General features: G+C 33.5%; 63 protein-coding genes (1 of these 63 running past the window's edge). 16 read left to right on the top strand and 47 right to left on the bottom strand.

The genetic code is table 11. The features are described from left to right. From CQA43_RS00300 to CQA43_RS00265, 8 genes are all read left to right on the top strand, one after another. Positions 1–759: the 3' portion of a Cj0814 family flagellar-dependent secreted protein gene (locus tag CQA43_RS00300; RefSeq protein ID WP_115550630.1), read on the top strand. Its footprint begins 534 nt before the window's first position; only the last 759 of its 1,293 coding nucleotides appear in the window; the start codon falls outside the window, past its left edge; its stop codon occupies positions 757–759. Between the two features lie 55 nt (positions 760–814). Further along, on the top strand, positions 815–1,411 hold the full coding sequence (locus tag CQA43_RS00295; RefSeq protein WP_115550915.1) for a C39 family peptidase: 597 nt from the start codon (positions 815–817) through the stop codon (positions 1,409–1,411). A gap of 105 nt (positions 1,412–1,516) precedes the next feature. Continuing rightward, on the top strand, positions 1,517–2,161 hold the full coding sequence (locus CQA43_RS00290) for a LysE family translocator (protein WP_115550629.1): 645 nt from the start codon (positions 1,517–1,519) through the stop codon (positions 2,159–2,161). A 123-nt stretch (positions 2,162–2,284) separates the two neighbouring features. Further along, positions 2,285–3,331, top strand: coding sequence for a 3-dehydroquinate synthase (gene aroB, locus CQA43_RS00285; RefSeq protein WP_115550628.1), 1,047 nt, complete (start codon positions 2,285–2,287; stop codon positions 3,329–3,331). Continuing rightward, positions 3,328–5,034: a mechanosensitive ion channel family protein gene (locus CQA43_RS00280; RefSeq protein WP_115550627.1), complete on the top strand. Its 1,707-nt coding sequence runs from the start codon at positions 3,328–3,330 to the stop codon at positions 5,032–5,034. Before aroB ends, CQA43_RS00280 begins: the two co-directional genes overlap by 4 nt. Positions 5,035–5,043: 9 nt before the next feature. Continuing rightward, positions 5,044–6,348 carry a MiaB/RimO family radical SAM methylthiotransferase gene (locus CQA43_RS00275; protein WP_115550626.1) on the top strand — a complete coding sequence of 435 codons (1,305 nt, stop codon included), beginning with the start codon at positions 5,044–5,046 and terminating at the stop codon, positions 6,346–6,348. Beyond that, entirely contained in the window at positions 6,335–8,026 is a 1,692-nt protein-coding gene (locus CQA43_RS00270; RefSeq protein WP_115550625.1) for an AAA family ATPase, read from the top strand. Before CQA43_RS00275 ends, CQA43_RS00270 begins: the two co-directional genes overlap by 14 nt. Positions 8,027–8,029: 3 nt before the next feature. Next, the gene (locus tag CQA43_RS00265; protein ID WP_115550624.1) at positions 8,030–8,347 is read left to right on the top strand and encodes a hypothetical protein; all 318 of its coding nucleotides are present in this window, start codon (positions 8,030–8,032) and stop codon (positions 8,345–8,347) included. 31 nt (positions 8,348–8,378) lie between these two features. Here the strand turns inward: CQA43_RS00265 and CQA43_RS00260 are convergent, their stop codons facing one another. Together CQA43_RS00260 and CQA43_RS00255 are read right to left on the bottom strand one after the other, a co-directional pair. Then, positions 8,379–8,726 (bottom strand): hypothetical protein, encoded by a 348-nt coding sequence (locus tag CQA43_RS00260; protein ID WP_115550623.1) that lies wholly within the window; start codon positions 8,724–8,726, stop codon positions 8,379–8,381. Positions 8,727–8,736: 10 nt separating this feature from the next. Continuing rightward, positions 8,737–9,066 carry a DUF5666 domain-containing protein gene (locus CQA43_RS00255; protein ID WP_115550622.1) on the bottom strand — a complete coding sequence of 110 codons (330 nt, stop codon included), beginning with the start codon at positions 9,064–9,066 and terminating at the stop codon, positions 8,737–8,739. A gap of 120 nt (positions 9,067–9,186) precedes the next feature. On the opposite strand from CQA43_RS00255, the gene CQA43_RS00250 reads away from it, so the two are divergent. Then, on the top strand, positions 9,187–10,110 hold the full coding sequence (locus tag CQA43_RS00250; RefSeq protein ID WP_115550914.1) for a tRNA dihydrouridine synthase: 924 nt from the start codon (positions 9,187–9,189) through the stop codon (positions 10,108–10,110). Positions 10,111–10,118: 8 nt separating this feature from the next. Here CQA43_RS00250 and CQA43_RS00245 read toward each other — a convergent pair whose 3' ends face one another. The 7 genes from CQA43_RS00245 to fliI all read right to left on the bottom strand — a co-directional run bounded on the left by CQA43_RS00245 (position 10,119) and on the right by fliI (position 16,500). Next, positions 10,119–11,072, bottom strand: a complete 954-nt coding sequence (locus CQA43_RS00245; protein WP_181881595.1) for a TIGR01212 family radical SAM protein — start codon at positions 11,070–11,072, stop codon at positions 10,119–10,121. Between the two features lie 19 nt (positions 11,073–11,091). Then, positions 11,092–12,456, bottom strand: coding sequence for an amidophosphoribosyltransferase (gene purF / locus CQA43_RS00240; protein ID WP_115550913.1), 1,365 nt, complete (start codon positions 12,454–12,456; stop codon positions 11,092–11,094). 45 nt (positions 12,457–12,501) lie between these two features. Next, complete coding sequence (dapB, locus tag CQA43_RS00235) at positions 12,502–13,269, bottom strand: 4-hydroxy-tetrahydrodipicolinate reductase (protein WP_115550620.1); 768 nt, start codon at positions 13,267–13,269, stop codon at positions 12,502–12,504. Between the two features lie 12 nt (positions 13,270–13,281). Continuing rightward, entirely contained in the window at positions 13,282–14,220 is a 939-nt protein-coding gene (gene trxB / locus CQA43_RS00230; protein WP_115550619.1) for a thioredoxin-disulfide reductase, read from the bottom strand. Between the two features lie 3 nt (positions 14,221–14,223). Further along, positions 14,224–14,715, bottom strand: a complete 492-nt coding sequence (locus CQA43_RS00225) for a hypothetical protein (RefSeq protein ID WP_115550618.1) — start codon at positions 14,713–14,715, stop codon at positions 14,224–14,226. Positions 14,716–14,757: 42 nt separating this feature from the next. Continuing rightward, the gene (gene trxA, locus CQA43_RS00220; RefSeq protein ID WP_115550617.1) at positions 14,758–15,075 is read right to left on the bottom strand and encodes a thioredoxin; all 318 of its coding nucleotides are present in this window, start codon (positions 15,073–15,075) and stop codon (positions 14,758–14,760) included. Positions 15,076–15,201: 126 nt separating this feature from the next. Continuing rightward, positions 15,202–16,500 carry a flagellar protein export ATPase FliI gene (gene fliI, locus CQA43_RS00215; protein WP_115550616.1) on the bottom strand — a complete coding sequence of 433 codons (1,299 nt, stop codon included), beginning with the start codon at positions 16,498–16,500 and terminating at the stop codon, positions 15,202–15,204. 122 nt (positions 16,501–16,622) lie between these two features. On the opposite strand from fliI, the gene CQA43_RS00210 reads away from it, so the two are divergent. Beyond that, positions 16,623–17,507 carry an NAD(P)H-dependent glycerol-3-phosphate dehydrogenase gene (locus CQA43_RS00210; protein WP_115550615.1) on the top strand — a complete coding sequence of 295 codons (885 nt, stop codon included), beginning with the start codon at positions 16,623–16,625 and terminating at the stop codon, positions 17,505–17,507. A gap of 139 nt (positions 17,508–17,646) precedes the next feature. On the opposite strand, the gene CQA43_RS00205 is transcribed toward CQA43_RS00210, so the two are convergent. From CQA43_RS00205 to CQA43_RS00165, 10 genes are all read right to left on the bottom strand, one after another. After that, positions 17,647–18,138, bottom strand: a complete 492-nt coding sequence (locus tag CQA43_RS00205) for a chemotaxis protein CheW (RefSeq protein WP_115550614.1) — start codon at positions 18,136–18,138, stop codon at positions 17,647–17,649. Further along, the gene (locus CQA43_RS00200; RefSeq protein ID WP_115550613.1) at positions 18,138–20,552 is read right to left on the bottom strand and encodes a hybrid sensor histidine kinase/response regulator; all 2,415 of its coding nucleotides are present in this window, start codon (positions 20,550–20,552) and stop codon (positions 18,138–18,140) included. The genes CQA43_RS00205 and CQA43_RS00200 overlap by 1 nt, the downstream gene beginning before the upstream one ends. A gap of 32 nt (positions 20,553–20,584) precedes the next feature. Next, positions 20,585–21,490 carry a chemotaxis protein CheV gene (locus CQA43_RS00195; RefSeq protein WP_220271593.1) on the bottom strand — a complete coding sequence of 302 codons (906 nt, stop codon included), beginning with the start codon at positions 21,488–21,490 and terminating at the stop codon, positions 20,585–20,587. 49 nt (positions 21,491–21,539) lie between these two features. Next, positions 21,540–22,301 carry a UDP-2,3-diacylglucosamine diphosphatase gene (locus CQA43_RS00190; protein WP_115550611.1) on the bottom strand — a complete coding sequence of 254 codons (762 nt, stop codon included), beginning with the start codon at positions 22,299–22,301 and terminating at the stop codon, positions 21,540–21,542. 14 nt (positions 22,302–22,315) lie between these two features. After that, positions 22,316–23,326: an N-acetyl-gamma-glutamyl-phosphate reductase gene (argC, locus tag CQA43_RS00185; protein WP_115550610.1), complete on the bottom strand. Its 1,011-nt coding sequence runs from the start codon at positions 23,324–23,326 to the stop codon at positions 22,316–22,318. An 80-nt stretch (positions 23,327–23,406) separates the two neighbouring features. Next, a complete protein-coding gene (gene thiS / locus CQA43_RS00180; RefSeq protein ID WP_115550609.1) occupies positions 23,407–23,604 on the bottom strand; it encodes a sulfur carrier protein ThiS in 198 nt (65 codons plus the stop codon). 36 nt (positions 23,605–23,640) lie between these two features. Next, entirely contained in the window at positions 23,641–24,948 is a 1,308-nt protein-coding gene (gene glmU, locus CQA43_RS00175; protein ID WP_115550608.1) for a bifunctional UDP-N-acetylglucosamine diphosphorylase/glucosamine-1-phosphate N-acetyltransferase GlmU, read from the bottom strand. A gap of 204 nt (positions 24,949–25,152) precedes the next feature. Then, positions 25,153–25,599: a hypothetical protein gene (locus tag CQA43_RS00170; RefSeq protein WP_115550607.1), complete on the bottom strand. Its 447-nt coding sequence runs from the start codon at positions 25,597–25,599 to the stop codon at positions 25,153–25,155. Between the two features lie 220 nt (positions 25,600–25,819). After that, positions 25,820–25,993: a hypothetical protein gene (locus tag CQA43_RS09430; protein ID WP_181881581.1), complete on the bottom strand. Its 174-nt coding sequence runs from the start codon at positions 25,991–25,993 to the stop codon at positions 25,820–25,822. Continuing rightward, positions 25,993–26,472: a Panacea domain-containing protein gene (locus tag CQA43_RS00165; protein ID WP_181881580.1), complete on the bottom strand. Its 480-nt coding sequence runs from the start codon at positions 26,470–26,472 to the stop codon at positions 25,993–25,995. Before CQA43_RS00165 ends, CQA43_RS09430 begins: the two co-directional genes overlap by 1 nt. 319 nt (positions 26,473–26,791) lie before the next feature. Here CQA43_RS00165 and CQA43_RS00160 point away from each other — a divergent pair, with 319 nt between their 5' ends. Both CQA43_RS00160 and CQA43_RS00155 read left to right on the top strand, forming a co-directional pair. Continuing rightward, a complete protein-coding gene (locus tag CQA43_RS00160; protein ID WP_115550606.1) occupies positions 26,792–27,454 on the top strand; it encodes a ParA family protein in 663 nt (220 codons plus the stop codon). Beyond that, the gene (locus CQA43_RS00155; protein WP_115550605.1) at positions 27,441–27,680 is read left to right on the top strand and encodes a ribbon-helix-helix domain-containing protein; all 240 of its coding nucleotides are present in this window, start codon (positions 27,441–27,443) and stop codon (positions 27,678–27,680) included. Before CQA43_RS00160 ends, CQA43_RS00155 begins: the two co-directional genes overlap by 14 nt. 74 nt (positions 27,681–27,754) lie before the next feature. Here the strand turns inward: CQA43_RS00155 and CQA43_RS00150 are convergent, their stop codons facing one another. The 23 genes from CQA43_RS00150 to CQA43_RS00050 form a co-directional block, all read right to left on the bottom strand. Then, a complete protein-coding gene (locus tag CQA43_RS00150) occupies positions 27,755–27,988 on the bottom strand; it encodes a hypothetical protein (protein ID WP_115550604.1) in 234 nt (77 codons plus the stop codon). A 52-nt stretch (positions 27,989–28,040) separates the two neighbouring features. Further along, positions 28,041–28,340 carry a YopX family protein gene (locus CQA43_RS09425; protein ID WP_181881579.1) on the bottom strand — a complete coding sequence of 100 codons (300 nt, stop codon included), beginning with the start codon at positions 28,338–28,340 and terminating at the stop codon, positions 28,041–28,043. Continuing rightward, a complete protein-coding gene (locus tag CQA43_RS00140) occupies positions 28,341–29,015 on the bottom strand; it encodes a hypothetical protein (RefSeq protein ID WP_115550603.1) in 675 nt (224 codons plus the stop codon). Next, the gene (locus CQA43_RS00135; RefSeq protein WP_115550602.1) at positions 29,015–29,533 is read right to left on the bottom strand and encodes a thermonuclease family protein; all 519 of its coding nucleotides are present in this window, start codon (positions 29,531–29,533) and stop codon (positions 29,015–29,017) included. Before CQA43_RS00135 ends, CQA43_RS00140 begins: the two co-directional genes overlap by 1 nt. Before the next feature lie 19 nt (positions 29,534–29,552). Then, a complete protein-coding gene (locus tag CQA43_RS00130; protein WP_115550601.1) occupies positions 29,553–30,011 on the bottom strand; it encodes a single-stranded DNA-binding protein in 459 nt (152 codons plus the stop codon). 179 nt (positions 30,012–30,190) lie between these two features. Further along, on the bottom strand, positions 30,191–32,158 hold the full coding sequence (locus tag CQA43_RS00125) for a type IA DNA topoisomerase (protein ID WP_115550600.1): 1,968 nt from the start codon (positions 32,156–32,158) through the stop codon (positions 30,191–30,193). A gap of 61 nt (positions 32,159–32,219) precedes the next feature. Next, entirely contained in the window at positions 32,220–32,495 is a 276-nt protein-coding gene (locus CQA43_RS09420) for a hypothetical protein (RefSeq protein ID WP_181881578.1), read from the bottom strand. 10 nt (positions 32,496–32,505) lie between these two features. Next, a complete protein-coding gene (locus CQA43_RS00120) occupies positions 32,506–32,718 on the bottom strand; it encodes a hypothetical protein (protein ID WP_115550599.1) in 213 nt (70 codons plus the stop codon). A 14-nt stretch (positions 32,719–32,732) separates the two neighbouring features. Then, complete coding sequence (locus tag CQA43_RS00115) at positions 32,733–33,902, bottom strand: type IV secretion system protein (RefSeq protein WP_115550598.1); 1,170 nt, start codon at positions 33,900–33,902, stop codon at positions 32,733–32,735. Position 33,903: 1 nt separating this feature from the next. Further along, positions 33,904–34,200, bottom strand: coding sequence for a hypothetical protein (locus CQA43_RS00110; RefSeq protein WP_115550597.1), 297 nt, complete (start codon positions 34,198–34,200; stop codon positions 33,904–33,906). Positions 34,201–34,301: 101 nt separating this feature from the next. Beyond that, a complete protein-coding gene (locus tag CQA43_RS00105) occupies positions 34,302–35,183 on the bottom strand; it encodes an ArdC-like ssDNA-binding domain-containing protein (protein ID WP_115550596.1) in 882 nt (293 codons plus the stop codon). Between the two features lie 88 nt (positions 35,184–35,271). Further along, the gene (locus CQA43_RS00100) at positions 35,272–35,490 is read right to left on the bottom strand and encodes a hypothetical protein (RefSeq protein ID WP_115550595.1); all 219 of its coding nucleotides are present in this window, start codon (positions 35,488–35,490) and stop codon (positions 35,272–35,274) included. Positions 35,491–35,580: 90 nt separating this feature from the next. Then, positions 35,581–37,506 carry a type IV secretory system conjugative DNA transfer family protein gene (locus CQA43_RS00095; RefSeq protein WP_115550594.1) on the bottom strand — a complete coding sequence of 642 codons (1,926 nt, stop codon included), beginning with the start codon at positions 37,504–37,506 and terminating at the stop codon, positions 35,581–35,583. Next, positions 37,506–37,868, bottom strand: a complete 363-nt coding sequence (locus CQA43_RS00090; protein WP_115550593.1) for a plasmid mobilization relaxosome protein MobC — start codon at positions 37,866–37,868, stop codon at positions 37,506–37,508. The genes CQA43_RS00095 and CQA43_RS00090 overlap by 1 nt, the downstream gene beginning before the upstream one ends. Next, positions 37,865–38,851, bottom strand: a complete 987-nt coding sequence (locus CQA43_RS00085; protein ID WP_115550592.1) for an ATPase, T2SS/T4P/T4SS family — start codon at positions 38,849–38,851, stop codon at positions 37,865–37,867. Before CQA43_RS00085 ends, CQA43_RS00090 begins: the two co-directional genes overlap by 4 nt. Further along, a complete protein-coding gene (locus CQA43_RS00080; RefSeq protein ID WP_115550591.1) occupies positions 38,844–39,098 on the bottom strand; it encodes a hypothetical protein in 255 nt (84 codons plus the stop codon). The genes CQA43_RS00085 and CQA43_RS00080 overlap by 8 nt, the downstream gene beginning before the upstream one ends. 10 nt (positions 39,099–39,108) lie before the next feature. Further along, positions 39,109–40,326, bottom strand: coding sequence for a DNA type IV secretion system protein ComB10 (locus CQA43_RS00075; protein ID WP_115550590.1), 1,218 nt, complete (start codon positions 40,324–40,326; stop codon positions 39,109–39,111). After that, positions 40,323–41,438 (bottom strand): TrbG/VirB9 family P-type conjugative transfer protein, encoded by a 1,116-nt coding sequence (locus CQA43_RS00070; RefSeq protein WP_115550589.1) that lies wholly within the window; start codon positions 41,436–41,438, stop codon positions 40,323–40,325. Before CQA43_RS00070 ends, CQA43_RS00075 begins: the two co-directional genes overlap by 4 nt. Further along, positions 41,438–42,097, bottom strand: coding sequence for a type IV secretion system protein (locus CQA43_RS00065; RefSeq protein WP_115550588.1), 660 nt, complete (start codon positions 42,095–42,097; stop codon positions 41,438–41,440). The genes CQA43_RS00070 and CQA43_RS00065 overlap by 1 nt, the downstream gene beginning before the upstream one ends. 1 nt (position 42,098) lies before the next feature. Then, a complete protein-coding gene (locus CQA43_RS09575) occupies positions 42,099–42,224 on the bottom strand; it encodes a RagB/SusD family nutrient uptake outer membrane protein (protein WP_147290073.1) in 126 nt (41 codons plus the stop codon). A gap of 2 nt (positions 42,225–42,226) precedes the next feature. After that, complete coding sequence (locus CQA43_RS00060; protein WP_245944162.1) at positions 42,227–44,830, bottom strand: VirB4 family type IV secretion/conjugal transfer ATPase; 2,604 nt, start codon at positions 44,828–44,830, stop codon at positions 42,227–42,229. A 10-nt stretch (positions 44,831–44,840) separates the two neighbouring features. Continuing rightward, complete coding sequence (locus CQA43_RS00055) at positions 44,841–45,083, bottom strand: VirB3 family type IV secretion system protein (protein WP_115550586.1); 243 nt, start codon at positions 45,081–45,083, stop codon at positions 44,841–44,843. Beyond that, complete coding sequence (locus CQA43_RS00050) at positions 45,083–45,388, bottom strand: hypothetical protein (RefSeq protein WP_115550585.1); 306 nt, start codon at positions 45,386–45,388, stop codon at positions 45,083–45,085. The genes CQA43_RS00055 and CQA43_RS00050 overlap by 1 nt, the downstream gene beginning before the upstream one ends. A 777-nt stretch (positions 45,389–46,165) precedes the next feature. On the opposite strand from CQA43_RS00050, the gene CQA43_RS00045 reads away from it, so the two are divergent. The 3 genes from CQA43_RS00045 to CQA43_RS00035 all read left to right on the top strand — a co-directional run bounded on the left by CQA43_RS00045 (position 46,166) and on the right by CQA43_RS00035 (position 49,414). Beyond that, complete coding sequence (locus CQA43_RS00045; RefSeq protein ID WP_115550584.1) at positions 46,166–47,896, top strand: relaxase/mobilization nuclease domain-containing protein; 1,731 nt, start codon at positions 46,166–46,168, stop codon at positions 47,894–47,896. 104 nt (positions 47,897–48,000) lie between these two features. Further along, positions 48,001–49,062, top strand: coding sequence for a GNAT family N-acetyltransferase (locus CQA43_RS00040; RefSeq protein WP_115550583.1), 1,062 nt, complete (start codon positions 48,001–48,003; stop codon positions 49,060–49,062). Further along, entirely contained in the window at positions 49,040–49,414 is a 375-nt protein-coding gene (locus tag CQA43_RS00035) for an ASCH domain-containing protein (protein WP_115550582.1), read from the top strand. The genes CQA43_RS00040 and CQA43_RS00035 overlap by 23 nt, the downstream gene beginning before the upstream one ends. Before the next feature lie 33 nt (positions 49,415–49,447). Here the strand turns inward: CQA43_RS00035 and CQA43_RS00030 are convergent, their stop codons facing one another. The 4 genes from CQA43_RS00030 to CQA43_RS00015 are packed head-to-tail and all read right to left on the bottom strand — an operon-like array spanning position 49,448 to position 53,702. Then, a complete protein-coding gene (locus CQA43_RS00030) occupies positions 49,448–50,707 on the bottom strand; it encodes a toprim domain-containing protein (RefSeq protein WP_115550581.1) in 1,260 nt (419 codons plus the stop codon). Continuing rightward, positions 50,700–51,509, bottom strand: coding sequence for a TrbM/KikA/MpfK family conjugal transfer protein (locus CQA43_RS00025; RefSeq protein ID WP_115550580.1), 810 nt, complete (start codon positions 51,507–51,509; stop codon positions 50,700–50,702). The genes CQA43_RS00030 and CQA43_RS00025 overlap by 8 nt, the downstream gene beginning before the upstream one ends. A 10-nt stretch (positions 51,510–51,519) precedes the next feature. Beyond that, positions 51,520–52,485: a type IV secretion system protein gene (locus tag CQA43_RS00020; RefSeq protein WP_115550579.1), complete on the bottom strand. Its 966-nt coding sequence runs from the start codon at positions 52,483–52,485 to the stop codon at positions 51,520–51,522. Next, positions 52,485–53,702, bottom strand: coding sequence for a hypothetical protein (locus tag CQA43_RS00015; protein ID WP_115550578.1), 1,218 nt, complete (start codon positions 53,700–53,702; stop codon positions 52,485–52,487). Before CQA43_RS00015 ends, CQA43_RS00020 begins: the two co-directional genes overlap by 1 nt. Positions 53,703–54,630: 928 nt before the next feature. Between CQA43_RS00015 and CQA43_RS00010 the strand changes: the two genes are divergently transcribed. Beyond that, positions 54,631–55,716: a tyrosine-type recombinase/integrase gene (locus tag CQA43_RS00010; RefSeq protein WP_115550577.1), complete on the top strand. Its 1,086-nt coding sequence runs from the start codon at positions 54,631–54,633 to the stop codon at positions 55,714–55,716. A gap of 17 nt (positions 55,717–55,733) precedes the next feature. Here CQA43_RS00010 and CQA43_RS00005 read toward each other — a convergent pair whose 3' ends face one another. After that, entirely contained in the window at positions 55,734–56,204 is a 471-nt protein-coding gene (locus CQA43_RS00005) for a hypothetical protein (protein WP_115550576.1), read from the bottom strand. Positions 56,205–56,651: the final 447 nt, after the last annotated feature.

The raw sequence follows: 56,651 nt of genomic DNA, 5'->3' as shown, positions 1-56,651 counted from the left end.
AATGCAGAAACAATTTTTAACCAAGCCGACAATGTAAGCATTAATAAATATGCGTATCAAAACGCTAATGGTATAGCCAAAGGTGGTGTTTTGATCGCGTTTTTGAATAATTCTAGTTTATTTTTTAATGTCAATCAGTTCCTAGAGGGAGAAACTAAGATTCTTGGTAAAATTATAGGGCTTGACAAAAATATCAGTGAAAAAGAGCTTGAAAATTTTAAAGGCTTTATGAATGCAAACAAGATTCAAAGTGCTTTTGGTGAAAATAATGATTCTTGGAATACGATAGAGGAGCAGTTGTCGTTGCAATATTATATTAAAAGAAGTGAAGCAACAGGGGATAAAGACTTATTCAAAGAATCTTTAAGTTTCGCGCAAGAATATCAAGAAATGATTGATTCTAGTATGAGTTTAGAGGAATTTAAAGAAAAATATCTTGACTTTAAAGAAAGGCACGAGGAATTTGTAAAAAAACTTAAAGAAAAAGAAAATATTTTATCCCAAAGTGAAAAACAAAATAGCAATGAGGAAACAGAATTGGGAAGTAAAAACAAAAAATTTAAACCAATCCAAGTAACAAGTAAAAGCGAAACTTATCAAGATACGAGCTTTTTAAACACTTTAGATTTTATTAAAAGTCAGCAGAAGCTAGAACAAATCTTAATACTTTTTGGAGAAAGGAGTAAAGGAAACTTTGATATTCAAAACTTTAAAAACTTCCTTACTTCCTCTTGGAAAAGACTAGATACAGAGGTTTAAAGGATTCTATAATGACAATCTCTAATGTTTGCAAATGGCAATACAGAATCTCTTGATGAAAAACTTGATAAGAATTTGTCTGCTTTTTTCTTTGCTTCAAAGCCTTGCCAATGCAGAATTTATCGTGCAATCCTATCAAGAAATAAAGAATCAAAGAGTGATAAGACAAAGCTATGAGGAATCCTGCGGTGCTTCCTCGCTTGCTACATTACTAAATATCTTAAATCAAAACAATTTCACTGAATTAGAAATCTTAAAAACAATGAGTGAGAGCAAACTAAACACAGATATGGTAAGCTTCACAGATTTGAAAGCAGCGGTTCAAAAACTAGGCTTTAAGGCTAATTCCTATTCTTTGGACAGAGAGATTCTTAATCAACTTGTAAAGATTCCAATGCTTGTAAAGATTGAAAACGACCCTAGATTTCCTCACTTTGTAGTGATTATCAACCACAAAGGCAATTATTTGCAAATCTTTGACCCAAACTATGGCGAATATATCAGCTCTAAAAAAGAATTTTATAGTATATGGGATAGGGACAAAAAGGGAGGTTATGCGCTGATTGTAGCTCCCAAAAAAGATTTAAAATCATTCAATTTAACCCTACCGCGCTCTTTAAATCTCATTTTTTCTCCTTTTAGCTTGCATTGAGTTCGTATCCTCGCGCATAAAATCTATCACTTTTAGGCATTTTAAGATAAAATAAATTTAAGACATTTTCACAATGCCCTTTAACAATCTCTAAAAGGAATCCTAATGTTTGAAATTTTACTTGCCTATATTCTAGCGGTTTTTCTACTCATTGCGACACCCGGTCCTGTGGTTGCGCTTGTGATACGCAATGCTTCAATGTATGGATTTAAAACAGCATTCTTTACAAGCATAGGAACAAACTTTACCTCTTTGCTCTTGATAACCTTTGCCATTGCAATAATTTTAGGTGCATTTGAAATTTCGCCCTTTGCATTATCTCTTATTAGCATTGCAGGTTGTGCATTTATTTTTTATTTAGGATTTAGCTCTTTGTATCATACATTGAAAAACTATCAAAATCAGCCCCAAAAGGAATCCGAACCGCAATGCAATAAAACCAAAACCAACAAAACCTTTGTCTCTAGCTTTTTAGAGGGTTTTGGCATTGCAATAGGCAATCCAAAAGACATTTTATTTTTTGTAGCATTTTTTCCGCAGTTTATCCATATCACCGATTCTATTCTTACAAGTTTAAGCATTCTAGTAGCAGTATGGATTCTCCTTGATTTCTGTATTCTTATGAGCTATGCACTTTTGATGCAAAAGGCAATTTTATTGCGGTATAAAAACCTTATCGGAATCATCAGTGATATTATTTTAATGCTTGTTGGAGTGTTTGGGGCTTATTATTTACTGCAAGCATTTTAATAAAATTTGCCTAGTTTTCATCTTTTAGGCATTAATTCAAATCAGATTTAAATTATCATAAAGAATAAAAAAGTAAAAAATTGCTAAAATGTCGCTTTTAAATCATTATTAAGGCGCGCTAAAGTGGAATCCCAAGCCAATCCTTTAAACATTACTTTACCAAGCTATACAATTCATTTTGGGGATTTACCCAAGCTCACCCACAAAGGCAAAGTCCTTATCATCACGAATCCTAAAATCGCTGGGCTTCATCTGCAAACTCTCCTTGCAAACCTTGAAGCCAAAGAAATTTATTGCCACACGATTCCCGATGGAGAAAGCTATAAAAACTTTGAAACCATTAATGGAATCCTAGAAGCAGCATTCAATCATCGCTTAGATAGACATTCTTTGATGATTGCCTTTGGAGGCGGTGTGATTGGTGATATAGTGGGATTTGCTTCTGGAATCTTTATGCGAGGGATTGATTTTATCCAGATTCCGACCACACTTTTAGCACAAGTAGATTCTAGTGTGGGTGGGAAAACAGGCATTAACAATCATTTTGGCAAAAACCTCATCGGCTTGTTTCACCAACCCAAAGCAGTTTATATTAATCCCACTTTCTTGGCAACTTTGCCCAAACGCGAATTGAATGCAGGAATGGCGGAAGTCATCAAAATGTCGGTGTGCTTTAATAAAAGCCTTTTTGAATCTTTGCAAAATGCCGATATGACAAATCCAAACACACTTTTAGAAATCATTTATCAAGCAATCAGCACCAAAGCAAAAGTGGTTGCAGAGGACGAGAAAGAACACGGAATCCGCGCGGCACTCAACTATGGACATACTTTTGGACATATTATTGAACGACAAAGCGGTTATGGAACTTATTTGCACGGAGAAGCTGTTGGTATTGGAATGATAATGGCAAATCAACTCGCGTTAAAGCTCAACCTTCTTTCGCAAGCAGAATCCAATGCGATTCTAACCCTCTTGCAACATTATCAGATTCCGACAACTTATAGAATTCAAAATGTAGAATCCTTTTATCAAGCATTCTTTTTAGACAAAAAAAGCTTAAATGATAAAATCAAATTTATTCTTCCCAATGGAATCGGCAATGTATGCTTTAAAGAGGAGATTCCAAAAGAAATTGTCTTGGAAGTCTTAGGTGAATTTGCCAAATGAAACATTTAAGATTCCTTATTCTCTTTCTCATTTGCTTGCTAACAAACGCCATAAGTAATGAGATTGTAGAAGAAATAAAAAATATCAAACAGCTAGATTCTCAAATTATAGAAGCAGATAATTTCTTAAACAATCCTAACAATTTATGGATAAAAAAATATTCCAACTATCAAGCCTACCAACAAGTTATTTTCAATATTATTCAAATGCAAAATGAAATCAACACTTTAGAAAAGCAACCCAAAAGTATTGAAACACAAAATCAGCTAAGTATTTTGGAACGCAATCTTGCTGCACTAGAACAACAAAAAGAAGTTTTAGGAGTTTATAAAGATTCTCCTTTTCGTGAGCTAACAGAGGCTAAAAAACTTGAAGAAGCACCCAATGTTACAAATCTTTTGCTGATTGCACGCGCCTATTCTTATATTAAGAAAATTGATTCAGAATTAACGATTTTGCACAACAATTACGAAAAATTACAAGAAAACCTAAAATATATTCAACAAAAAGATAAAGCCTTAAGCAAATTGTTAGAAATTTATAGCACAACGCAAAATCCAAACAAACTTATCAATGTTTGCCATTCTGATTATTGCCTATTTCCAGATAAAGAATCCATTGCCAAAGCTTATCACATCAATTACAATGCCCTCACCGTGCTTGAAACAACACAAGAAGTTTTCAATACGACTTTGGAAATCTTTACCAAAGAAATGGAAGAAATCAAAGTGCGCCTCAAAGCACAGATTAAAGAGCAATTCATTAAAAGCATTTATATTGGAATCACGATTCTAATTCTTATTGGAATCGCTTTTTCTATCAAGCTTGGAGTGCGCAAATATATTCACGACAACGAACGCATTTACACAACAAATAAGATAATTAATTTTCTTAATATTACCCTAATTGTTTTGATTCTGCTTTTTGCTTATTTGGATAATGTCAGTTATCTTGTTACCGTGCTTGGATTTGCCTCTGCTGGTTTAGCAATTGCGATGAAAGACCTTTTTATGTCCATTTTGGGTTGGATTGTGATTGTCGTGGGAGGCTGTGTGCATGCAGGAGATAGAATCAAAATCATTAAAGAGGGTGCTGTTTATATCGGCGATGTGTTAGATATTTCTGTGCTTAGAATCACGCTTTATGAGGATATTACTTTGACAACTTATAGAGAGAATCGCAGAGCAGGACGCATTATCTTTATTCCCAATAACTTTGTCTTTACAACAATGTTTTCTAACTACACGCACGGGGGAATGAAAACCGTTTGGGATGGAATTGATTTTACGATTACTTTTGATTCTGACCACGAAAGAGCTTGCCATATCGCAAGAGAATGTGCCAAAAAATACGCCAAAGGCTATACAGAAAGCACACGCAAACAATTTGTAAAAATGCGCGACCGCTTTAGTTTGCGTAACACCAATGTAGAACCGAGAGTTTTTAGCTTACTTGAACCAAATGGAATCCGCATTTCTGTTTGGTATCTGACAAACGCTTATGCAACTTTGGCTTTGCGCAGTAGCATTAGCTCTGAAATCATTGATGAAATCTTGCAAGAACCCAATATTCAGATTGCTTATCCTAGCACGACAATCTACGAGGGCAGACAAAAACAACTTCCACGTAAAAGCGACAATGAGGCTTTTAAAAGCGTGCATTTAAAAAGCGATGGTGAAATACCACCACAAAACTTTTTTTAAGATTCTTTTATGCAAAAACAAAAAGTTTATTTCAAAACCTTTGGTTGTCGCACCAATCTCTTTGACACTCAAGTGATGATAAACGCGCTTCAAGATTTCACCCAAACACCATATGAGGAAGAAAGTGATTTTGTAATCGTCAATTCTTGCGCTGTTACAAATGGTGCAGAGAGTGGCGTAAGAAATTATATTCATCGTCTGCAAAACGAGGGAAAACGTATTTACTTTACAGGTTGTGGAGTGCAAACTCAAGGACAAAATCTCCTAGATAAAGGCTTAGTTTTTGGTGTTTTTGGACATTCTCACAAGGAAAATATTAATGCAATTCTAAAACAAAAGCAATCTTTCTTTTTAGAAGATGATTTAAAGAGTTTAGACAATAAAATTCTAGGCGATTTTGTGGGAAAAAGTCGCGCATTTATCAAAATCCAAGAGGGTTGCGATTTTGCTTGTTCGTATTGCATTATTCCAAGCGTAAGGGGCAAAGCACGAAGTTTTCCGCAAGAAAAGATTATCTCTCAAGTGGAAAAACTTACCCAAAAAGGCTTTGATGAATTTATCTTAACAGGCACAAATATTGGTAGTTGGGGCAAAGAGTTTGGGAAAGACATTGCAAATTTAATAGAATCACTTTGTGCGATTCCCTCTCTTAAACGTCTTAGAATCGGGAGCTTAGAACCATCGCAAATCAATACGCATTTCTTGGAGATTCTACAAAACCCCAAAATAGAGCGACATTTGCATATCGCCTTGCAACACACTGCGCCTGCAATGCTAAAAATAATGAATCGCCTTAATACTTTTCCAAAAGATTTGGAACTTTTCACATTGCTAGCAAATCAAGGTTTTGCATTAGGAAGTGATTTTATCGTAGGACACCCCGGAGAAAGTGAGGAAATATGGAGAGAAGCTTTTGCCAATTTTTCACTTCTGCCTTTGACGCATTTGCATAGTTTTATTTATAGCCCACGCGATAATACCCCTTCTGCCCTGCTTCAAGACAGAATCAATGGAAAGATTGCAAAAGAGAGAAAACAACAGATTGAAACTCAAGTTGCCAAGAACAATCTACACTTCAGAGAGAATCTCAAATTACGCCACAAATCCCTCAATATATTGATTGAAAATGTCCTTATCAAAGAAGTAAAAGCGGAATCTAGCGATAAAAACCCTTGTCCAAAATACATTGCGCAAGGTTTTGATGAATACTACAATCCTATGCAAATAGAAACACAAAATCCTCTTTACAAAGATAGTTGGGTTCTTATTACACATTTCACCCCAAAAATGGATAAAAATTATGCAGAAATTTAAAAATTTATATTTTGGAATCTTTGCGGTTCTCCTAGCACTTGCCTTGTTTGTTGCTTTCTTTTTCAAAAGCAACCCCGTTTTAATTAGCGCAACGAATCTACAAACGATTACGCAAAACGTGCTGCCAAAGGTTGCAATCCTTAAGGGAGATTATTTGTATTTTACCTTAGAAGGCAAAGAATACAAAGTTGCCAAAAGTAGCATTAATCTGCAAGAATTTGGACAAAAAGTTCCATTGGAAATCAAAAATGATTTCAATTTTGTGCAAAATTTAACAGAAATTATTATGATTCTAATTATCTCACTGGTAATTTTGTTCTTTTTTGCAAGCTTTAAAAAAGCAAAAAATACTTCCAATCCAAACGCTCGAAAACGTAAGGATTCTAAAGAATATGAGAATGTCGCAAAATCTTTTGCCAATGAAACCTTTGCCCTACACTATATTCAACCTATTACTTCTAATCTCACTTTTGATGATGTTGCCGGGATTCACGAAGCCAAAAGCGAACTAGAGGAGATTATTGACTACCTCAAATCCCCCAAAAAATACCAAGACTTTGGCGTCAAACTCCCTAAAGGCGTGCTATTAATCGGGGTTCCTGGCGTAGGTAAAACACTAATTGCCAAAGCACTAGCTGGGGAAGCAAAAGTGCCGTTTTTTTATCAAAGCGGCGCAAGTTTTGTACAAATTTATGTTGGTATGGGAGCAAAACGTGTCCATGATTTATTCACCAAAGCCAAACTCAATGCCCCCTCTATTATTTTTATTGATGAAATTGACGCGGTGGGAAAGGCGCGAGGTGGAATGCGCAACGATGAACGCGAAGCAACACTCAATCAGCTTTTAACCGAAATGGACGGCTTTGAAGATAGTTCGGGCGTAATTGTGATTGGCGCAACCAACAATGTAGAATCCCTAGATGACGCTTTGTTGCGTAGTGGGAGATTCGATAGGCGAATCTTTGTAGAGCTACCCGACTTGCAAGAGAGGATTAAGATTTTAAAAGTGCATACGCGCGACAAAACTTGTGATTTTGACTTTGAGGAAATTTCAAAACTCTGCGTGGGATTTAGTGGGGCAGCTCTTGCCTCTCTTATCAATGAAGCAGCATTATGCGCTATCAAACGCGGCTCGGATACAATTACCAAAGAGGATATTTTAAATGTGCGTGATAAGGTAATGCTAGGGGTGCGCAAAAAACTAAGCTTTAGCGACAAGGAAAAAGAAATCCTTGCTTATTATCAAGCCGCAAAAGCTTTTAGTGCGTATTCTTTGGAGATTCCATTTGAAAAAGCAACCCTGATGAGTGATGGCTTAAAATCTATTGACAAAGAATTTTTGAGTAAAAACGAAATGGAAAGCAAAATTAAAATCCATTTATCTGGAATCGCAGCACTTGAATTGCTCTATCAAGAACGTTATTCGCACGCCAAAGAAGACCTGAATGCCGCAAAAGCCTTAGCGCGTCAAATGGTAGAATCCTATGGAATGGGAGAATATTTGCTAGGCAGAGAAGAAGATGTACTTAAAATCCTAGAAGATTGCAAAAACGAACGTTTGGGATTCTTTAAAAATTATCGCGGAATCCTAGAACATATCAAAATCTCTTTACTCGTGAATGAAAAGCTAGAATACCACGAGATTGGACAGCTCATTCACGCGCAAATTCAAAAATAGCAAATGAAAATCTTTGGAAATTCTTTAAATCTTGAATCCTTAAAAGTTCCACCCATTCTTTTAAATGCTTATTGTGTTATTGGTGTGCAAGGGCAATGCACTCAAGCCATTCTCTATGCTCTAAATCAACTACAACTCCACCAACGCATAGAAAATCTAATTTTGATAGAACCCGATTTAGAATCCCTTAATACGCGGTTACACACCATTGCTTTTTATGGTTGCAAGGTTTATAGCTACTTTAAAAATCCTCAAATCACTAATTTAAAAAAATATGAAAACTTTGCACAATTTGGCTTAGTCGTGATTGCAAAAAACTAAAATCCTTTGGATTCTAGTTTGCACATTTGATTTAATAAGCACGTTTTTTGTAGCATTCTACTTCAATTTCATAGGCAATAGGATTAGTTCTCTCTCCATTGGCTGCATTTTGAAAATATAATTTAACTTCTACAAAAGCACCAAGCGATAGATTTTTAAAAGTTCCATATTTGCTAATACCAAACACACCGCAATTATCCAGTTCAATTTCTGTATTAGGCAAAACTTGCACCACCACAGAATCCCCATAAACAGAATCTATAATGATGGTTTTTTTTTCATTATCTATGCTTGCAATAATTCCCTCTAGTTTAAAACTATCTCCAAACACCGACATACCCAAGCATAGCGAGATAAAACCAATTAAAATCTTTCGCATAAGAGATTCCTTAGTATGCTCTTCTACCGCACTTCCACTCTATCTCTTGTGCTCCAAATACTTGCCCTTGAGGATAACCATCAATCTCAACAAACATTCCGGGTTTTAAAGCTGTAAAATTATGATAAGTATCATTGCCAAATACTCCGCAATCATCGCCTTTTAATTTTGTATAAGGAAAAACTTGTACAACCATATTGCTACCATTCATTCCGGAAATTGTTATTGTTTTGTTGGCATTATTGACACTAACAATTTGTCCTTGTATGTCCATATCTGCAAAAGCCGGGATACTAATTGCTACACCAAATAACACTGCTAACAACTTTTTAAACTTCATTATAAACTCCTTTGAGATTCATTGGGTAAAATTTTAATCAATTATTGTTAGTTTTTTGTTAAGATTCTACAAATTTTTTAAAGGTCTATTTTGGAATCTATTATTAACCAAAACACTCTTATGTTAGCTCCTCTAGCAGGTTATACTGATTTGCCTTTCCGCGAAGTTGTGAAAAAGTTTGGTGCGGATATTACCGTAAGCGAAATGATTAGCGTGCATGCACTTGCATTTAAAAACAAAAAAACACTAAAAATGGTAGAAAAATCCTCTATTGAAAATCCTTTCGCTTTACAAATTGCAGGTAATGAGATGAGCATTATCGCGCGTGCAGTAGAATCCCTTAACACCTTTAAGGAAGATATTCAAATCTTGGATTTAAATTGTGGTTGCCCTGCACCAAAAGTCTCCAATCACGGAAGTGGAAGCTCTTTATTAAAAGACTTAAACAAGCTAAGAGAGATTCTAAGGCTTATTAGAAAAGTAAGTGAGATTCCTTATTTGAGCGTAAAGGTAAGGCTAGGATTTAACACGAAGATTCCACTAGAAATCGCAAATGCCCTCAATGACACTCCCATTGATTATGTTGTCGTGCATGGTCGCACCAAAGCAGATGGATACAAAAAAGAAAGGATTGATTATGATTCCATTGCTTTGATGAAACGAATCTTGCAAGTTCCACTCATTGCAAATGGTGAAATCAATAGCGTCCAAAAAAGCCAAGAAGTCTTGCGGCACACAGGAGCTGATGGCATAATGATTGGACGCGCGGCAGTTGAAAAGCCTTGGATTTTTGCGCAAATCAAAGAGGGACTACAAGAGGAAAGTGTTCATTTACGCCGACGCGTAAGTTTAGAACACTTTAATCGCACAATTGCTTTTCGTGGAGACTATGGAGTAATTATGTTTCGCAAAAATCTGCACGCTTATTCCAAGGGCTTAAGAGGCGCAAGCGAATTCCGCACGCTTGTAAATACTATCACGAATCCAGCCTTAATGCGCGAAGCAATTTTAGAGTTCTTTAGCACCACAACCTTTGAGGTTTAATGTGAAAATCAATATTCAATCCCCGCTTCTCTTAGCGCATTGCGAATCGCACGCATTTGAATATTTTTATCAAAACACCATTTGGGAGCAAGAAGTGTATCGTTACGCACTCCAGCACTCACACGATGAATCACGACATTTTGCGGAATCCTTTTGAGAGATTCTACAACCAAATCAATATAATCATTTAAAGAAATAGGCTTATACTCACCCTTTTCATAGAGATTTGCTAAAATCGTTTTTTCAATGATATAAAGCGGGTGAATCTTGATTCCATCACTTCCCCAAGCAATCACAGATTCTAAAGTATGCAACATCATCTCTCTTGTTTCTTTTGGTAATCCATAAATAATATGCGAACAAGCTTTTAAACCGCGATTCTTACTTTCTTTAATCCAATATTCCATATTTTCTGTGCCGTGCCCACGATTGATAAAGTGCAATGTTTCATCATAAACTGATTGGATTCCATATTCCACCCAAATCTCTTGCCCTCTTGCGTGTGCTAATTCACCCAAAAAATCCAACAATTTCAAATCCACAGAATCCGTGCGTGTTCCAATGGACATTCCTACGACATTGGGCAAACTTAATGCAGTAGTATAGATCTTTTCTAAAGTTTCAAAAGGCGCATAAGTATTAGTGAAAGACTGAAAATAAATCATATATTTTTCTACACCAAACTTGTTGCGATGAAAAGCACTCTGCCAATCGTATTGATTTTGAAGCTGCTGAAGTTGCATTTCCAACAATGGATTCTCTCTCATTTTGGGATTCATTTTAAGGGCAACTTTTGGCTCTTTGTCCAATGTTGGAGAGAAACTTTCGTTTTTACAAAAAATACAACCTCCACGTGCCACACTACCATCAATATTTGGACAAGTAAAGCCCGCCAAAGCAATCGGCACTTTACGCACTCGCTTGCCAAATCTACGTTTGCAATATCGCCCAAAGGTTAGCATTTGTTTCACTCTTATACCCTTAAACAATATATTTGCCATCAAAACAAGCTTGACAATATTGATAATTCTCTACACCAATACTCCGCTTCAATCCCTCAACGGACAAAAAGGACAAAGAATCCGCACCAATAAACTGACAAACCTCTTGGTGGCTCATTTTTGCACTGATTAAATCCTCTCTGCTTGGAGTATCTACACCATAATAACAAGGAGAAATCGTTGGCGGAGAAGAAATTTTCATATGGATTTCTTTCGCACCACAATCTCGCAAAATCTTCACAATCTGACGACTAGTCGTCCCACGCACCACAGAATCATCAATCACAACCACGCGTTTATTTTCAATTAACTCACGAATCGGATTTAATTTTAACTTCACCTTCAACTCACGAATCTGTTGTGTAGGCTCAATAAAAGTCCTCCCCACATAATGATTGCGAATAATTCCAAGCTCAAAAGGAATCCCGCTTTGCCTAGAATACCCAAGTGCCGCTGCAACACCACTATCAGGCACAGGAATCACAAGGTCGGCTTCTACGGGATTCTCTCTTGCTAATTCCTCGCCCATATTCTTGCGAATATCATAAACAAGTCGTCCAAATACTCGGCTATCAGGACGCGCAAAATAAATATATTCAAAGACGCAAGGATGAGGATTTGGCAGCATAATACTTTGCGATTCCATACCATTTTTTGAAAAGATTAACATTTCACCCGGCTCCACATCACGCAAATACTTTGCACCCACCAAATCAAACGCGCAAGTTTCACTCGCAACAACATAGCCCTTGCTTCCATCAGAATTAACAATCTCCCCAAGACTCAAAGGGCGGAATCCATATCTATCACGAATCACAAACATTTTTTTGCGACTTAAAATGACAAAGCAAAATGCACCTTTAAGTCGCAAAACAGCCTCTTTGATTCTATCTATTAAGTTTTCTTGTTTCGCTCTTGCAATGAGATGAATAAGATTCTCTGTATCCATATAGCTTTGGAAAATCGCTCCCTCTTTGATAAGCTCGTCGCGGATTTGACGCGCATTTGTGAGATTACCATTATGCACAATCGCAATTTCACCCAAATCATAACGCGCAAATAAAGGCTGTGCATCAGCAATAGAGTCATTCCCTGCAGTAGAATAACGATTGTGCCCTACCGCACTAAAGCCTTTCAGTTTATTCAGTGTCTCATCACAGAAAACTTCCGTTACTAAACCATTCTTTTTAATAGTGATAATTTTCTCACCATTGCTTGTTGCGATTCCAGACGCTTCCTGCCCACGATGTTGCATAGCAAAAAGAGAATAATACGCAATGCTTGCAGCATTTTGAGCATTATAAACACCCACTACCGCACATTCTTCATTCCATTCAGTTTTCAAAGACTGACTTGTTAAGTTTTGATTTCCAATCTGATTTTCCACTTTTTATAATCCCAAAGAATCTTCAATGCTATATAATCCATTTGGCTGTTTTTGTAACCAAAGAGCAGCCTTAATAGCGCCTTGTGCGAAAGTCGCGCGAGAAGTAGCAGTATGAATTAGCTCCAAATACTCTCCTTCGCCATAGAATCCGACATTATGAATCCCAGCCACATCTCCTCCGCGCAATGCCATAACACCAATTTCATCTTTATGACGCTCGCCAATATTGCCATTTCTACCACTTGTGCGCACCTTATCTAACTCCAAATTTCTAGCTTTTGCACAAGTTTGAGCAAGACGCAAAGCAGTGCCACTAGGAGAATCTTTTTTATGGTGATGATGGGTTTCTACGATTTCAATATCAAAATCTTTCAAAGCACTTGCTACCAATTTAACCGCTTTATTTAAAACCGCAACTCCCAATGATAAATTACTTGCATATAAAATAGGCATTTTCTTGGAAGCTTCTTTGATTAAATTTTCATGGTGGGATTCCAATCCTGTTGTTCCAATTACAATGGGTTTAGGATTATTAAGAGCCACTTCCAATAACGCACGCGTGCCTTCTGCTGTCGTAAAATCAATAACCACAGCAGAACTTTCTAATAAAACTTTCAAATCACCAGTAATTAACACGCCGGGGTCAATAGAGAAATCTAAATCTTTACGCACATAAACACACTCTAGCTTTACCTCTTGGCTTTTTTTTGCCAAATCCACAACTAATTTACCCACACGTCCGCCAGCACCAAAGACTCCAATTCCTAACATAAAAATTCCTTTTTACTTATGATGTTCAATATATTCAATCGCCCCAAGTGCTGCTGTCGCACCATCTGCTGCTGCACAAACCACTTGTTTTGGAGCATCTATTCGTAAATCACCTGCAACAAACAAGCCCGGTATGTTTGTTTCCATTTTAAGATTCACGATAGCTTGCCCATATTCATTTGTTGCACAAATTGCACTGCCATCTTCTTGCATTAAAACCGAATTATTTACATTAAATCCAATCAATACAAAGATTCCATCTACTTTGATTTCTTTTATAGTTTCCTCTTCCAAATTTTTTAATTTTAGCCCTGTTACACCAGAATCATTACCGCAAATTTCCTCAATTCCATAAGGAGTCAAAAACTCAATCTTTGCTTCATTTTTCGCGCGTTCTAATGTAACAGGAGAAGCGCGGAACGCATTTCTACGATGAATTAATGTAACTTTGGAGCAAATTTTGGCAAGATAAATGGATTCCTCCACTGCTGTATCGCCTCCGCCAAGCACTGCCACTTCTTTATTTTTATAAAAAAATCCATCGCAAGTAGCGCAAGAACTCACGCCTTTCCCCCAATACACATCTTCACCTTTAACTCCTGAACGTTTGGGGCTTCCACCCGTTGCGACAATCACAGATTTAGCTTCCACTTCTTTTTGATTACTTAAAACAACCACAAAATGATTTTCTTTTCTTTTAACGCGCACAACCTCTGCCATTTCGTGTTTCAAACCAAATCTAAAACATTGTTCCTGCCAAGGCATCATAAAATCAAATCCACTTTTTACTTCCGCTACTCCGGGGTAATTTTCCATTTCACTACTTGAAGTAATCTGTCCTCCAGGCATACCTTTTTCAAACATTACAACTTCCTTTAAGCCTCCTCTTGTCGCATACAAACCTGCACTAAGCCCAGCAGGTCCTCCGCCAATAATAGCTAGCTCTAACATATTTTACTCCTTATTTTTATTTTCTTTAAAATTAACCAACTTATAAATTCCATTCTCTTTTAAAGAAATATAGAGTTTGGAATTTTTACTTTCTTGATTAAGCAAAAAACATTGCGGCAATCTTCTCACATCAAATTCATGAATCAATTTCAACATTAAAACACTTGAGATTCTTAACTCTACAAGATTATAAACATCTTTTTTCGCATTTCTTCCTTGCTGATATAAATCAAGTGCTAAAAGAATAATGTTTTCTTGCGTATTTTTTCTTAAAAACTCTGTAGATTGAGGGGTAGAGGAAGTATAAAAACACAATTTATATTGCGAAGATTTTGGCTCAAAAAGACTCATTGTGTTTTCTTGATATTGGTAGAAAGAATCCTCATTAAAATTAATTTTTGAAACAGATGTAAAAGCATATTGATAATACAAAAATGCACCAATCGCAAAGATAACAACAAAAGCAATAGGGAGTCCTGGACAGCATTTTTTCATACCCAAAACCCCCTCTCAACCAAAAATCCTAAAAACACTTATTTATAGCAAGCCATCAAGTTTGTCTTTAAAATCCTGCTCGGAAGCTGCTCCAATCATTTCATCAACTTTTTCTCCATTCTTATAAAAGAAAATTGTTGGGATAGAACGGATTCCAAATTTTGTTGCAAGCTCTTGTTGTTCGTCTGTATTGACTTTACAAATTTTAGCTTTCCCCGCATATTGTGATGCAAGATTGTCAATCACAGGAGCTATCATTCTACAAGGACCACACCAAGGAGCCCAAAAATCTACCATTACAACGCCTTCTTTGATAATTTCCTCAAAGTTTTGCTCTGTTAATTCAATATAACCAGCCATAATTTTCTCCTTAAAATATTAAATTTTATGGGTTTAATTATACGATAAATAACTTAAAAAATAAAAACTTTTATGATTCTTTTTAGTTAAATATTTTTTTACTTACCTTCATTGTTCTAGAGAATTTTATTGCATAATTTCTATTAATTGTTGCACGCTCTCTTCATAGCTAATTGCCTCATTATAACTTTGCTTTAAATATTCTTCCATTTTCTCTTTTTTAGCTATGGCTTCATCTAAATCCTTATCACTTCCCGCCTGATAAGCTCCAATTCTAATTAACACTTCATTTTCTTTGATAGCAGAATATAAGCGACGAAACTTCCTTGCTGCCTCTATATGCTCTTCAGTCGCTACATCACCCATTAACCTTGAAGCAGAATTTAAAATATTAATCGGGGGGTAAATTCCAAAATCTGTCAAAGAGCGGTCCAATACAATATGTCCATCTAAAATACTTCTACTTTGATCTGCAATTGGATCACTCATATCATCACCTTCCACCAATACCGTAAAATATGCCGTAATAGAGCCATGTCCTTCCTCTTTACCTGCTCTTTCCATTAATTGAGGCAAAAGCGTTAAAACAGAGGGTGGATAGCCCTTGCTTGTTGGTGGCTCACCAAGCGCAAGCCCAATTTCTCTTTGCGCCATTGCAAAACGCGTTACAGAATCCATAATAAATAAAACATCTTCGCCTTTTGCTTTGAAATATTCTGCAACACTCATTGCGGCAAACGCACCATATTTTCTCATCAAGGGCGAATCATCACTCGTAGCAACAACCAACACTGTATTTGTCAAATCCCCACCTAAATTTTTCTCCACAAACTCTGGCACTTCTCTACCACGCTCTCCAATAAGTGCAATCACTTTAATTTTTGCAGTTGCGCCACGTACAATCATTCCCATAAGAGTAGATTTCCCCACTCCACTGCCAGCAAAGATTCCTAATTTCTGCCCTTTGCCACAAGTCAATAATCCATCAATACTTTTCACACCTACACTAAATACTTCATCAATCATACCACGTCGCATTGCTGCAATAGGAGGACGAATAATGGGCATTGCACCTTCTGCCTTTAAAGTCCCCTTGCCATCTATGGGTTCTCCTAACGGATTAATTACTCTTCCAAGCAATTCAGGACCAATAGGAATCTGCAATCCGCGAGTGTTTAGATAAACCTTATCTCCCACTTTCATTCCTTCAATAAATGAAAAGGGGGTGATTTTAAAATTATCTTTTTCTAATGCTGTAACCATACCCATTGCGCTATTGTCTTCGCCTACAATTCGCACAATATCACCAATATGCGGAATCAGCCCATCTGCTGATAAAAATCCTTGTTCTACTTTAATAATTAAACCAAATGCGGGGGATAAATTTAAACCATTTAAACGCTCTTTTAGATTTTGTAGGGACATTATTAAGGCTCTTTTGTTTTGATTTCAACGAAGTGAAATTTTAATATATTTTTACTAAAATTATAACTTCAAAGAATTAAAATTAGTTTTCTTTTATTTAGTTTTACCTTAAAAGGATAAAAATGCCAAAAATCAGTGTATTTGGCGGTGGAGCTTGGGGAAAGGCTTTACATCTCGCCTTTAGCAAAACAAATCATTGTTCCATTGTTTCACGCAAAAATTTAGGAATAGAATCGCAAATTTCATCACAAGTCGCACAAGAGAGCGAATTTTTTATTGTTGCGATTGCAAGTTCTGCTTTGCATTCTTGGCTTGCAACCTCACCCCTACCAGCAAATTCTAAAATTCTAGTTGCCTCCAAAGGAATCGCACAAGGACAATTTGTGAGTGAGATTTTTGAATCTTTTTATCCTCAAAGCAAACTTTGCTTCTTGGCTGGACCAAGCTTTGCCAAAGAAGTGCAAGATTCTCTTCCTTGTGCATTAAATATCCATTCCAAAGAAATTCATTATGCCAAAGAATGGTTACAATTGTTTCCAAATTTTATCAAACCCTATGCGTGCAATGATGTCATAGGAGGTGAAATCGGGGGAGCATACAAAAATGTCATTGCAATTGCAAGTGGAATCTGTGAAGGAATGAAACTTGGAAACAACGCACGCTCTTCACTTGTGGCACGAGGACTTGTAGAAATGACACGTTTTGGAAAATACTTTGGGGCTAAAGATTCCACATTTTTAGGTTTATCTGGTGCAGGCGATTTATTTTTGACTGCCAACTCAATGCTCTCACGCAATTTTCGTGTTGGAATCGGATTAGCATCGGGCAAATCTCTAATGGCTGTCTTAGAAGAGATTGGGGAAGTAGCAGAAGGAGTAAAAACTTCTAAAGAAATTTACTTAATGAGCCAAAAATATGGAATCTACACACCTATCGCCCAAGAAGTCGCATTAATCATAGATGGAAAGAGTCCAAAACAAAGCTTGAGTGATTTAATGAAAAGCTAACAAAAATCAAAATACAAGAAAAAATATAAATTTAATAAAAATTAAAAAATTTGAAAAAATTTAGCAGATTATAAAAGAGTTAAACGCACTCAAATAAAATTGAGTGTAAATCTATCAAAGCCCAAAAAAGGGCAAAATATTAGAAAGTGCGTTTCAACAACTCTTCTGGACGCAAAATAGTAATGATTCTATCGTCTCTTTTACCGACACCATAAATCAAGCTTTCATCTTGACTGATTGTCTCTGGTGTTGGGTCAATATCAGATTCTCTAATTCGCACTGCCTCTGTTAATCTATCAATAACGAATCCGGCACGTTCTTCTTGATTACGAATCACAATATAACGCGTGTCTTCTGTTGGTTTTTCGTAAGGCAAGCCAAATTTTAGGCGCAAGTTAATTAATGGAACAACCCATCCGCGCATATTAAACACACCAAGAACATAATTAGGCACTCCGGGTACTCTTGTATATTCTAAGGGTTTAATAATCTCTTGAATACTTAGAATTGGCACTGCATATTCTTCTGAACCAACCACAAAGGCAACGAGCTGAATGACATTTTCTGTCTCAACAGGTGGCTTTTTTTGTTCTTGTTGTTTTTGTAAAACGTCTTGTAATTGATTACTCATTATTCTGTTACCTCCACAGTTAGGTTAATATTTCGTTTGACAACATTCATCAAATATTCTGGCGAATAAGGTTTCGTAATATATTCTGTCATTCCTGATTCTACACCACGCATTCTATCGGTTTTACTAGTTCGGCTTGTAACTGCCATAAGTGGTAAATTTTTAAACTTAGCATATTTACGAATCTCTGCTGCTAGTGTATAGCCGTCCATTTTAGGCATTTCAATATCAATCAAAACAGCATCAAAATGTTTGTCACCATTTTTAATAATATCCAATGCCTCAACACCATTTGTCGCTTCCGTTAAAGTGATGCCCAACGGCTTTAAAGATTTTTTCATTATTGCTCTATCCGTCATAGAATCATCCACAATTAAGACTTGATAATCACTTGGAGAAGTTTTCTCACGTTTTGTATCACTTTCTTCTTTGAGTTTATTAATACTCACTTTGACTTGTTTTGCCATTTGCATCATTGCTGCAATATCCACAATCAATGTTACTCTACCATCGCCGCGAATTGTTGCACCTGCAATTCCTTCAGTTCCTTTCAAATAAGAACCTAAAGATTTAATAACAACTTCTTCTTGTCCGATAAGGAAATCCACAATAATACCAATTTTGTTTTCTGCCAAACCAATCACAACAACATAGGCTTGTTCTGAATCATCAAAAACAGAATCCACACCAAAAATATCTGCTAAACGCACAAGTGGCAATACTTCATTTCTTAAGCGTAAAACACTTTTGTTTTCCACTGTATAGATTTCATCTTGCGAAATTCTAACTGTCTCAATAACTGAAGCAAGAGGAATTGCGTAAAATTCTTCTTGCACACCAACAAGCAAAGATTGAATAATTGCCAAAGTAAGAGGAATTTTGAGCTTCAAAGTAGTGCCTTCGCCATGAACACTCTCTACATCAATAATACCATTAAGTTTTTCAATATTGGTTTTAACAACATCCATTCCTACCCCGCGCCCACTTACATTGGTAACGACTTTAGCAGTTGAAAATCCCGCTCTAAAAATTAATCCATAAGCTTCTTTGTCTGCCATAGAATCCGCTTCACGCTCACTAATAAGACCCTTTTCTACGGCTTTAGAACGCAATACATCTGGATCCATTCCCTTGCCATCGTCTTTAATTTCTACAACAATATGATTCCCTTCATTATAAGCTTTAAGCTCAACCGTTCCTTTCTCTGGCTTACCTGCTGCAGCTCTATCCTCTTTGGATTCTACACCGTGGTCGCACGCATTTCTAATCAAATGCACTAATGGGTCGCCAATTTCCTCTACAATAGACTTATCAAGCTCTGTCTCCTCTCCACTGATAACCAAGTCTATTTCTTTACCAAGGTCTCTTGAAAGGTCGCGCACCATACGAGGGAACTTATTAAACACCCTACCGATTGGCAACATTCTTGTTTTCATAACTGCAAGTTGAATATCCGTAGTTACCATAGATACACTTGCAACAACCTGATTGAGCTCTTCTAAAAATTTTTCTCCCTCATAGCGCTCTTCCACATCATTATAGATTTTAATCAGTCGGTTTTTACCAAGAACAAGCTCACCAATTAGATTCATCAAACTATCAAGACGTTTAACATCTACGCGAATCGTTTGTTCCATAGCAGTAGCTGGTGCCTTGCTTTCCTCACCTCCTGAACGAGGTTTTGCAGCTGGTTTAGCAGGAGCTGGCTTTGGCGCAGCAGCAGCTGCAGGTTTGGGTGTAGCTGCAGGTGCTGGTTTAGGAGCGGCAGGAGCAGCTGCTTCTCCAACTTCTCCCGGTGCTTGCACATCACCTAATTCACCTTTTGCACGTTTTTCTTCGCGTTTTTTCTTATCCTCTTCTTGTCGTTTATTAAGCAATCTTTCAATCTCTTTTTCCACTTCTTCAGGAGACATATTGGCATAGTCTGGCTCTGGCTCATCTGCGGCTGGCTCTGGTGCTGTAGCTTGTGGGACTGCCGCAGGTGCTTCTGCTGGAGCTGCTGCAGCTTGTGGAGTTTCACCTTTTGAAATTGCATCTAATCTCTCAACTACACCTGCAATATCACCATCTAAACCTGTATTGGCATCTGTTCCTGTGTCTCTAATTGCATTTAATAATTTTTTCATAAAGTCAATAGATTCCAAAACCACATCCATAATATCTGGAGTAATTGCTAATTCACCATGTCTTGCTTTGTTTAATACATCTTCCATATGATGTGTTAAATGTGTTAGCACTGAGAAATTCAAAAATGAACCGGAACCCTTAATGGTATGAGCTACCCTAAAGATTCTATTTAATAGATCTAAATCATCAGGGTTATTTTCTAATTCCACCAAATCTTGGTCAAGTTGCTCAACCATTTCAAACGCTTCAATTAGAAAATCCTCTAGTATCTCTTGCATTTCATCCATAATTATACCTTTCCTTAAAAATAAAATTTACACTAATTACTGCTGTATTTATTGACAATTCTTGTAATTTCATCGTGAAATTTATTTCCATCAAATTTCACAAGATAAGATTCTGCACCCGCCTCTTTACCTCTACTCTCACTAAACCTATCACTAATAGAAGAGCTAAAAACAATTGGAATCTTGGCAAATCTTGGGTCTTCTTTCACTTTAGCTGCAAAGTGGAATCCGTCCATTTGAGGCATTTCAATATCTGAAATGATAATCTTAAGTTGCGAAATTAGATTATCTCCATAATTTTCATAAAGTTTATTAAGCTTTTGAAGTCCCGCTTCTCCATTGTTTGCTTCTGCTACATCAAAGCCCATTTTCTCTAAAAACTCTTTTAAGATTTTTCTAGCAATCGCGCTATCATCAAGCACAAGAGCTAATCCACTAAATTTATTATACGAACGTTCTGCACTCATTTCAGGATGATAGAATCCTAAATCTTGCACAATGCTTTCTAAATCCAAAACCAACAAGACTTGGTCTCCCTCAATCCTTGTAACACCTGTGATTTTACTTTTATCCATATTAGCTTCTATAGAAGAACTAAAGTGCGCTGGCTCAATGTCTTTCCAACTAATTCTACGAATCCGTTTTGCCTCATGCACAATAAAACCTATCATAATATTATTAAATTCCGCAATAATCACACGTGGTTTAATTTTTTTATTCTTAGGAACTTCAACATTCATCCATTTTGCAAGGTTAATCACTGGTATAACAACCCCTCGTAAATCAAAGATTCCCTCTATATAGTCAGGCACTCCCGGCAACTCTGTAAGTTCTGGCAAGCGGATTATTTCATTAACTTTTGCAACATTAATTCCGTAAATCCCCTCATACAATTTACCTTTTTCAAGTTTATGAATTCTAAAATCCACCAACTCCATTTCGTTGGTTCCAACTTTTAGAGTATCATCACGTTCAAAGTTTGACACCTCATAACTCCTTTTCAATTAAGGATAAACAATAATTTGTATATTCTACAACAAAATACTTTTTTTTACAAGCAAAAAAAGGTAACCCAATGTAATTCATTTGATGAAATTTTACATTTTTACCCCAATGAAAATGCCCCTCTACAATATAGGAATCGTTTGAAATATTTAAGTTTTTTTTATATTTATTAATGCGTAAAAATGCTAATTTATCGCCATCAATAAGTGATTTATTTGTATTTTTTGTCATTTTTTTTTGCTTCTTTTTGTTTTGTAAATAATGCAAAATTTGAGGATACAGAAAAAAAGAAAAAAAATCTAAAAATTTAATAAAAAAATGTTGGCGGATCATTTTAGTATAAAATGAGTACTGCCAATTCAAAAATATATCTCCGTGTGCTAAATAAGCTTTCTTTCCTCCAAAGTCAAAACAAACAGGTTGGACATTCAATGGAAAATAACAAATATTTTTAAAATGAGGAATTTGCGATAATAAAAAATCGTGATTCCCTTCAAAATAATAAATTTTGTGCTTGAAAGATAACTGCTCTAACAGCTCAAGTGTTTTTTGATTATCTCTCAAAGATTGCTGGACACTGCCAACTAAAAAATCAAAAATATCTCCCATAAGAAAAATCTGCCGACTAGAAAATTGCAAAAGCTCTTGAAACGCAGAATCCAATGTATTTTGGTAAAGACTATGATGATGTGAATCGGCAATAAAAATCGCCCCTTCTTGAATGATGAATTTCTCTTGTATCATTTTGTTTTTAAATGCTAAGGAGCATATGCAATTTGTGGTAATCCTAAGGATTCTTCTAACCCAAACATTAAATTAGCATTCGCAAGTGCTTGGGAGCTTGCACCACGCAAGAGATTGTCAATACTTGAAGTAATAAATAAATCCAAGCCATCGGTTTTAGCAAAAATATCACAAAAATGTGTGCCTGCAACATTTTTAATTTGGGAGCAAGTCCTCCTAACACGAACAAATGGTTCATTATTGTATTTGGTTTGCAAAATCTCTAATGCCTCTATCGGCTCTTTTAAACGCGCATAAACAGACACTAACATACCGCGTGTAAGCGGAATCAAATGTGGCACAAAAAGTGCCTTTAGATTCTCCTTACCAAGCTTTTTTAATTGCTCATTAATTTCAGAAGAATGACGATGATTGATAGGAGAATATGCAAAAAGATTCTCATTAATCGTTACAAAATGAGAAGTTTGCGCTAACTTTTTTCCTGCTCCACTTACTCCACTTTTTGCATCAATATAAAGTGTATGATTCAAATCCAAATAAGGAATAAAAGGCAGAATCGCCAATAAAGAAGCTGTGGGGTAACAGCCCGGATTAGCAACCAAGCTTGTTTTGGCAACTTGTGAGCGATTATATTCAGGTAACCCATAAACTGCATTTTTTAGATTCTCTTTATCCAAATGAGTGCAATAATTCTCCTCATATTTTTCTAAACTCAAACGATAATCCGCCGACAAATCTACAATTTTAACACCCTTATCATAAAGCCCTTTAACATATTCCATTGCTTTTTGGTGTGGTAAGGCAAGAAAAACCAATTCACTTTCTTGTGCAATTTGTGTCAAATTTGCTTCCGATACAGGTAATTTTATTACATCTTTTAAACAACAATGTAAAGCGGATAATTCTTGATGATTCTCGCTAGCATATACTGCATTCAGTTCAAATACAGGGTGGTGAATCAAGAGCTTTACAAGCTCCAATCCTGTATAGCCACTGACTCCAACAATAGAAGTTTTAATTTTCATTATTCTCCCTTTTAATTGAACTGATTTTTATTTACTTTAAAATTATCTTTCTGCTTTTAAGGCTTTCAATGTTAGATTCTTTATCCACCACCCATAAAGGTAAGACATTCTATAATATCGTTTTCTTTTAAAAGAAAGGAATCCCACTTCTCTTGTTTGACAATTTCAAGATTAATCGCAACAGCTACACTTTTTGTTTCTATTTTATATTCCTGCAACAACTCCAAAACATTTTTGGATTCTGTATGAATAATATTTCCATTAAGTTTAATTTGCATTTTCCACTTCTTTCAAAAATAATTTAATGTGTAATTCTATGATTTTTTATTGAAAAATTTATAAAAAAATCCCGCTTTACTCACTTCTTCTCCACGCGTAACAAAGAGTTCGCCTTTTTTGAGATTCCGTCTTATCGTGCTTCCAGCACCAATGAGACAATCATCTTCAATCACCACAGGTGCTACTGCTTGCGAATCACTCCCGATAAATACATTTTTACCAATTATTGTTTTATGCTTACTCTTGCCATTGTAATTACAAGTAATAAAGCCCGCACCAATATTCGTACCGCTTCCTATTTCACTATCTCCAATATAACTTAAATGTCCTGCCTTGACGCTCTCTAATTGGGATTTTTTTACTTCTACAAAGTTTCCAATATGCGTATTTTTTATCACGCTTTGAGGACGCAAATGCGCTAAAGGTCCCACATCACTAGATTCTATAATACTAGATTCTATAATGCTTTGTGCCTTAATATGGGAATGAATGATTTTAGAATCCCCACAAATACGGACACCATTTTCCACTACACATTCACCGACAAATTCCACGCCCTCTTCAATATAAATTGTATTAGGCAAACACATTAAAACACCTTTTTTTATCCAAGATTCCTTGATGCGATCGCCCAAAATTTCTTCCGCTCTCGCAAGGTCTAATTTATCATTTACGCCTTTAAAATTTGTAATCTCCACAAATAAAGGCATAATAGTTACAGAATCCCTTCTTGCAAGTGCAATAATATCTGTCAAATAATATTCTTTTTGTGCATTATTATTATCCAAACGCGGCAGATAAGATTCTAAAATTTCGCGGTTAAAACAATAAACCCCAGCATTTAATGTGTGAAGTGCCAGAATTTCCGCATTCGCATCTTTTTCTTCTATAATTTCTTGCACTTGATTCTCGCGAATAACAACACGTCCATAACCATTTGTATTAGGCAAATCAAGCACACTCATCACAACTTCAGAATCCAAGTGCATAAATTTTGACAATTCCTCTGCTTGCACCAAAGGCATATCACCATTTAAAACCAAAACTTTCTTATATTTTGGTAAATAACCTTTAAGCGCTCCACCTGTTCCGGGAAAATCTACCAAATCTTGGTATAAAAAGCGGATTTTATCTCCAAAATATTCTTGCATTTTTTCTTTAATCCGTTCTGCTTCAAAACCCAAAATCACACAAACATCATTGCTTAACTTCAGAGATTCCTTAATGCTATAATATAGCATTTCACGCCCACAAATTCTATGTAAGACTTTAGGAGTATTAGACTTCATACGCGTGCCTTTACCAGCCGCTAAAATTACAATGGATAAGGAGTTTTTATTCATAAGCTAAAGATTCCACTTTTAAAGATAATTTAAACAAATTTTAACACAATAAAGTTTAAAATAAATGTGTCTAATTAATTTTCGCTATTATATATTCGTGAAACTTCAAAAAAGTTTAATATTTGTTTTGTATGTCATAAATATGTATGCTTACATCATCAACATTTTTGCGCTTTTTCATCGTTGCAGAATAATTTCTATTTATTAGTCATATTTAGTTTCGCCAAAAAAGCTTTCACCTTTTATTTGAACGTCATCAATAGTATTACATTCTTGTTTTTTGCAAGAAAGTGTAATAAATCTTAAATCGTCTTTATTCTTTTTATTGATTGCAAGAATGATAAGCGTATTATTTCTTTGCATTTCATTCATTATGTTATCCTTTGATTTTATTAAGGTATTTTTATTGCAAAAAAACTCTCCTACCAACTTACACTTTGCCATAATTGGTTCATATTCATTTAGTAAAATATCAATATGTGATAACTCATACTCTTTTGCATAATTACTTTCATTTAATGCCTGAACATACAAATCATACTTCTTTTGGTCTATTGTAGGATTCTTGTTTTCTAGCTTCACCAATCCACTATCCCCACAACCTACAACAAATAATCCTGCCAACACAACAGCAATGCCTATTTTTTTCATTTTGTCTCCTTAAAATTAAAATTGATTTTGCCAAACATTTTTAAAAACATTCATTTGCGATTAGCAAAATTAATTTTAACTTTCTCTTTTTTCCAATGTGCCAACAAATTTCATATAAATACCATAATTATTCTTAGACGAGATTTTGTTTGTTTTGCATTAAATATTTAACAATAAAATGCTTGATTTTTTCTGTCATCTGTGTATCCTCATTCTCTATTTACATATCTGCAAGTGCATTCTCAAAATCCTTGTGTGTAAGTCGCAAAACATTTTGATTACTAAGCGGATACAAAAGCTTTCGTATTTGCGATTTGTCGTTTAATGATAGAGTAATGTTAAACGCTAATTCTAATTTTCTAAAAAGCTCATTAAGTCCTATAAATCCGCCCATTATATATATCTCTCTGCCTCTTGTTTAAACATTTCTGTAAAAAACTTTTTTATCGCTTCTTGAGGAATTTCTCTTGGTATATACGGATTGTGGTATTCCAACCAGGGCGATTCACTATGCGTTTTATGCATAAGTTCTATTGCAGAAATATTGTATTTATTAAACACAAAGGGCAAGGTGTCTAAATGTTCATCTGTATAAATGTCGCTTTTAAAATTGTCTAGTTCTTTAAAATCTATTGCCAACCTACCATAACACTTAAAGCTATCATACACATTTTTTACCACAGGTCCATACTCCCAAGCCTCTATTTTATCATCAAATAGAGGCTTTTGATAAGTAGCTAAAAAATGCCCTTGTGCATAATAAAGTAATTTTTGCATTTTAAGATTAGAAATTATGTCTCCAGCTCCTAATTCTCTAGCACGAAACAAAAAATACAACGCCACATCATATGCACTGATTGTATCGCTTTTCATTTCATCTCCTTTAGATTTACAATAATGCCTTTTATAATGCACATTCTATCCGCTTATTTCTTTAATTTTTATAAAAAAATTATAATATTTAGAAAATTTTTAAACATTTAAATAAGTATTTTAAAAACATTATAAATAGTTTTAAACTAATATTTTTTATATTATAAATAATATAATTAGTAATTTAAAATATTTTAAACATATTTGATATAAATAATAAAAATATTTAAAAATTTTAATTTAATATTTTAAACATTTCAATATTTTTTAAAACACTTCAGATTATAATTCCACAATCTATTAAAACAAGGATTCAGCGATGATTTATTCCATCTGTAATGAAAAGGGGGGAAGTGGCAAGACAACTCTAGCTATTAATCTTGCTACAAAATTGAATACAAAAAATAAGACCCTCCTTATTGATTTAGACCCGCAAAAAAGCATTAACGCATTTCTATCTTTCAGAGATGAGAATAAAATGCCTTTTGATTTTAAAAGCAGCAATAATGAGGAATTGCAATCTCTTATCACACAAGCATTACAAAATTATGCGAATATTGTAATAGATACAGGCGGTAGAGATTCTAAAGAAATGCGTAGTGCAATGATTTATAGTGATATTTGCATTATTCCGACTATCCCCAATGGATTAGACGCTTCTGTGTTGGATAAAATGTTAGATTATCTAAAAGAAGCCAAAAAGATTCAAAAGAAACTCAAAGGATTTGTTCTTATCACAAAGGCAAATTCTAATCCATTCTTAAAGTATAAAATTAAAGAATTTCAAGAGTTTTTAAAAAGCAAGAATACAAAAAAAGATTTTTGTCTTTTAGATTCTATTCTGTATGAGAGAGAAGCTTACAAAGAATCTATTTTGCAAGGCAAAGGTATCACAGAAAATTTAAAAAACTCTAAAAAAGCGCAAGAGGAATTTTTACAAGTATTTCAAGAGCTAGAAAGGAATATCAATGGGAACAAATAAATTTGAAGCTAAAAAGAAAAAAGTGAGTGAAAGCAAAATAGAAAATTTCATTAACAATAAAAAAGAAGTCTCTAAGGTTGGTAGAAAACCAAAAGACTTAGAACAAAAGAAAACAAAAATGGTGAGCCTTTATTTCTCCGAAAGTGATTATCAAATCATCAAAGAAAGAGCAGACAAGAAGCGATTAAGTGTTAGTCAATATATTACTTCAAGTCTTTTTGAGTAGATTTAACACTCTGTAATGTCAAAATTTCACTCATTTTTTGGCATTACAAAATACATAAAGCCATAGATTGCCATTTACTCTGCCTTTCTCATTTCTTTTAACCCTATTATCAAATACAATAAAAAGCAAAAGCAACCATAACAAAGAAAATAAATACACAAGAGATAATATTCTTGCTTCCTAAAAGATTCCAAAATGCTATCAATAGAATTTGGCAAACCAAAATGATAAAGCAAAATATTTCCTGCAATTCCTACAAAATGAATCCCGAAAAACACAATCCAAAATTTCCTTATTTCTTGTTTCATTTCTTACCTCCTTTATCCTTATTCTTTAAAACCATTAGTTGCTTTTGCATTGTTAATTCTCTAAGGATTCTAATAATTCGGGAGTCTCGTGGATATTGCCGATGACTTGACAACAACCCTTACAAAAATCATCATCTATCCAATCATCGTTATTACCCCAAGCACCAAGAAAATATCCTTTATCTTTTCTAAAATCTACAATCCTATCGGGTTTAACGCTAAACTTTTCGTCTTTACCCACTTTTTTAAAGGTAGTTTCAAAGAATCTTTTGTCGCAAAACAGCACATTAGGATTCTCTTTATCCGCATAAAACATTCTGCCACCGCAGCACACATCAAGGATAGGTTTCATTTATCGTCCCCTACCTAAAGATTGCTCTTTTGTGGGCTTAGGTTTTTCTAGTGTTTTGGAATCCTTTTTAGGTGATTCTTTTACTTTACTTACTTCTTTTTGTGCTTGTATTGCTTCATAATTTGGGGGTTGTTTTTGTGAGAATTCCAAAGGAATCTCACTTTGTTTTTTATAGGCTTCGTGTGCTTGTTGTCGGTAGGCTGGGGTTTGTTTGTATTGTTTCTCAATTTTTTTGCTAAATTCGTGTATCTTTACTCTTTCTTGTAGGCTTAATTTTTGTTGGCATATTTTGCTGTCATAGAATTGATGAAACTCTCTATCTCTTGTCCCAATTTCCTCGCCTCTGCTAATTTCTGCTCTTCTTCCTGCCTGTAAATCCTCGCTTTCTCTGCTCTCTGCTCTGCTTCTTGCAATTCTTTTTCCGATAATTTCTCTAACTCGTCTAAGGAATATATCGGAACATTCTCGTAATGTGCTTGTGGTAAAATAGGCTCTTGCATTTTCACTCTCCTTGTTATAATCTAATGTTACAAAAGGTATTGTAGCATTGGGTTCTGTAAGATAAAATAAATTCTTATTGTTTTTATCTTGCTCTATTTTGAAGCCTGTTTTTGAGGCTAACTCGCTAAGCTTGAAAAGTAATTCAAATTCAATTTCTGGATTTTTTTCTGCCATTATTGTTTCCTCCTAAACTCACTAGGCTTAAGTGGATTTGCTTCGCCCCATAATCCCATAGTGTTTTTTCTAGCCTTGTTTTCCAAAACAACATAATCATTAGAGTATTCTCTATAAGCCCAAGCAAATCCATTTTCTACAAGCTTTTCATTCACATTGATTTCATTGCAATATACGATTCCAACCACTCTTTTATATTTGTCTTTATCTATTATTTTTATTTTTGCTTGTGCGTGCAAAGGACATAGACTTAAAAGATATTCTCTTGCTTCTTTTCCGAATCTTTGATTGAGTTCTGGTGCGTCTAAGCCATAAAGCCTAATCTTTACTTTCTCTTGATTCTCAACGAGCGTGATAGTATCGCCATCATAAACTTTAATAATCTCGCCTTGAATCTCTTTGCTTAAATCTCCTATAACAAGAGATAAGCCATACAAGACAAATAAAATAATCATCGCAAGTTTTAAAGGGGAGAAAGTCCCCTTAAGATTCAATTTTAAAAACTTTGAAATCCTCATAAAATTCCTTCAATTTATGTTAAAAAGGAATCTCGGCATTTTCTGCTATCTGTGCCATTTCCTCAATTTGCTGTTGTGAAGCTTGTGTTCCCTCATAAACAATTTCAGGTTCAGGTTGTGTATTTTGTTCATTTGGTGTCTCTTTTGCTTTAGAAGTTACAAATTCAAAGTTTTTTACTAACACTTCCCACGAATATTTTGGTTGTCCATTTTCGTCAGAATAAACAGAAGTGTAAATCTCTCCATTGCATAAAAACTTATCGCCTTTCTTGAAATATTGATGAGCAATTTCAGCTCTCCTGCCAAAGATTGTTAAGGGAATCCAATCTGTGCGGTCTTTTGTGATTGTCTCATTTCCCTCTTTCTTTGTAGTTCTCTTTGAGATTGCAAGAGAGTTTTTTGCATAAGGAAGTCCATTTTGCGTATAAGAGAGGTCAAAATCTCTACCTAAATTCCCACATAGTGTAACTTGATTCATTGTGTATCCTTTCATTTTTAATTATTAAAAACAATTTAAAATATATTAAAAGACATTTAATAACATTTATAAGAATTTTTAAAAAATTTTAATAAATATTTTAAAATTATTTTTAATATTTTTAAATTTTAAAAATCCTTTGATTTTCATCAAAAAACTTCGCCAAACTCCTTTCCCTTTTATTTTTTCTTAACATTTTTGGCAATAAAATCACTGCATATTTTCCAATCCTCCTTATAATTGTTTGGAAGCTTTAAATTTTGCTCTTTTGCAATCTTTTCTGCTAAACCAATTTGCTTCTCACTTGGTGGTCTTTTAGATTTATCTTTATTTTCCTCAATAAATTTGTTGCAGATTCTATAATCGCTCTCAATCCCCTCTGGTAATTCCAAATTTGTTTCCTTTGCTATTTTTTTAGCAAGATTTAGCGAACCTTCTTTTGGTGGCAATGGCGCATTAGAATCTTTGGTGCTAACTTCTGCAAATTCTAGCTTTTGATGAATGAGTTTAATGTAGTCTAAATAGCCAACTTTTCCTTGTGAGATTTCATCAAGTGTGCTTTCCATTTGCTTTGTAAATTCACTTTGTGTAATCCATTCATCATTAACTTTTACAATGGAGAGAAAATCTAGTCCTTTTTTTGTGGCAACAATATTGCTATTCTTGCCTTTTTTCACAATCTCAATGTAGCCTCTCTCAAGTAACTTTGGCAAATAAGTAGCATAAGTGCTTGGGCGTCCGATTCCATTTTTCTCTAAAAGGGAGATGAAGTTGCTTTCTTTGTAGTGTTTTGGAGCTTGTTTTTTCACTTCGGATAATTCAAAGCCTAAAATCTCAACACTCTCTTTTTCATTTAAATTCAAATTTAACTCTTGGGATTCTGTCTCTGCTTCCTCATTGTCTATGGAAATTTCTTTAAATCCTTTGTAGATACATTTGCTAACCTTTGCCTTAAAGCTAAAAGTCGTAATACTAAAATCATAAATGATATTTTCATTAATGGCGTTTTTAGCTTGTGAGGCAATGGAGTTTAAATAAATAAGTTTGTAGGCTTTCTTGAGATTGTCTTTGTTTTCTCTAAAATCCTCTTTGTCAATTAAAGAATCCAGCGCACTTAAATCGTGATAATGTGTGATTCTAATCGCTTCGTGTGCCTCTGCTTGACTTTGGCTTCCTGCCTTGTATTCTCTCTTTTGATAATATTCTTTGTCTTTCAAATGTGATTCTAATTCCTCTAAAAACTCACGAGAGAGTGCATTAGAATCGGTGCGATGATAAGTGATTAAGCCTTTTTCAAAAAGGGCTTGGGCTAGTTTCATACTAGCTTCAGGTTCAAAGCCATACACACGATTCATTGCCTCTTGAAATTGTGAAGTTCTATAAGGCTCTTTGGGCTTAATTTGGGATTCTTTAATCTCTTTTGCAAAAACAAAAGATTCTTTGGTCGCGCTTAAATTGTTTAAAGTTTCTTGTGCTTCCTCTTTACTCTCATAGAGATTCTCTCCTAAAGCCAAAAATTCTAAATTACCGCTTTTTAACTTGGCTTTTATTTTGTATTCTACTTTTTTATTTGCACTAGAATTTAAAAAGTCTTGGATTTGCAATTCTTTGCTTACAATAAGGCTTAAAACAGGTGTTTGCACTCTCCCTATGGAATTGTTTTTATCGTTGCAAAGTTTCATATATTTTGGGCTTAAGAGGAATCCTACTAATTTATCGCTTACCGCTCTTGCTTTCCAGCTCTCATAATCATTAAAATTGCTTTGTGCGAATGGAATTGCCTCTTTTATCCCTTTTTCAATCCCACTTTCTGTAATCTCAAAAAACTCTGCTCTTTTGATACTCGTTGCAAGATTTTTAATGAGTTCATAAACCATATATCCGATTCCATATCCCTCTCTATCGGGGTCAGTAGCGATATAAACCTCTTTACCTTTAGAGGCGTTAAGGATTTGATTGATACGATATTTTGCGTTATCGTCTTTAAAGTCTAAAATAGGCTCATAAGATTCATAATCTTTCACGATTTCATTTGTTAAGCCTTTAAAGTGTCCTATGGTAGCTAAAACTAAAGCCCCTGTAATCTCTGCGATTTTCTTAGTCTTATTTGGGCTTTCAATGATGATAAGAGTGTTGTTTAATTGCATTATGTATTCCTTTGTGTTATAATCTGATTATCCATTTTGACTAGATGGTAATAAAAAAGGTTTAATGAGCCTTTGAAGGTTGTGTAAGCTCGGCTTCTTTTGAGGTCGGGCTTTTTTTTTGGCTATTAAGTTGGGTGTGTGGGAGGAAACAACCTTTAAAGGAGTCCATAATGGATTTTCTTAACTTATTCATTTCGGTAATCGCAGTGATTATCACACTTTTTAGAGAGGAGGTAAGAGAAATTCTATTCAATCTCAAAAGGTAGCTTACTGACTTCGTTAAATCTCTATCACAAGGATTAGTCGCCCTTGTGGTAGTTTTTAAAATTTGTTCCATTGTGATTCCTTTATTTAAATTTCTTTTTAATCTCTGCAACCAACCCAAAATGCAAGGCATAATTGCAATATTTTTTAGCCTCTCCTTGATTCTTTAGCGTTGTGATTTGTTTTAAATGGTATTTGTTTAAAAAAACCTCCAAAGAATCTTTATTACTAAACAATCCAAGTGCCAAATACAAGATTTTTTCGCTATTTTTAATCTCTAATACTTTTGATTTCATTTGCTTTCCTTTCTTTATTCTACTGAAGCAACTGCGTCTTTAGCTTTTCCGCCTGTTGCAGTTTTTCCTTTTTCCATTATTGCGTTATATGTTTTTGCACCAGGAATATGTTGCGCCAATCCTTTAAGTCCGCCACTTGTAGCACCTTTTAAAATTCTTTCACCTTGAGCTTTGGCTAACATTCCTCCTGCAATACTTCCTGCGCCTCCTGTTACTACACCTACACCAGCTCCTGCCATTGTAGCGACACCCGCGCCTACACCTCCATTAATAAGTCCTTGCATTCTCATAACTTGTGATACCCAATTTGGAATTTGGAGTAAGAGGTAAATGCAGAGAATAGATAAAATTAGTCCTGATGAAAAATGATATAAAATACTCATAAATCCTGTGGCTATGGATTGAAGTTCTGTGTCTGGCAATTCTAAGTTTTTTTGTATTACAGCAAGCGCAACGCCTAAGATGATAAGAGCCAAAGGCGCATAAAGAGAATAAGAAATATAAAGATTCAACCAAGAGAAAAAATAAGCTCGTAAATTCCTATTAAAAAGCAATGGAATCATTACGGGCGCAATGGATAAAATAATTAAAGCAATGTAACCTGAAACTTGAACGATGAGAATAATGCCAATCATTAAAAATGCAAAAGAGAGATAGAATAATAAAAAAGGTAAAATTCCAATGAAAGATGGGATATATTGACTTATTTCATATACAACAGGAATATAAATTTTTTTTGGTGTATAATTTTCCACTAATTGATTCCACAATCTCGCATTTAATTCAGCCAATTTTTTAAAGGTTTGTGTAACTATCTCTACAATATTATCTCCCTCTATCAAACCGCCTGTCGCATTCCTCAACCAACTTGCAGGGAGGCTTAAAAGTTTGATAAATTCTATATAGCCTGCATAGGAATAAAAAATAGCATAAATAAAGCAAACAAGCCCTATCCATTTCCCCGCCTCAAAGAGTTCCTCTCGTGTAGGATAACCTGTTTTTAAAAGCCTCAATAACCAAAAAATTACCACCAAAAGAATAATGGTATAAGAGGCTTGATGATAGAGTGTATTTTGCACTGCACTAAAAATCGGTTCATAGGAATGTTGAATCACTTTATGCAAAGCCCCAGCTACTTCATTGAGTAATTCTTTTATATTTATATTTATGCTCTTTTCTTCCATTTTACCTCCTTGCTCTTACTACTTCCTGTTTATTAACTACTCTTTTTAAAGATTGTTTATTTCCTAAGGGGATAATCTCTATTGTTTGTGTAATTTCTATGTCTTGATGATTAAAAGATTCTTGTTTTTTAAAAGAGATGATTTGGTGTTCTTGTGCGCAATCCTCTATCAAAGAATCTTGCGTTTCAATTTTATATGGAATATTTGAATCTTTTTTATTATCAATATTTTTTGTTTTTGAATCTACTTTTGGATTGAGTATCTCTAATCCTAAAAACTCAATTAATCCTAATAACATTGTTCTTCCTTTCCTAAGACAACTTAAGGATAAGAATCCTTAAAGGATTGTCTATGATTTATCTTGAAACTTGCTTGCCTACTTACTTCCTAACCTAAAGACTACAAGCTTCTACCCATTTCTTGATTTTGCTCTTTGACTTGCGATTGAAGTTTGCTAATGCTTTGTTGTTGAATTGGAACATAGTTTAATCCTTTCATCTCTGCAGTCAAAAAGTTTTTCAAATGGTTAGTCGTCTCTTTGTCTAATCCAAGATTATCCAAGTTTTTTGGTCTTAAGTCGTAATTGTTTTCCTTTTGCCTTTCGCGAAACTCTTGTAAAGGCTCTAAATTACGCTCTTTTAACTTGCTAGCATCAAGACCTTCAAACTGACTTGGGTGGTAAAGAGTGATTGTTTCAAGTCGTGGTTCTCTTAAGAATACCTTTTCTTTTACAATCTCGGTAATTTCCTTACCTTCTTTGTCAAGCTTAGGATTCCCCTCTTTATCTCTAGCAATTCTTGTCATTTCTTTACCCTCGCTATCAAGTTTTGGAATATAGTCATATCTTTGGAGAAATGCGACTTTTATTCCTTGCTCATAAGCGTCTTTACCATTTTTGGTAAGGGCTGGATTGCCATTCTCGTCTAAGGCTCTCTTGAGCTTACCACCCATAAAATTGCCTTGTTGCATCGTTATAAATTGTGGTTCTTTATAACCTTTTAACTCGGCTTGTGTTCGTAAAAGCAAAGAATCCACACCGCTAAAGGTATACCCTGTGGAAGCATTATAGGGAATAGAGTTGTCTAAGTCTTTTGCACTCTGTTCTTTATTCCAAACTTGCTTTTTTTCTTTGATACTATGTAAAAGAATACTTTTAACATAGCCATTAAAGCTTTCCATTCGCTCCACATTGCTTTTTTGTTCCCAAGCAACATAATTGCTTTGCTCTGCAACTTGCGTTGCAACTTCTTGATTTTCTAATTTATCTGCTTTTCTTGCCATTATTTATCCTTTTTAAAAGTGAAGTTCTTAACTTGTGAATTGTCTAGCTCACAAGTGATTTTTATTTTATACTTAAGTAACAAATACATTATTCCACCACTTCATTTGGAAGCAAGAATGGGTCGCCATTGACATTCTTGTTAATATCAAGGTAATCGTATTTCTCCTCAATCAGTTTTGCTTCCTCTTGTGTTAATGGAATGCTTGTATCCTCCGCCTCCAAGTAAGCATTGACTGCATTTTGTTCAGCTAATTGCTTAGCCTGTCTTTCTGCATTTTTTTTAGCTACTGCTTCAGATATTGTCATAGTCTCTCCTTTAGGAATCTTTCGGGTATATTGCTATACCCTAAGTTAAACTTCTTAAAAAATCTAACTTAGAGTATAGAGAGAGAATCCTCACTCTATTTCTATGCCTAGAGATTTGTATTTTTCTCGCATTTCTGATTGTTTGTTTTCTGCTTTTTCTTGGGATTCTGTGTTTGTTTCTGTTGTTTCTCCATTGGTTGTGGATTCTTGATTTGGAATCTCACTCTCTTTTTTTTCTGTTTCCTTACTCTCCTCTGTTAAACTTGTGTTGTCTTTGACTTTATAATCCAAGACACATTTAAAATTTTTATCTTTTGGATTATTCCATTCTTTATTTTCGAACCAATAAGGCACTTTGCAAGGCACAGGTAGTTTATAAAACCCCTTAATAAGCACAATTAAATCATCACTACTTAGATTTTTTAAATCTTGTGGGCTAAGAAGTTTTTTGGCTTCTTTAGATTTACTCACATTGCTTTTAAAGAAATCAAAACTGCCTTGTGAGATACTCGCTTTCTCGTGTGTAAAGTCTCCGATTAAATCGGAAGTCGCCTTAGCGTCCTCCTCACTATTGAGTGTAAAAATCACTTGATAGCCACTATTATTTTTTAGCACTTTCATTTTTTCTTGCCCATAAGTAATAGAGATTTGCTCGTAACTTTGTGAAATATAGACAGGCAATAATCCATAACTCCTACAAAGGGCTGGAGCTTCTAGCACAAAGTTCATTGCCCCAAATCGCACAAATTCATCTAAATACACATAGATAAATTTATTGGGGTCGGGGCATTCTGCACCACTCATTAGCTTTATAAAGGTGCTTTCTGTAAAGATTCTAATCAAAGGTTTTAGCACTTCTATATCCTCTGTTTGAATCACTACATACAATGAGATTCTTTTCTCTCGCAAATCCTCATAAGTAAAGCTCATTTTAGAAGTAGCATTTTTTACTTGTGGATTCGAAAAAACTTTCATAAAAGTATCAAAGGTAGATTTTACACTTCCAATTTCTGTTCCACCTAGCATTCCTATATAAGCGTTTGCTTGGTTTCTCGTATTAGTGTCTAAGGATTCGTCCTCACTTACTTGCTGTAAAAAGAGCTTCTCACAATTTACCTCATAATTCCTCTCTAGTTCTCCTGAATCTGGATTTTCAATCATCACTTGGTCAATCCACCGCTCATCTAGCATATTGAAATAATCCATTTTAGGAGATTGATAAATTTCATAAAGCGTGGTGTGCTTGTTCTTTTGCATATAATATTCCGCCCAAAATACAAATAAAGTTTTAGCACTCACAAGCCAATGGTCGCTTTCTTTACCTTTTTCTCCTACAAAGATTAAAGTAGCTACTTGCTCTGCTAATTTCTTGATTAGCACATAGTCAAAATCCTTAATAATTTTGTTGTCAAAGGGATTGTAAAAAAGCGTGTTATCCCACGAAAAAGGTGAGAATTTTTGAATCTCATTCTTAAAGACTTCTTGTCTGAAACCTGCTGTTTTATCATAAAGCTCACCTTTAATATCAAAAACAATACAAGAATTAGGCACAACAAGCAAATTTGGAATAATAATCCCTGCAGTCTTTCCACTTCCAGGACTTGCAATTACCAAAGTTGCCAAAGGCTTTCCTGCACGAATGAATTTATATTTATCTTTTTCTATGAGTGTGCCTAGAATCAAGCCTTTATCGTGGCTAATTCCTAATTTCTCATAATCCTCTTTTCTAGCAAATCTTGCACTTCCATAATCCTCTGCTGAACTTGGACGATTCATAAAAAACCAAATTACTACTAAAAGAAAGGGGGCAAAAAGCATAAATAGAGCGAAATATGCCTTTAACTTTAATGCGGGATTTCCAATATTATTAAAAATTTGTAATGCCACTTTTGGAATGGCTAAAATATCGGGATTAAAAACAATTTTAACCATTAAAAAATAAAATATTATTCCTAGAGGAATTGTGCTTAAAAAGATGATAATCCATTTTTTAATTGTTATTTGTTGTTTTTCCATTAGTTTTTCCTCTTTTTTAATAGATTTTCAATTATTTTTTTATTGTGATTTAATAGTTCTTTAACCTCATTCATTAAAGGAATGATTGTCTCCCCAGCTTGTTTAGTTGTGCTTATATCGGTGTTTAAATGATAAGCAATTTGATTTAAGTTGCTTCCATATTTAGAGATTTGATAGAGCATTTCAGTTAGAATTTCATTGCTCTTTTGTAACTCTTGCAACACATTTTCATAGTTTTTAGCTAGGATTAGAATCCTAAGCATTGCAGACTTACTTTTGTGTTCTTTTTTAGCTAAAGAATTTAGCATTTCATAAGAGTTTTGAGAGAGATAAAATAATCTTTGTTTTGGATTTGCTTTCATATCTCATTCTCCTCCTCGTCCTCCTCTTTAATATAAGGAATCCCTAGCTTCTCACTTAGCTCTTTTTTGATATTGACAACATCAAGAATTACTCTTTGTTTGCCAATTCTTTTAATTTGAATAATGTATTTAATGGCGGTTTTAATCTGTCTAAGAAGCATATTTGTATCAGCATTAGATAATCCTCCCCCTAAGATAATATTAGAAATAATCGCTTCAATAGCGTCCTCTGGAGAGTTTGCGTGAATCGTGCTTAGATTCCCTGCGTGTCCTGTATTGCAAATTCTAAGGAATGTAAAGGTGTTTCTAATATCAATCTCGCCCAAAAATAATCTATCGGGTCTTAAACGCATTGCATTATTAATCGCCTCTGCATAGGAGTAGATTTCATTTTCAGTTTTTGGCACTGCGAGTTGCGTTTTATTTGGATTTTTAATGTGTAATTCTTGGGAATCCTCAATCGTTACTATTCTTTCGCTTAAAGGAATCTCTCCCATTAAAGAATTTAAAAAACTTGTTTTTCCACTTCCTGTTCCACCACTTACAAGTGTGTTACGCTTTTTTCTAACGATAGTTCTAATTTTTTCATAGGTAATACCTTTTTCTATACACAACTGCCCTAAAGTAAAACTTTCTAGCGGGAATTGCTCTTTACTTGGAATCCTAATACACAAAGAAATCTCGCTATTAAAAAGTGAGCTTTTGTGTTGTGCTTGGACACGATAGCGCAAAAAGGGTGCTGGTAACTCACAAGAGAGATGACAATGTTTTTCATCAAAGAGTTGATTGCGTTTAATGGCTAATTCAATTAAGAAGCTCTCTAAGAAGTTATAATCTAATCTCTCATCTGTGATTGTCTCCCACTCTCCGCCTTTATCTACAAACATTTCCTTTGGCTTATTGAAAATCAGCTCATTTGCCTCTAAATTCAAATAAGGCTCTAACACATTTAAGGCATTATTCAAAAGCAAGGAATTATTCATTGGTTGCCTCTTGTGCTTGTAAATCTTTTGCAAAGTCATTAAGTTTTGCTTTTTCGCTTAAAAGTCTTGTGAGCTTCACTTGCTCTTTTAAAAGCTCTCCCTCTGCCTTTTCTATCACTTTGATTTGCTCTAAAATCTTTGCGTTGAGCTTTTCCTCTTTTTGTTTGTTTTTTGCAAGGTTAAAATATTGATTTTTGATATTTAAAAATTCCTCTTGTGAAATGGCTTTTGTAATTTGTTCTTTCATTTTCTCTCCTTTAATCTACAAAGTATTTCATCAACACTTCATTGTTTTTAGGCTTTGAAAACCACATATGGTTGGTTGGCACAATAAAGATTCTGCTACCACTTTTAATTTCAATGGTGGGCTGAATCTGCTGACTTCTTGAGATAATATCTTGAACGATAGTGTTAATATCGCTTTTTGCTTGGGAATACACTTCCTCTGCGTAGCCATTATTGGCATTATCAATCTTACCAGCGATACTAAGCAATAGCACATTCGTAAGCGTAGAGATTCCATAAGCAATGCCATATCTTTCTAAAAATTTGTTATTCACACTTCCTACTGCCCCACTCATTCCCATATTATCTGCTACAATGGCATCTGTTAGCATAATATTTACTCCTTGAGGTGTGATAATCTCTCTCCATTTAATCTCCAGTCGTTTTTGTCCCATTTTCACTTCATTGTTGTAAAACCCTATTGCTTTGCTTCCTCTAGGAATCAATACCGCCTCTCCCATAGAAGCATAAATATCTTGTTCTATTTGAGCGGTTATTATTCCGCTTAAATCACTAGAGATTGCACTTGTTAATAAAGCTGGAATTAATCGTCCTGCGCGAATAATTCTATAAAGCTTATGCTCGTTGGTGCTAATATCTAGTGATTTTTGATTAGAAAAGCCATCACTTCCAAATTTAGAATTTTTATTGAAAGTGTTGATTTCTGCATTTCTCTCGCTTAAAATAGAGGCTCTTAAGAGTGCTTTTAGCTTTTGCTCCTCTGTAAGTTGCACTTCTTTAGCAATTTGTTGATTTTGTGCTTTAAGCTTTTCCTCTTGTTCTTGAGTTTTTCTTAATTGTTCTTGTGCTTTTTCCTCCTCACTTTGTTCTTGCTCTTTTGTTTCTTGGGTGCTCATTTGTTCTTTTGCCTGTTCCTTTGCGTTTTCATCATCAATTAAAGAAAGAATTTCTTGTATTGCTTCTTGCTCATTTGGCTGTCTTTTACCCGCTTTATAAATGTAATCATCAACAGGAAACTTGGTATCAAAGAGGTGTTGCAAATTTTCTTTGTGGATTTTAGAATCCTTAAAATCTTGCTTTTTAATCTCTTGTCCTTCTTGCATTTGCTTTATCACTTCTTTCGCTTTTGTTTGTGCGTCTTGGTCGGATTTTAAAATATCCTCTGCAAGGAGCGGTTGCAAGGTTAAAGAAAGGGATAAAAAACAAGAAGTGAATTGCAACTTTTTCATTGAGGAAGTCCTAAAAGTTTTCTATGAGTTTTAGAATATTTGTGGTTTGAAAAACTATCAATCTTTGGTTCTAAATTTAAATTCGCAGGTGTAGATTTATCCTTTTTCTTTTCTACTCTCTCTACACATACATAAGAATCCCCGCTTTTAATGCTCCATTTAGGATTAATGGTCTCTGCGATGAGATAATCTCCTATGATTCTTGTTTCTATTGGGCTATCTTGTTTGTCAATCACTGCAAAAATGCTTGGCACTTGAGGCATTTTATCTTTGGAATATTTAAAGTAGGTAAATTTTTTATCACTAAAAATTTCCTCTGCTAATAACCATTCATTTTTCTTTAGGGCTTTTTGTCTAAAATTTCTTTGAATATCTGCTTTTTTCACTTTAACCTTAGCAATTCCCTCCTCTAATATGAGATAATCTCTCTCTAACTCTGCTTGTTTTTCAAACTTTTGTGCTTTTGCGACTTCATCTTGGATATACACGATTAAATCGGGATTACTTCTGTTTCTGTAATCAGTGGAAAAGAGATAGAAATTGTGGATTCTTTTATCCTTTGTAAAAATGGTTAAACTCGTATCCACACCGATTAAGAGAGGTTTAATGGCAAGGGCATTGGCAATATTTGGAATTTCATCAATCTTAAAGCCTGTGCTGTCTCCTAAAATATAACTTTCAATTTCATTTTCAAAAATTAATGTTGTTGCCATTGCAAAGCGGGTGCGGATTTTTTGTGTTTTGTTGTTTTCAAATTCAATTTCTCTTGTGTTTTCAAATCCGCTATATTTTTTTCTAAAAAAGCTTTGTTGCAGTGCATTTAGATTCTGCGCTCGTAAAGAGGCTTTTAATAAGTTTAGTTGTTCCTCGCTTAATTCTTGGTAGTTTTGTGCGGTTTGGTAATTCTCATTATAATATTGCGATTCGCTCTGCCTAATTCTTAGATGAGAATCCGCATAGTTTTTGGTGGTTTGGTCTTTTGTTGCCAAAACACTTTCGCCTGCGTTTGCATTATTAATCGTAGATTCTACATTATTTAAGATAGAATCCTCCGCATTGAGCACGCAGAGCACGCAAGAAATTAAGCTTAAGGCTAAAAGTTTCTTTTTCATTATTGTTCCTTTGCTAAGTTGGATTTTAAATCAATGGCTGTGAGGGCATAATTTTTCACAATAAATCCTGTGGGATTCTTAATCGTTGTATTGTAGGTATCTACCTTTGGTGCAAAATCAAATTCCAAAGAAGCACGATAATTAAAATATTGCGTTTCTGTTCGTGTTTTGTTGGTCTGCTCTATGGCAAAGTCAATGGTTGCTACATTTTTTGATAAAAGCGTAACATTTAAGATTCTAATGTTGCGGTAAAGATTCTTTGTTGTGTAAATGGAATTTTTTTGTGTTACAAGACTTTGAAAGGCTTTCCAAACATTTAAATCACTTTGAATTCTTGTAACTTCGTATCTTTCCTCATCGTTTATGCGATTAATAGTCTCGCGATTTAGCACATAACCGCTAAGGATATTTTTCATCAAAGATTCATCACTCCTAATGGGATAATTTGCCTCTGTAACTTTGACAAAATTACTTTCTCCATTAGAAAAAAATACCAAATAGGGCTTGGTTTCTTTGAGTGGCATTAAAAACACTAAAGACAGAGCTAAAAGAGTAGAAATCAAGGCTAAAATAAGGATTACATAAAGCATATAGGCTTTTAGGTTTCTCTCTAGCAAAAAGAGGTAATTTGGGTCTGTTTTTTTCTCTTTAAAAAGCATTTTAACTCTCCATTTTTACTATTTCATAACAAGCACAAGGGCTAGTGGTTTCTATATTTTTAGAGCCACAAGCACTAAAGCTTAAGGCTAAAATTCCGCAGACTAAAAAAATGATGATTTTTTTCATTGTTATTCCTCCTCTTGAGATTCTAAATTTAGTTGTTGCGTAACTTCCTCTTTCTCTGTGTATTCTTTTAAGGCTTCCTCTCTTGCCTTTTGGGCAAGCTCAAGCTCTTGTTGTCTTTCATATTGCAATCTTAAATCCTCTTGCATTTTTTCTAGCGTTTGCGTGTTTGGTTCTTCCTTGTCTGCTTCTTCGCTAGTTAAATAAATTTTACGCCACTCATTAGGGTGTTCAATTTTGAGTTTTTTAATTAAATTCACATTATTGGAGCTGCTAGAGAATACTTTTAAATGATTATTGAGCTTACTTAAATCCACATTTAAAATTGCACTTTCATTTCGCAAAGGCATTTTTAAAAGCACTTGCCTAGCATTTTGTGGAGTGGTTTTTAAGAAATGCGCCTCGTGGTCTTGCAATCCGATTTTCTCTTGCATTTCCTCTATGGCAGATTCTGAATTTGTAGGGAATACAATGTAATTTGCAATATTGTCCAAAAAGGCAGTGCCATTGTTAAGATTATTAAATAGCGATAAACTTTGGAATCCAAAGCACATTACACCCCCTATTTTTCTTACTTCCAAAATCGCTTCTAGGATTTTTTCACTCATTACAGGGTCATTTAGATAATCCTTTAGCTCATCAATGAAGCAAAAGAATCCTTTTTTCTCTGTATGGTTTTTGGCTTGGTTTTTGAGTTTATGAAAGAGATAAATTGCACTTAAAGAGGCTAGTTTTTTATTGTTTAAAATCCCGTCCATATTTAAAATAGAAAGCTGCCTATTGAAATTTAAAGCATCTTCTTGATTATCAAAAATGCTTTTTAAATAAGATTGGAATTGCGCTTGAACCTCTTTTTGCGGAATGGATTTTACAAAATCACTTAGCGTAATGATTTGTTCCTCTTGCTTATTATCAAAAAATCTTTGCAAGGTATTTTGCACTATATTTATCGTAACATAATCCTTATCAGGAATTTGAGCCATAGCACAAAGAAAAGAGACTAGAAATTCTTTATTGTCTTGCGTGTAGGGCAAAGAGAATGGATTAAATTTAAATTCCTCCGCTGAATCGTGATATTCTCCTGCTGTGTATTGCGTAAAAGCATACATTCCTCGCAATTTATCCATTGAAAAAATATCAATGTTGTATTTAAAGAGATTACACATTAAAAACTGCGCTAGTGTCGTCTTTCCTGCGCCTGTTCCTCCAATAATCATAGTGTGTCCGCTAGGCTTATCCCCGCTAGGTGTCCAATGAAAATTAAATAAATAAGGCGTGCCATTTAAATGTTTAAAATGCGTAACTGCACTATTACCCCAATCGTTTTTATTAAATCCGCTCACTTCATTTTCAAAGGTTGCAATCGTAGCAACATTAGAGATTTTTAAAGGCTTCAACCTTGCATTAAGATTGCTTCGGCTTGGAAAAAAGCTAAAAAAGAGTGCCTTTTGATTAAGAGTTTCTCTAACAATGCTTAATCCTTGAGATTCCAACAATCCTTTAAAAAGATTGCTTTTACTTTCTAAATTCTCTAAGGAAGTATCACTTAGTAGCATAGAGTAAGAAACTTGCATAAGATTTTCTCTATCGGCTTCTACAAGTTCTAAAAGCTCATCTAACTCCTCTCTTGCAATTTGAGGCAGAAAGGCTCTTGTGTCTTTTATCTTTTTCTTAGCTTTTTCTTTGGAAAAGGGAATAATAGAGATAAAAGCCATAAATTCGTTTTCATCTTTTAGTGTGTTGCTTGTAATTAAACTTTTAATTGCCTCTGTCTCATAGGCTTTAATGCTTAGGAATCTTGCATACAAAGGAATCCCATTATTTCTATGATAAATGAAATAATCCTTTTTAAACTCTATGTCGCTTGTGAGATAACAATCACTTAAAAGCTCGTGCGTATAACTTAGATTTGTTGGATTGCCATTGCAATAAGAGGCATAGAAGTTTAAAATTTCATCATTTTGCATAACTCTTGGTCCAAAAGTAGCAAGTTTGCTTTTGCATTCTAAAATTACTTCGTTTAAAAGATTGATTTTAGTAGCAAAGTTTGCGTCTTGATTGCTATCCTCTGTGGTGGCTTTTTGTTTAAAAGATTCTAAAGCTCCTGTGATTTTTTTATCCATTGTAGAAAACATTAGAAAATATCTGATTTTGTAAATGTTTGGATTGCAATTCCATTTTTCAGTAATTTCATTTACAAAAACATTGGAGCTTTTTAAAAGTTCTTGCGCGTTTTCCTCAAATTTTTCTTTTTTTATGATAATTTTTAGCTCAATTTCACTGCTTAGTTTTTGCAAAAAGCTAATCCTAGAATCCAAAAAACTTAATTCATTCTCTAAACTTAGAGCAGAATAACTTGCACCTTTTAATTCAATACCAATGCTTAGATTATTGTCTCTTGTTAGGAGAAAAATATCTTGATATTTACACGCAAGATTATTTTCTTTTGCAAGAGTAAAAACTTCAGGCTCTTTTAGTGTTAAAATTTCATCTGCAACTTTATTGATTTGATTTAGATTCAAATTTTTAAAAATATTTTGATGATTTTTAATAGATTTTTCTTGTTTTTTTGATTTTAAGTTTCTTAGCACTTCAATGATTCCAGCCATTAAAAAACCTTTAAGCATAATATTTTTTATGAGAAATTTTCAAATTTAATTCTAAAATTTGATAAATATCCTCATCAAAATATTCAAGTAGAAATAAAACTCCATACAATAAAGCAACAATGACAAGCGAATAAAGTAAAAAGATAAACCAACAAGCAAAACCAACGACAATTAAGATTAACCACGAAGTTGTAGTTAATCCTTTGATTTTAGTTTTTCTTGTTAAATCTTGAAAACAGCTTGTTTTAATCATTACATTGCCGCCGCACTTAATCCATAAACAATGCCGATAATAATCAATGCACCAATTAAACTTTTCGCGTGATTTTTAATTCCCTCAATATTAAAAAATGCCATTAAAAGCATAATGATTATCCAAAGCACACCCATAACGGTTGCAAAAGTATTAATCCCACTTGCGATTCCACTTCCTGCTTCTGTTACTTGGTCGTTAAAACCATCTACAAGATTGCTCATAACATTACCCCCCTTTGCACCAAACAAAAACACAGGAGCCAACAAAAAAGCTAACCAAATTTTTTGAAAAAATCTTTTCATAAAAATCCTTTTGAAATAAATTTGTGGAAGTGTAGTGAGAAAAAAAGAGAAAAACAAAACAACTTTTTGGGGATTTTTTTTCTTAGGAAAGCTCGTTTATTACGAAGTTTCTCTTAAAAGAATCTTGTGTAATTTAAGATTGATTTTATATTTTATAAAAGCGTATAGAATGAGATTTTAAGCTAAATTTAATCCCCAAAAAGTTGTTTTATAAAATTTTCTAAAAATTTTCATTTTTACTTCTTTTTTAAATTTTACTTATATTGCAGAACTTTACTTCTGTTCTCAAATCTTTACAGAAATTCTTAGAATTTTATTTGTGTTGTAGAGTAGAACTTATGTTGCTATGATTTTACTTTTGTTGAAAAACTTTTACTCGTGTTGTTGGAATTTTTACTCCTGCTTTTAAAAATTTGCTTATGTTATAAAACTTTGCTTTTGTTTTTGAATCTTTTATCCGTGTTATTTAAACTCTTTTGCTAATGTTGTTTAAATTTTTACTTCTATTCTTAAAAGCAACTTCTTTTGTCTTAAATTGCATTTTAATGAAAATTTAAGGATTCTTTTTCTCTTTTACTTTTCAAAAAGATTCAAAAACTTTTTCTCCCATTTTAGATTTTTGTAAAAACTCTAAAATCTTGCCTTGAAATTCCGATACAATCGGATTTACAAGCAATTTTATATATATAAAAAGGGTTATCCTGCATATTGCTAAGGGTTTTAATTTTTGGCTATACTTTTTTCTAAGACTTTTATAAACTTTTTTAGGAATTTTTTATGCACTTTGATGAAAATTTAGATTTTGGTTTTGCAAATTTAAAATACAATCCTGATACTTTTTTAGAGGATTACAAAAAAATTAAATCTGCTTCTAGTAAAGAAATAAAATTCCAAAAAGCAAAACTTGTTTTTGGTAAAAGTTTAAATTATAAATTTTCTAAAGCAAATAAATCTCAAGCAGTGGTTGTAAAGTTACTTTCAAATTTAGGTAAAAAAGGGGTAAAAAATGCTATCTCTTATTGCATTAGAAATTCTGAAAACTCTTTTGCAATCAATGAAAATGGAGAGCTAGTTACCACAAAAGAAATTTTGCAAGAATGGGGGAAAAATTTTAGCGATAATGAAAATTCTAAAGAAGCTTGGCATTTATGTTTTTCAATCAAAGAGAGAGCCACGCAGCAAAATTTAGAAAAACTACAAGCAAGTGTAAGCGAAGTAATGCAACAAAATTTTTTTGGATACAAATACGCAATGATTCTACACACTCATCAAAACAATCCACATATTCATATCATTGTGAATAAAAGAAATTTTCTAACAAATAAAAAAATTCACTTTAAAAACAAAGGAGATATAAAAGAATTTTTCTCTGATATTAGAGATGATTTTGCTTATTCTTTAAGAGCAAGAGGATTAAATTATGAAAACAAAAGTGCATTAGAAAAAAATTTAGAAGCTTCATTTCAAAGAAAAAAAGAAAGAATGGATACTCTCCAAACAGATTTTAGAGAATTTTTTAAAAGTTATTATGATGAATATGATTTTAAAACAAAAAATTACAAAGACATAGAAAATAAAAGGGAGAAAATTGCAAACTTGATTAAAGAAAATGAAAATCTCTACAAGCAAAAATCAAATTTAATTGATTTACTTGTGCAATACACAGAGCAAAAAAATAAGAAAAAATTTCAAACACTACAAGAGCTTAAAAAAATCAATCAATCTCTAAAAGAGCAAAAATTTACCATTGCAAGAGAATTAAAAGAATTAAATTTGCTTGAAAAACAACAATTAAATTTTAAAAATATGCAAATAAAAGTTCTCTATGGCACAACACACAATGTTTTTATCCAAAAAGATTTTATTAAAAATTATGAAAAATTGTATCCAAATCATAAAGGTGCGAGTAAAACACAAATCAAAGAATATTTTTTAGTGAAATCTGCTATCAAGAAACAAACCAAAGAAATTGAGACCAATTATCGTAAAGTCATCAAAGAAAATGACTTAGATTTTTTAAAAACTTACAATCCCGCACTAAAAACAAATGCATTTAAACTTGCAAAAGGATATAAAGAATTAGAAAAAAATATTTACCTCTTGCAAAATTCTCCGCTAGAATCCTATGAGATAAAAAGCTACATAGAAAATTTACAAAAGAATCAAAAATTTATCCAAAAATTAATGAACAATAGAAGTTTAGAGCTAGAAAAACAAATAAAAGAAAAAATGCACAAAGATTCAAGGATTCAGCATTTAGAAACAAGAAGTAAAAGTGATAATTTTTTGATTAATGAATATTCCCTCACTTGTCAATTCTTACAAAAAGAGAGCTTCATTAAACTTAAACCAAGAGATTTACAAACAAATACTTCGGGTGCAAACGCACAAACGCAAACAAAAGAAGCAGAGCAAGAGCAACGAGTAAAAGCAAAAGAGCAAAGCACAGAAATGTTTAAACAGAAAAAGATTGAGGCATTTCGTAAAATGCAAGGTAGAGAGGTTTAAATTAACAAATACGAATTCCTATGAAAATGATATTTTCATAAAGGAATTAAATTAGCATTAAAAATCGTCCTTGTATAATTCTATATTATTTTAATGGAGTAAAAATGGCAAATATCCAATACGAATCTTTTAGCAAGGTTAATTTGCAAGATACTTTTTTTGATTCCTTGAGGCAGGATTATCAAGGCTTTGATAATTGGTATAATAAAAAAGCTTCACAAGATGAAAAAGCCTATATTCTTTACGAAAAAGATGAGTTAGTTTGTTTTTTATATCTTAAAGAGGAAAATCCCATTGACAACACAGGCATCACACCGCCTTTGGATTCAACTAAAGCTTGGATAAAAGTTGGGACTTTTAAAGTTGTTCCACATAGGACAAAGCTTGGTGAGCGTCTCATTAAGAGAATGTTTGACTTTGCCATATCTAAAAATATTTTTAACCTCTATTTAACTGCTTTTTCAAAACACAAAGCATTAATCAACCTACTAGAGCAATATGGGTTTAAACAATGGGGCAATAAAGGTGATGAGCTCGTCTTGATAAAAAACATTGCAACAACTTCAAAAGAGATACAACAAGATATTTGTCTTGATTTCCCCTCAATCAATGCCAAAAATGTTAGTAAATATATTTTAGGTATTTATCCGCAGTATCATACAGGAATGTTTTCAGATTCAATGCTTAAGAATGAAAATTTTAGCATACTTCAAGATTCTTCGGAGGCTAATAGTATTCATAAAGTTTATATTGCAAAAATACAAGGAATTGAGAGTCTCAAAAAAGGCGATTTATTGATTATCTACCGCACAAAAGACGAAAAAGCTTCTAATGCTAGTTATTCCTCTGTTGCTACTTCTTTATGTGTAGTAGAAGAGTATAGGCATATTAGTAGTTTCACGGAGGAGGAGTTTATCAAATATTGTAAGCCTCACAATATTTTTACTAAAGATGAATTAAAACAATATTATAAAAGTAGGAAATATCCAAAAATTATCAAAATGACTTATAATATTTCCTTTAAAAAGAGAGTTATATTGGATACATTAAGGGGAATTGTCAAAAGAGAAAGTGAGCCTTATTGGGGATTTGTATCTCTAAATGATGATGAATTCCAACAAATTCTAAAGGCTGGAGAAGTGAATGAAAGCATTATTATCCATTAAGCCTGAATTTGCCGAAGCTATTTTCAATGGCAAGAAAAAATTTGAATATCGTAAAGTCATATTTAAAAAAGAGGTCAAATATATACAAGTTTATGTTACAAAGCCTGTGGGGAAAATCATTGGGGAATTTGAAATAGGAGAAATCGTAAAAGACAATCCTACAAAAGTTTGGGAAAAAACGAGGAGACACTCGGGCGTTAAAAAATCTTTTTATATGCAATATTTTCAAGATAGACAAGTGGCGTATGCGATAAAAATCAAGAATATCAACAGATACAAAGAGCCTTTATGCCCTTATAATGAATATGGCAATTTTACTGCCCCGCAATCTTTTAAGTATATAAGAAGTTAAACTGCTTTTGAAATATTCTGTCGCTTTTTTGATTTAAAGATGTATTTTTGATTGCATTGCTCTTTTCTCCATTGCCTCTCTTTCCCTTTCTTTCTTGATTCTTGCTTCCAAGTTTTCATAAGACTTTTCTAGGCTTTTGGTGGGGAGATAATTTTCAATTTTTGGCTTTAGGGCAATAAAAAGTGGAATCTCTTTTAAATTTATCTCTAAGATATGCGCTCTTTTTGCTTCAGGTTTTAAAATATCCCAGCTTCTATTTAAAAATTCACTATGTTTTTCCCACTCTTTTAGAATATGATGCACTTTCTCTTTTGTGTAAGAAAAATCAAGATTCATTGCCTTTGCAATCTTTAAATCATCGTTAAAGTCTTTAAAATTTGGTATTTGCACTTTTGCTTCTTTAAAAAATTCCTTTGCAATTTTTGCAAACTCTTTGCCTTTTGTATCATTATCAAAACAAAGATAAACTTCTGCTTCTTGCGTGTTTTTGGCTAGATATTCAAAGACTTTTTTATGCTCTTGCGTGATTTGTCCATTGGTTGCACATAGAAGCATATTTTTAGGCTCTATTTTCTTTAATTCTATAAAACTTAAAGAATCAATGCTGGATTCTGAAACAATAAGCGTTTGCACACTTTTAAAATCCTTAGTCTCCCTTGTTTTTAGAATTTCTAAGCCTTTTTTGCCATAACAAAGTTGCTTAATGAATTTCTTTTCTTTTGTATTGGGATTCTCTCTCACAATAGGGCGATTCAAATAGCTCACATAGCCTTTTTGTTTTAAAAAATTCTTTTTGGTTGCTTGTAATGTCTCTAAAGTGTAGCTTGGCACAACAATATTGTCAAAATCATCTTGCTTTAATCCCATAATCTCCTGAAGCAAATCGGGATTTAAATCTCTCTTAGAAAATAAAGGGTTGTTAAAAGGCAATTCTTGAAACTCTTTAAAAACATTGAGAATCTGCTGTGTTTTTTCGTCCTCTTGTGTTTTGGTAAGAGGTTTAAGGGTGCTAGTTGCTAGTTTTTCTTGCAAGTTTTTAATATCTAGCGCATTGTAATCAAATTTAATCCCGCGATTCTTGCAAAAATTGTAAATATTGCCTCTGTCTTGATTATCGTTGGGATTAAAATAGAGATAATCACCATTTTGTCGTCTTGAGATAATGACGCAATCACCCGTTTCTAAGTTTTCTAAAGCTCTGTAATTTTTAGAATCCTTATCTTTTTTAATGTTCCAACCATTGCTTAATAAAATTTCATCAAGAGGCAATTTAACAAGATTAGTTTTAACCATTTATCCAGCAATCTTTCTTAATGGGGATTTTTTGATAGAAAACCACGACAATTTTGTTATATTGTGAAATATAATTTCCAAAAGCATTGTAATTCTGTGTGATTTTGCGTTGTTCTTGTGGTAATTTGTTAAATTCACTTCGGCTAATAGGAATCAACTTGCTTCCTTGTTCTCTCTCACTCTCTTTGAGTGTTAAATAGATATTTTGTGAGACTTCTTTTAACTCATAACCGCGATTCCAGCTTATTTCATCATAGAATTGCTTATTGCAAGTATATTTCAAACGATAATCAGTATAAGCAGAGGAAGCAAGGAGGGCACAACTTCTAGGTAGATTCGGATTTACTCTAAAACCATAAATATTAATTTCTTTGAAAGTAGCACAACCATTATCGCCAACAACTGCACACACCTTTTCTAATCTTATGACTTGTTTTTCTACTCTTTTATTTAAAGCAGGAATCGTGCATTCAGAATCTAAATTTGCAACAACTTGGTCTCTATAATAAACCATTTGTGAATCGCTATTATCCACAGGACAAAGCTTTAAGAAATTCTTTCGCTTGGTAATCGTATCTTTCCATTTTTTTGCACTGATTCCAAAGTATCTTGCAAGTGAGGGGGAGCATTCGCTAGGTTTGATTGGGCTTGCAAGACACAGCAAGGCTTCACAGGATAATTTTGTATCTCCGCTTAAGGTTTGAATCTTTACACCATTAGAAAGACTTTGCGCATTTAAAATGCTTAAACTTCCTACAAGCGCAAGACTTAGAGTTGCTTTGGTTAAAAATTGTGTTTTCATTGTGTTTCCTTTATTTTACTAAATCTAGTGTGATAATCGGGAATCCTAAAGAATCCGTTTCAAATTGTGAATCTTGGTATTGATAATTTAGGAATTTCTCGTTGATTGTAGGCTTTGTGTAAGTCTTTTGATAACTTTCCTCTGCAATATCACTTTTATGTTCTTGCATTTTAAAGGCAGTCATCGTTTTATAAAATTCTAAATTCATCTCATATTGTCTATGATTGGATTCTAAAATCTTTAAAAGCAAGGAATTGGTTAGTGCTTGGGCTTGTTTTTGATTGTTTGGCTTTGTAAGAGCCTTAGATAACTCTCTTAAATCGGAATTGTGTTTGCTTTGAGAATACACATTGTTGGCATTCTCCTCTTTATAGGTGTCGTAAAAGGCAAGTATGCGATTGGCGTTCTCCTCATTTTGTTTTTGTTGTAAAAATTCATTTGCAACTCTAACATTTTCTATTTCTTGCATTACCTTTTGATACTCCTCAAAATCAGCAATCTTATCGGCTTGTTTCATTAAATCCTCAATGCTTTTGCTAATATCCGTAGTATTGGCAATGGCAATAGAACAACGATTTACCTTATTTTTAATTCCATTGATTTGGTTCATTTTTGTTTTAAAATAGCTACTTTTGCTCTCTAAAAAACTGCAAGCATTCTGCACTTTACTTACATCACCTAAAATATCATCAGGAATAGAAACAATAGAATCGTAGAGATTCTGCATATCTTTAACTAAGCCTAGAGTGTTTCCTAAAATTTCATTCACGCTATTCATATTTACGCCCATATCGTCCATTTGCTTTTCAAAATTCATTGTATCTTTAAGCATTTGCTCATATTGCTTAATCATTTGGTTGTAATTTAGAACTGCTTGTTGGATTGCGGCAACATCTACGGTCGGGATTCCACTTGCATTTGCTTGTGATAAAAGCATACAAGCAAGACTTAGAGAAACAAAACTTTGTTTTAACATTACGCACTCCTTTGTCTTGTGTTCTCTTGTTGTTTTTGCTTTTGTTGTTGTGGCTCTTTGAGTGTCCTCTCAAGCTCTTTGTAAAATTTTGGATAATTTTCTTTGAAAGTGGGGTGATTTTCATTAAGCCATACAAGATTCTGTCCTAATTCAAATCTAGCATCGCTCATTGATTTTTCATCACCTTTAAGGCATTTTTGCTGTTGTTTTTGCAAGGCTTCAAAGCATTCTTTTTGCGATTCTAACTCTTTGCTTTGTTCCTTTACTTCTTTGCAATTGGTGTGCAATTCCTTTACAAATTCGCTTACCACCTCTTTAACACTTTGACTTTGCATTGCGAGTTCTAGTTTTTCAATGCGTTGTTTTGCTAACAAATCGCATTCCTCTTTGGTTTTCTTTAAAAATTCCGCAAACGCTTTATCCAATGTTTGTAAATTCTTAAGCAAGTCTTTCACATCGCCTTGTTTGATGAGATTTTCAATACTTGCTTCAAAGTTTTTTTCTAGTGTTTCTTTTTCTTTTTGCAAAGATTCTAGCTCTTTTTGGTGCAATTCTTGTTGCTCTTGTTGTTGTTTTTGCAAAGCTTCATCAATTTCAGAATCTAAAATTGTTTTAGAGGGAGAGGAGGAATCTTTGTTTTGCTCACTATTTGCATTTAGCTCCTTTTCTTTCTTTGCAATTTGCGATTCCACTTCATCAAGCCTCTCTAAAATGCTTAAAGACTCTTTGATATTTGGCGTAATGCCTTTATCCACAACTTCCAAAGTTTCATTCAAAAATTCTCTTTTTTGTGCGGGATAAATTAAATCTACTTCTTGTTTCTCCTCTTGAGTTTGTGAATTAAAATCTAAATCTTGCTTCATCTTAGCTAAAGAGTATTTAAGGTCAATTTCCTCTTGGGTTTTTTCTTGCACTCTGCATTGAATCTCATCAGGCTCTAACTTTTCTAAAAATTTCTGATACTCGTCTTCTTTAGCTTCTTTGTCATACCATTCTTGCGACAATTCATTTTCTCTTTTTGTTTGTTCATCAAACCTATCTAAAAGGTCTAAATTATCTCTACTTAAATCGTCCCATTCTCTTACAATTTCTCCTGTTAATTCAGGCTCTTTTTCATTATTTTGCGCAGAATTTTTCAAAGCTACCTGCTCTTGTAAAGAATCCAAATCGCCAAAGACAAACTCTTGATTGTCTAATTGATTCATTTCTGTATTCATTCAAATGTCCTAAAAAATAAATATTTGCGAGGATTGTAGCAGGAGAAAAAGTAAAAAACAAAACAACTTTTTGGGGATTTTTTTCTTAGGAAAGCTCGTTTATTAGGAAGTTTCTTTTAAAAAAACTTGTGCAATTTAAGATTAATTTTATATTTTCTAAAAGCGTATAGAATGAAATTTTAAGCTAAATTTAATCCCCAAAAAGTTGTTTTATAAAAAATTTTTAATAAATTAAATTTAAATTTAATTCTAAATCTCCAAGAATTATATATAATATTAAACTTTTATTCCCTTTAATATTTGTTTTATATAATTAAGAAATAAAAACAACATTTTGGGGAACTTAAAAAATAAAAAATATCGTAAAATAGGTATTAGAATTAAATAGAAAAATAATTTTAAACAACATTTTGGGGAACTTAATTTTTTTCAACAAAATTTAGCTTAAATCAATATTTTAATTTATTTTAGGATAATTTAAAGAATTTAAACAAGAATGTTCTACAATTATCTTAATATTTATATCTAATATAATGATTTAAGTTATCATTTTAAAATGCTTTCAATCTCATAAAATAGGACTTTAAGTTTCAAGAACATTAATCTTATTTAAGTTTAAGATTCATAAAACTTAAAAAATAAAATTAATTACTTTCATTTTGTAAAAATCTTATAATTCCATATAATAGGATATTATCAAGCATTTTAAGGAGCTTGAACCAACCCAAATTATAAGAATCATTTAGGCAAAAAATTTCAATTAAACTTACATTAAGTTTCGTCCAAAAGCAATTTTACTTTAATTTAGCTTAAAAATTAACTCAAAAATCTTTATAAGCTCGTTATATACGATGATATAAAAAACTTAAATTATCTCCTTTGAATTATGCTATAATCTTTACTTAACTTTCCATTTTATGAGATTTTAATGAAAAATATTTACATTAGAAACAATACAATCTATATAGATTACTACAAAAATGGCAAACGCTTTCGCAAATCAACAGGGATTAAAAAAACTTCCAAAGCCATTGAATTTGTAGAAGCAAACATTTTGCTTTTCCAAGACAATATAAAAGAGGCTAGAGCTAAATATGAAAGCCTTAATGATGATTCAAATGTGGTTAGCAGAGAGCAAGAGCCTTTCACCTTTAAAGTAGTCTCTGAAAATTTTTTAAAAGAAAAAAGATTTTTAAAAGAAAGGACAAAAGATTTTTATAGTTCTGTGATTAAGGGTGCATTAATTTTTTTAAAGGAATTTAACCTTATTTTTTTGAGTGATTTTAAACGAAAACACAATGTATTATTTTTAGAATTTTTAATTAAAAGGGGTTATAGTCAAAAAACAATTAAACTCTATTTCATTATTTTTAAATCGTTTTTTAAATATGCTATAGATAATGATTTAATAGACAAAAACCCTATATTTCTTCCCAAAATGAAACAACAAACTCCAAAAGAGACGATTAATCCTTTTTCACTAGAGGAAGCTTTGAATCTCATTAAAAACGCACAAGATGATTTAAAGACTTATCTAATTTTAGGATTTTTTTGCGGAGCTAGGACAGGTGAGATTTTGGCTTTAACATTTAAAGATATTAACTTGCAAACAAGAGAGATTATTATTAATAAAAGTTTATCAGATAAAGGCATAATAGACAGCCCAAAAACTCTCTCAAGCAATCGCGTGATTGATATGCTAGACATAGTCTATAACCATTTAAAAACCTTAAAATATCAATCCCTAGAACAAAGAATTATCGTTTTACCACGCTATAAAATAAGAAGTGAGTTTTATGCTTTACAAAAACAGCTAAAACTTCAAAGGCGTCGGCTTTATGATACAAGGCATTCCTTTGCCTCTATTATGCTAAGTAAAGGGGAAGAGCCTATGTGGGTAGGGTGTAAGATGATGGGACACAAGGATTTAACAGAAACTTATAAAACCTATGCAAAATATCTCCCAAAACCCATAACACATAGGGCTACATTTTTGCAAGACATAGAAATATAAGAGGCAGTATCTTACTTTTACTTCATATTTGCTAGGGCAGTCAAGAATGTATCAACGAGGAATTTAATCAATGCAAAATTTGCACCAATAATCACAACTGCGGACATTACGCCTGTGCTAACAATGAGCCACATTTGTTTCTTTTGGGATTCTGACATTTCTGTTCTTACTCCCGCAATTTCTAATTTTAATTCCTGTTTGGCTTCCGCAATTTCTGTTCTAACTTGATTAATCTCTGCTCTTACAAAATCTTTTGTGGCTAACTCATTTTTGAGCTTTTCCTCTAGTTCCTCTTTGATTGCCTTTGCATTAATGGTTTGTTTATGAGAAATCTCATCTGCTACTACCTTAAGAGATTCCATAATGATTTGTTCGTTTTTCTCTTGTCCTAGCTCTTTAATCTTTTGTTTTAGGAATGCTAAAAGCATCGGGGAGAAAATTTCGCTGTTTTCTATATTTGTATTAACCTGTATATTTGGTGTTTCCATTGTTTTTTCCTTTTAAAATTTATTGTATCATATTTTTATTTTTTCTCTAGGAGTAAGGGAGGATTTTCTTTAAAGACTAAAACCACTCCCGCTTAAGTGGCTTTAGATTTGCAAGGGATTTAAGGCTTTTATAAGCGGAAGTGGCATAAAATTAAAATGTTTTTAAATAAAAGTTTCTTGCTTATCTAGCTTTTTATAGCTACAATGAGCAAGAGCATAATAATTAAAACGATTATAACTTCTGCCATATCGCCTCCTTTTTGAGAAAGCCGATACCTTAAATCCGCACATATTATACAAGCTTTTTGCTTTAAGTGTTCTTATTTAAGCCCTATTTTTAGGGATTCGTTCTTAATTTGTAGATAGAATCTCTTAAAAATTTATTCCTCCTCACCTAAAATACATTGCAACACTTTTTTATACGCGGACAATTTAGCTCTAGCCTCT

The sequence above is a fragment of the Helicobacter ganmani genome, from assembly GCF_003364315.1.
Classification (GTDB): Bacteria; Campylobacterota; Campylobacteria; order Campylobacterales; family Helicobacteraceae; genus Helicobacter_D; species Helicobacter_D ganmani.
The sequence above is the reverse complement of the archived record's forward strand: the minus strand, read 5'-3'. Positions and strand labels throughout refer to the sequence as shown.

Bases quoted from the DNA above. Each gene is read 5' to 3' on its own strand.
- CQA43_RS00295 (WP_115550915.1), top strand. From the start codon at position 815: ATGAAAAACTTGATAAGAATTTGTCTGCTTTTTTCTTTGCTTCAAAGC.
- CQA43_RS00290 (WP_115550629.1), top strand. From the start codon at position 1,517: ATGTTTGAAATTTTACTTGCCTATATTCTAGCGGTTTTTCTACTCATT.
- CQA43_RS00280 (WP_115550627.1), top strand. From the start codon at position 3,328: ATGAAACATTTAAGATTCCTTATTCTCTTTCTCATTTGCTTGCTAACA.
- CQA43_RS00275 (WP_115550626.1), top strand. From the start codon at position 5,044: ATGCAAAAACAAAAAGTTTATTTCAAAACCTTTGGTTGTCGCACCAAT.
- CQA43_RS00270 (WP_115550625.1), top strand. From the start codon at position 6,335: ATGCAGAAATTTAAAAATTTATATTTTGGAATCTTTGCGGTTCTCCTA.
- CQA43_RS00265 (WP_115550624.1), top strand. From the start codon at position 8,030: ATGAAAATCTTTGGAAATTCTTTAAATCTTGAATCCTTAAAAGTTCCA.
- CQA43_RS00260 (WP_115550623.1), bottom strand. From the start codon at position 8,726: ATGCGAAAGATTTTAATTGGTTTTATCTCGCTATGCTTGGGTATGTCG.
- CQA43_RS00255 (WP_115550622.1), bottom strand. From the start codon at position 9,066: ATGAAGTTTAAAAAGTTGTTAGCAGTGTTATTTGGTGTAGCAATTAGT.
- CQA43_RS00250 (WP_115550914.1), top strand. From the start codon at position 9,187: ATGTTAGCTCCTCTAGCAGGTTATACTGATTTGCCTTTCCGCGAAGTT.
- CQA43_RS00245 (WP_181881595.1), bottom strand. From the start codon at position 11,072: ATGCTAACCTTTGGGCGATATTGCAAACGTAGATTTGGCAAGCGAGTG.
- dapB (WP_115550620.1), bottom strand. From the start codon at position 13,269: ATGTTAGGAATTGGAGTCTTTGGTGCTGGCGGACGTGTGGGTAAATTA.
- trxB (WP_115550619.1), bottom strand. From the start codon at position 14,220: ATGTTAGAGCTAGCTATTATTGGCGGAGGACCTGCTGGGCTTAGTGCA.
- CQA43_RS00225 (WP_115550618.1), bottom strand. From the start codon at position 14,715: ATGAAAAAATGCTGTCCAGGACTCCCTATTGCTTTTGTTGTTATCTTT.
- trxA (WP_115550617.1), bottom strand. From the start codon at position 15,075: ATGGCTGGTTATATTGAATTAACAGAGCAAAACTTTGAGGAAATTATC.
- fliI (WP_115550616.1), bottom strand. From the start codon at position 16,500: ATGTCCCTACAAAATCTAAAAGAGCGTTTAAATGGTTTAAATTTATCC.
- CQA43_RS00210 (WP_115550615.1), top strand. From the start codon at position 16,623: ATGCCAAAAATCAGTGTATTTGGCGGTGGAGCTTGGGGAAAGGCTTTA.
- CQA43_RS00205 (WP_115550614.1), bottom strand. From the start codon at position 18,138: ATGAGTAATCAATTACAAGACGTTTTACAAAAACAACAAGAACAAAAA.
- CQA43_RS00200 (WP_115550613.1), bottom strand. From the start codon at position 20,552: ATGGATGAAATGCAAGAGATACTAGAGGATTTTCTAATTGAAGCGTTT.
- CQA43_RS00195 (WP_220271593.1), bottom strand. From the start codon at position 21,490: ATGGAGTTGGTGGATTTTAGAATTCATAAACTTGAAAAAGGTAAATTG.
- CQA43_RS00190 (WP_115550611.1), bottom strand. From the start codon at position 22,301: ATGATACAAGAGAAATTCATCATTCAAGAAGGGGCGATTTTTATTGCC.
- argC (WP_115550610.1), bottom strand. From the start codon at position 23,326: ATGAAAATTAAAACTTCTATTGTTGGAGTCAGTGGCTATACAGGATTG.
- thiS (WP_115550609.1), bottom strand. From the start codon at position 23,604: ATGCAAATTAAACTTAATGGAAATATTATTCATACAGAATCCAAAAAT.
- glmU (WP_115550608.1), bottom strand. From the start codon at position 24,948: ATGAATAAAAACTCCTTATCCATTGTAATTTTAGCGGCTGGTAAAGGC.
- CQA43_RS00170 (WP_115550607.1), bottom strand. From the start codon at position 25,599: ATGAAAAAAATAGGCATTGCTGTTGTGTTGGCAGGATTATTTGTTGTA.
- CQA43_RS09430 (WP_181881581.1), bottom strand. From the start codon at position 25,993: ATGGGCGGATTTATAGGACTTAATGAGCTTTTTAGAAAATTAGAATTA.
- CQA43_RS00165 (WP_181881580.1), bottom strand. From the start codon at position 26,472: ATGAAAAGCGATACAATCAGTGCATATGATGTGGCGTTGTATTTTTTG.
- CQA43_RS00160 (WP_115550606.1), top strand. From the start codon at position 26,792: ATGATTTATTCCATCTGTAATGAAAAGGGGGGAAGTGGCAAGACAACT.
- CQA43_RS00155 (WP_115550605.1), top strand. From the start codon at position 27,441: ATGGGAACAAATAAATTTGAAGCTAAAAAGAAAAAAGTGAGTGAAAGC.
- CQA43_RS00150 (WP_115550604.1), bottom strand. From the start codon at position 27,988: ATGAAACAAGAAATAAGGAAATTTTGGATTGTGTTTTTCGGGATTCAT.
- CQA43_RS09425 (WP_181881579.1), bottom strand. From the start codon at position 28,340: ATGAAACCTATCCTTGATGTGTGCTGCGGTGGCAGAATGTTTTATGCG.
- CQA43_RS00140 (WP_115550603.1), bottom strand. From the start codon at position 29,015: ATGGCAGAAAAAAATCCAGAAATTGAATTTGAATTACTTTTCAAGCTT.
- CQA43_RS00135 (WP_115550602.1), bottom strand. From the start codon at position 29,533: ATGAGGATTTCAAAGTTTTTAAAATTGAATCTTAAGGGGACTTTCTCC.
- CQA43_RS00130 (WP_115550601.1), bottom strand. From the start codon at position 30,011: ATGAATCAAGTTACACTATGTGGGAATTTAGGTAGAGATTTTGACCTC.
- CQA43_RS00125 (WP_115550600.1), bottom strand. From the start codon at position 32,158: ATGCAATTAAACAACACTCTTATCATCATTGAAAGCCCAAATAAGACT.
- CQA43_RS09420 (WP_181881578.1), bottom strand. From the start codon at position 32,495: ATGGAACAAATTTTAAAAACTACCACAAGGGCGACTAATCCTTGTGAT.
- CQA43_RS00120 (WP_115550599.1), bottom strand. From the start codon at position 32,718: ATGAAATCAAAAGTATTAGAGATTAAAAATAGCGAAAAAATCTTGTAT.
- CQA43_RS00115 (WP_115550598.1), bottom strand. From the start codon at position 33,902: ATGGAAGAAAAGAGCATAAATATAAATATAAAAGAATTACTCAATGAA.
- CQA43_RS00110 (WP_115550597.1), bottom strand. From the start codon at position 34,200: ATGTTATTAGGATTAATTGAGTTTTTAGGATTAGAGATACTCAATCCA.
- CQA43_RS00105 (WP_115550596.1), bottom strand. From the start codon at position 35,183: ATGGCAAGAAAAGCAGATAAATTAGAAAATCAAGAAGTTGCAACGCAA.
- CQA43_RS00100 (WP_115550595.1), bottom strand. From the start codon at position 35,490: ATGACAATATCTGAAGCAGTAGCTAAAAAAAATGCAGAAAGACAGGCT.
- CQA43_RS00095 (WP_115550594.1), bottom strand. From the start codon at position 37,506: ATGGAAAAACAACAAATAACAATTAAAAAATGGATTATCATCTTTTTA.
- CQA43_RS00090 (WP_115550593.1), bottom strand. From the start codon at position 37,868: ATGAAAGCAAATCCAAAACAAAGATTATTTTATCTCTCTCAAAACTCT.
- CQA43_RS00085 (WP_115550592.1), bottom strand. From the start codon at position 38,851: ATGAATAATTCCTTGCTTTTGAATAATGCCTTAAATGTGTTAGAGCCT.
- CQA43_RS00080 (WP_115550591.1), bottom strand. From the start codon at position 39,098: ATGAAAGAACAAATTACAAAAGCCATTTCACAAGAGGAATTTTTAAAT.
- CQA43_RS00075 (WP_115550590.1), bottom strand. From the start codon at position 40,326: ATGAAAAAGTTGCAATTCACTTCTTGTTTTTTATCCCTTTCTTTAACC.
- CQA43_RS00070 (WP_115550589.1), bottom strand. From the start codon at position 41,438: ATGAAAAAGAAACTTTTAGCCTTAAGCTTAATTTCTTGCGTGCTCTGC.
- CQA43_RS00065 (WP_115550588.1), bottom strand. From the start codon at position 42,097: ATGCTTTTTAAAGAGAAAAAAACAGACCCAAATTACCTCTTTTTGCTA.
- CQA43_RS09575 (WP_147290073.1), bottom strand. From the start codon at position 42,224: ATGAAAAAAATCATCATTTTTTTAGTCTGCGGAATTTTAGCCTTAAGC.
- CQA43_RS00060 (WP_245944162.1), bottom strand. From the start codon at position 44,830: ATGGCTGGAATCATTGAAGTGCTAAGAAACTTAAAATCAAAAAAACAA.
- CQA43_RS00055 (WP_115550586.1), bottom strand. From the start codon at position 45,083: ATGATTAAAACAAGCTGTTTTCAAGATTTAACAAGAAAAACTAAAATC.
- CQA43_RS00050 (WP_115550585.1), bottom strand. From the start codon at position 45,388: ATGAAAAGATTTTTTCAAAAAATTTGGTTAGCTTTTTTGTTGGCTCCT.
- CQA43_RS00045 (WP_115550584.1), top strand. From the start codon at position 46,166: ATGCACTTTGATGAAAATTTAGATTTTGGTTTTGCAAATTTAAAATAC.
- CQA43_RS00040 (WP_115550583.1), top strand. From the start codon at position 48,001: ATGGCAAATATCCAATACGAATCTTTTAGCAAGGTTAATTTGCAAGAT.
- CQA43_RS00035 (WP_115550582.1), top strand. From the start codon at position 49,040: ATGAAAGCATTATTATCCATTAAGCCTGAATTTGCCGAAGCTATTTTC.
- CQA43_RS00030 (WP_115550581.1), bottom strand. From the start codon at position 50,707: ATGGTTAAAACTAATCTTGTTAAATTGCCTCTTGATGAAATTTTATTA.
- CQA43_RS00025 (WP_115550580.1), bottom strand. From the start codon at position 51,509: ATGAAAACACAATTTTTAACCAAAGCAACTCTAAGTCTTGCGCTTGTA.
- CQA43_RS00020 (WP_115550579.1), bottom strand. From the start codon at position 52,485: ATGTTAAAACAAAGTTTTGTTTCTCTAAGTCTTGCTTGTATGCTTTTA.
- CQA43_RS00015 (WP_115550578.1), bottom strand. From the start codon at position 53,702: ATGAATACAGAAATGAATCAATTAGACAATCAAGAGTTTGTCTTTGGC.
- CQA43_RS00010 (WP_115550577.1), top strand. From the start codon at position 54,631: ATGAAAAATATTTACATTAGAAACAATACAATCTATATAGATTACTAC.
- CQA43_RS00005 (WP_115550576.1), bottom strand. From the start codon at position 56,204: ATGGAAACACCAAATATACAGGTTAATACAAATATAGAAAACAGCGAA.